The organism is Bradyrhizobium shewense (genome assembly GCF_900094605.1).
In the GTDB taxonomy this organism is placed as follows: Bacteria; Pseudomonadota; Alphaproteobacteria; order Rhizobiales; family Xanthobacteraceae; genus Bradyrhizobium; species Bradyrhizobium shewense.
On record NZ_FMAI01000008.1, the window covers coordinates 280612 to 335440 of the forward strand.

Annotated in this window: 57 protein-coding genes (2 of these 57 running past the window's edge); 26 read left to right on the forward strand and 31 right to left on the reverse strand. The window is 64.8% G+C overall.

What is annotated here, in order from left to right:
* Nucleotides 1–336, forward strand: the 3' end of a protein-coding gene (locus GA0061098_RS18045; RefSeq protein ID WP_165637437.1) for a M16 family metallopeptidase. It extends 1032 nt beyond the left edge of the window; the window shows 336 of its 1368 coding nt (coding positions 1033–1368); its start codon lies beyond the left edge, outside the window; the stop codon is at nucleotides 334–336.
* A gap of 117 nt (nucleotides 337–453) precedes the next feature.
* Entirely contained in the window at nucleotides 454–870 is a 417-nt protein-coding gene (gene arfB / locus GA0061098_RS18050; RefSeq protein ID WP_018321949.1) for an alternative ribosome rescue aminoacyl-tRNA hydrolase ArfB, read from the forward strand.
* Nucleotides 871–932: 62 nt separating this feature from the next.
* On the opposite strand, the gene GA0061098_RS18055 is transcribed toward arfB, so the two are convergent.
* Nucleotides 933–1241 carry a hypothetical protein gene (locus GA0061098_RS18055; protein ID WP_091958656.1) on the reverse strand — a complete coding sequence of 103 codons (309 nt, stop codon included), beginning with the start codon at nucleotides 1239–1241 and terminating at the stop codon, nucleotides 933–935.
* Between the two features lie 301 nt (nucleotides 1242–1542).
* Here GA0061098_RS18055 and GA0061098_RS18060 point away from each other — a divergent pair, with 301 nt between their 5' ends.
* From GA0061098_RS18060 to GA0061098_RS18075, 4 genes are all read left to right on the forward strand, one after another.
* Nucleotides 1543–1929, forward strand: coding sequence for a c-type cytochrome (locus tag GA0061098_RS18060; RefSeq protein WP_091958659.1), 387 nt, complete (start codon nucleotides 1543–1545; stop codon nucleotides 1927–1929).
* On the forward strand, nucleotides 1930–2325 hold the full coding sequence (locus GA0061098_RS18065; RefSeq protein WP_091958662.1) for a VOC family protein: 396 nt from the start codon (nucleotides 1930–1932) through the stop codon (nucleotides 2323–2325).
* Nucleotides 2326–2411: 86 nt separating this feature from the next.
* On the forward strand, nucleotides 2412–2960 hold the full coding sequence (locus GA0061098_RS18070) for a Twin-arginine translocation pathway signal (protein ID WP_091958665.1): 549 nt from the start codon (nucleotides 2412–2414) through the stop codon (nucleotides 2958–2960).
* Between the two features lie 30 nt (nucleotides 2961–2990).
* A complete protein-coding gene (locus tag GA0061098_RS18075) occupies nucleotides 2991–4559 on the forward strand; it encodes a GMC family oxidoreductase (protein WP_091958668.1) in 1569 nt (522 codons plus the stop codon).
* A gap of 245 nt (nucleotides 4560–4804) precedes the next feature.
* Here the strand turns inward: GA0061098_RS18075 and GA0061098_RS18080 are convergent, their stop codons facing one another.
* On the reverse strand, nucleotides 4805–5122 hold the full coding sequence (locus GA0061098_RS18080) for a ribbon-helix-helix domain-containing protein (protein WP_091958671.1): 318 nt from the start codon (nucleotides 5120–5122) through the stop codon (nucleotides 4805–4807).
* A gap of 240 nt (nucleotides 5123–5362) precedes the next feature.
* Here GA0061098_RS18080 and mutL point away from each other — a divergent pair, with 240 nt between their 5' ends.
* On the forward strand, nucleotides 5363–7177 hold the full coding sequence (gene mutL / locus GA0061098_RS18085) for a DNA mismatch repair endonuclease MutL (protein WP_091958674.1): 1815 nt from the start codon (nucleotides 5363–5365) through the stop codon (nucleotides 7175–7177).
* A 145-nt stretch (nucleotides 7178–7322) separates the two neighbouring features.
* On the opposite strand, the gene rsmD is transcribed toward mutL, so the two are convergent.
* Both rsmD and GA0061098_RS18095 read right to left on the reverse strand, forming a co-directional pair.
* A complete protein-coding gene (gene rsmD, locus GA0061098_RS18090; RefSeq protein ID WP_091958677.1) occupies nucleotides 7323–7880 on the reverse strand; it encodes a 16S rRNA (guanine(966)-N(2))-methyltransferase RsmD in 558 nt (185 codons plus the stop codon).
* Between the two features lies 1 nt (nucleotide 7881).
* Complete coding sequence (locus tag GA0061098_RS18095) at nucleotides 7882–9954, reverse strand: pseudouridine synthase (protein WP_165637438.1); 2073 nt, start codon at nucleotides 9952–9954, stop codon at nucleotides 7882–7884.
* A gap of 120 nt (nucleotides 9955–10074) precedes the next feature.
* Here GA0061098_RS18095 and GA0061098_RS18100 point away from each other — a divergent pair, with 120 nt between their 5' ends.
* The gene (locus GA0061098_RS18100) at nucleotides 10075–10533 is read left to right on the forward strand and encodes a nucleoside deaminase (RefSeq protein ID WP_091958684.1); all 459 of its coding nucleotides are present in this window, start codon (nucleotides 10075–10077) and stop codon (nucleotides 10531–10533) included.
* On the opposite strand, the gene GA0061098_RS18105 is transcribed toward GA0061098_RS18100, so the two are convergent.
* A complete protein-coding gene (locus GA0061098_RS18105) occupies nucleotides 10534–11439 on the reverse strand; it encodes an alpha/beta fold hydrolase (protein ID WP_091958687.1) in 906 nt (301 codons plus the stop codon).
* 189 nt (nucleotides 11440–11628) lie between these two features.
* Entirely contained in the window at nucleotides 11629–12912 is a 1284-nt protein-coding gene (gene purD / locus GA0061098_RS18110; protein ID WP_091958690.1) for a phosphoribosylamine--glycine ligase, read from the reverse strand.
* A gap of 319 nt (nucleotides 12913–13231) precedes the next feature.
* Here purD and GA0061098_RS18115 point away from each other — a divergent pair, with 319 nt between their 5' ends.
* Together GA0061098_RS18115 and GA0061098_RS18120 are read left to right on the forward strand one after the other, a co-directional pair.
* Complete coding sequence (locus tag GA0061098_RS18115) at nucleotides 13232–13540, forward strand: hypothetical protein (protein WP_091958692.1); 309 nt, start codon at nucleotides 13232–13234, stop codon at nucleotides 13538–13540.
* 14 nt (nucleotides 13541–13554) lie between these two features.
* Entirely contained in the window at nucleotides 13555–14517 is a 963-nt protein-coding gene (locus tag GA0061098_RS18120; protein ID WP_091958696.1) for a DUF4238 domain-containing protein, read from the forward strand.
* Nucleotides 14518–14673: 156 nt separating this feature from the next.
* On the opposite strand, the gene GA0061098_RS18125 is transcribed toward GA0061098_RS18120, so the two are convergent.
* From GA0061098_RS18125 to GA0061098_RS18140, 4 genes are all read right to left on the reverse strand, one after another.
* Complete coding sequence (locus GA0061098_RS18125) at nucleotides 14674–14973, reverse strand: winged helix-turn-helix domain-containing protein (RefSeq protein WP_018453460.1); 300 nt, start codon at nucleotides 14971–14973, stop codon at nucleotides 14674–14676.
* Between the two features lie 2 nt (nucleotides 14974–14975).
* On the reverse strand, nucleotides 14976–15566 hold the full coding sequence (locus GA0061098_RS18130) for a hypothetical protein (RefSeq protein WP_091958699.1): 591 nt from the start codon (nucleotides 15564–15566) through the stop codon (nucleotides 14976–14978).
* Between the two features lie 65 nt (nucleotides 15567–15631).
* A complete protein-coding gene (locus tag GA0061098_RS18135; RefSeq protein WP_091958702.1) occupies nucleotides 15632–16186 on the reverse strand; it encodes a hypothetical protein in 555 nt (184 codons plus the stop codon).
* On the reverse strand, nucleotides 16183–17289 hold the full coding sequence (locus GA0061098_RS18140) for an alpha/beta hydrolase (RefSeq protein ID WP_091958705.1): 1107 nt from the start codon (nucleotides 17287–17289) through the stop codon (nucleotides 16183–16185). The genes GA0061098_RS18135 and GA0061098_RS18140 overlap by 4 nt, the downstream gene beginning before the upstream one ends.
* Before the next feature lie 139 nt (nucleotides 17290–17428).
* On the opposite strand from GA0061098_RS18140, the gene xseA reads away from it, so the two are divergent.
* On the forward strand, nucleotides 17429–19051 hold the full coding sequence (gene xseA / locus GA0061098_RS18145; protein WP_091958708.1) for an exodeoxyribonuclease VII large subunit: 1623 nt from the start codon (nucleotides 17429–17431) through the stop codon (nucleotides 19049–19051).
* 192 nt (nucleotides 19052–19243) lie between these two features.
* Here the strand turns inward: xseA and GA0061098_RS45055 are convergent, their stop codons facing one another.
* Both GA0061098_RS45055 and GA0061098_RS18155 read right to left on the reverse strand, forming a co-directional pair.
* Nucleotides 19244–19387: a hypothetical protein gene (locus tag GA0061098_RS45055; protein WP_165637439.1), complete on the reverse strand. Its 144-nt coding sequence runs from the start codon at nucleotides 19385–19387 to the stop codon at nucleotides 19244–19246.
* Nucleotides 19388–19656: 269 nt separating this feature from the next.
* Entirely contained in the window at nucleotides 19657–20481 is an 825-nt protein-coding gene (locus tag GA0061098_RS18155) for a dienelactone hydrolase family protein (RefSeq protein WP_091958711.1), read from the reverse strand.
* A gap of 190 nt (nucleotides 20482–20671) precedes the next feature.
* Here GA0061098_RS18155 and GA0061098_RS18160 point away from each other — a divergent pair, with 190 nt between their 5' ends.
* Nucleotides 20672–20899: a DUF2093 domain-containing protein gene (locus GA0061098_RS18160; protein WP_018321926.1), complete on the forward strand. Its 228-nt coding sequence runs from the start codon at nucleotides 20672–20674 to the stop codon at nucleotides 20897–20899.
* Between the two features lie 130 nt (nucleotides 20900–21029).
* On the opposite strand, the gene GA0061098_RS18165 is transcribed toward GA0061098_RS18160, so the two are convergent.
* On the reverse strand, nucleotides 21030–21344 hold the full coding sequence (locus tag GA0061098_RS18165) for a hypothetical protein (RefSeq protein WP_091958849.1): 315 nt from the start codon (nucleotides 21342–21344) through the stop codon (nucleotides 21030–21032).
* A gap of 508 nt (nucleotides 21345–21852) precedes the next feature.
* Between GA0061098_RS18165 and GA0061098_RS45060 the strand changes: the two genes are divergently transcribed.
* Entirely contained in the window at nucleotides 21853–22050 is a 198-nt protein-coding gene (locus tag GA0061098_RS45060; RefSeq protein ID WP_245323403.1) for a hypothetical protein, read from the forward strand.
* Between the two features lie 252 nt (nucleotides 22051–22302).
* On the opposite strand, the gene GA0061098_RS18175 is transcribed toward GA0061098_RS45060, so the two are convergent.
* The 7 genes from GA0061098_RS18175 to GA0061098_RS18205 all read right to left on the reverse strand — a co-directional run bounded on the left by GA0061098_RS18175 (nucleotide 22303) and on the right by GA0061098_RS18205 (nucleotide 28514).
* Entirely contained in the window at nucleotides 22303–22638 is a 336-nt protein-coding gene (locus GA0061098_RS18175) for a GYD domain-containing protein (protein WP_018321923.1), read from the reverse strand.
* A 312-nt stretch (nucleotides 22639–22950) separates the two neighbouring features.
* Nucleotides 22951–23967: a tetraacyldisaccharide 4'-kinase gene (lpxK, locus tag GA0061098_RS18180; RefSeq protein WP_091958714.1), complete on the reverse strand. Its 1017-nt coding sequence runs from the start codon at nucleotides 23965–23967 to the stop codon at nucleotides 22951–22953.
* Nucleotides 23960–25306, reverse strand: coding sequence for a 3-deoxy-D-manno-octulosonic acid transferase (locus GA0061098_RS18185; protein WP_091958717.1), 1347 nt, complete (start codon nucleotides 25304–25306; stop codon nucleotides 23960–23962). The genes lpxK and GA0061098_RS18185 overlap by 8 nt, the downstream gene beginning before the upstream one ends.
* Entirely contained in the window at nucleotides 25269–25988 is a 720-nt protein-coding gene (locus tag GA0061098_RS18190) for a lysophospholipid acyltransferase family protein (protein ID WP_091958719.1), read from the reverse strand. Before GA0061098_RS18190 ends, GA0061098_RS18185 begins: the two co-directional genes overlap by 38 nt.
* Nucleotides 25985–26227, reverse strand: a complete 243-nt coding sequence (locus tag GA0061098_RS18195; RefSeq protein WP_091958722.1) for a DUF4170 domain-containing protein — start codon at nucleotides 26225–26227, stop codon at nucleotides 25985–25987. Before GA0061098_RS18195 ends, GA0061098_RS18190 begins: the two co-directional genes overlap by 4 nt.
* A 63-nt stretch (nucleotides 26228–26290) precedes the next feature.
* Nucleotides 26291–27109 carry a 3'(2'),5'-bisphosphate nucleotidase CysQ gene (locus GA0061098_RS18200; protein WP_091958725.1) on the reverse strand — a complete coding sequence of 273 codons (819 nt, stop codon included), beginning with the start codon at nucleotides 27107–27109 and terminating at the stop codon, nucleotides 26291–26293.
* On the reverse strand, nucleotides 27096–28514 hold the full coding sequence (locus GA0061098_RS18205) for a TldD/PmbA family protein (protein WP_165637441.1): 1419 nt from the start codon (nucleotides 28512–28514) through the stop codon (nucleotides 27096–27098). Before GA0061098_RS18205 ends, GA0061098_RS18200 begins: the two co-directional genes overlap by 14 nt.
* Before the next feature lie 265 nt (nucleotides 28515–28779).
* Between GA0061098_RS18205 and GA0061098_RS18210 the strand changes: the two genes are divergently transcribed.
* Nucleotides 28780–29298, forward strand: a complete 519-nt coding sequence (locus tag GA0061098_RS18210; protein ID WP_091958731.1) for a DUF6101 family protein — start codon at nucleotides 28780–28782, stop codon at nucleotides 29296–29298.
* 111 nt (nucleotides 29299–29409) lie between these two features.
* Here the strand turns inward: GA0061098_RS18210 and ubiA are convergent, their stop codons facing one another.
* Together ubiA and GA0061098_RS18220 are read right to left on the reverse strand one after the other, a co-directional pair.
* Nucleotides 29410–30366, reverse strand: a complete 957-nt coding sequence (gene ubiA, locus GA0061098_RS18215) for a 4-hydroxybenzoate octaprenyltransferase (RefSeq protein ID WP_091958734.1) — start codon at nucleotides 30364–30366, stop codon at nucleotides 29410–29412.
* 139 nt (nucleotides 30367–30505) lie between these two features.
* Nucleotides 30506–31168 (reverse strand): hypothetical protein, encoded by a 663-nt coding sequence (locus tag GA0061098_RS18220; protein ID WP_028140105.1) that lies wholly within the window; start codon nucleotides 31166–31168, stop codon nucleotides 30506–30508.
* Between the two features lie 210 nt (nucleotides 31169–31378).
* On the opposite strand from GA0061098_RS18220, the gene GA0061098_RS18225 reads away from it, so the two are divergent.
* The 7 genes from GA0061098_RS18225 (at nucleotide 31379) to GA0061098_RS45630 (ending at nucleotide 37889) form a co-directional block, all read left to right on the forward strand.
* Nucleotides 31379–32131: a 16S rRNA (uracil(1498)-N(3))-methyltransferase gene (locus GA0061098_RS18225; protein ID WP_091958737.1), complete on the forward strand. Its 753-nt coding sequence runs from the start codon at nucleotides 31379–31381 to the stop codon at nucleotides 32129–32131.
* 132 nt (nucleotides 32132–32263) lie between these two features.
* Complete coding sequence (locus tag GA0061098_RS18230; protein WP_091958740.1) at nucleotides 32264–33415, forward strand: ATP phosphoribosyltransferase regulatory subunit; 1152 nt, start codon at nucleotides 32264–32266, stop codon at nucleotides 33413–33415.
* Between the two features lie 3 nt (nucleotides 33416–33418).
* Nucleotides 33419–34396 carry an ATP phosphoribosyltransferase gene (gene hisG / locus GA0061098_RS18235; RefSeq protein WP_091958743.1) on the forward strand — a complete coding sequence of 326 codons (978 nt, stop codon included), beginning with the start codon at nucleotides 33419–33421 and terminating at the stop codon, nucleotides 34394–34396.
* A 100-nt stretch (nucleotides 34397–34496) separates the two neighbouring features.
* Nucleotides 34497–35543: a glycosyltransferase family 2 protein gene (locus GA0061098_RS18240; protein ID WP_091958746.1), complete on the forward strand. Its 1047-nt coding sequence runs from the start codon at nucleotides 34497–34499 to the stop codon at nucleotides 35541–35543.
* Nucleotides 35540–36385 (forward strand): ChbG/HpnK family deacetylase, encoded by an 846-nt coding sequence (locus GA0061098_RS18245; protein WP_091958749.1) that lies wholly within the window; start codon nucleotides 35540–35542, stop codon nucleotides 36383–36385. Before GA0061098_RS18240 ends, GA0061098_RS18245 begins: the two co-directional genes overlap by 4 nt.
* 125 nt (nucleotides 36386–36510) lie before the next feature.
* On the forward strand, nucleotides 36511–37347 hold the full coding sequence (locus GA0061098_RS18250) for a DUF2076 domain-containing protein (protein WP_091958752.1): 837 nt from the start codon (nucleotides 36511–36513) through the stop codon (nucleotides 37345–37347).
* A gap of 233 nt (nucleotides 37348–37580) precedes the next feature.
* Nucleotides 37581–37889, forward strand: coding sequence for a hypothetical protein (locus GA0061098_RS45630; RefSeq protein ID WP_129590882.1), 309 nt, complete (start codon nucleotides 37581–37583; stop codon nucleotides 37887–37889).
* A 103-nt stretch (nucleotides 37890–37992) separates the two neighbouring features.
* Here GA0061098_RS45630 and GA0061098_RS18255 read toward each other — a convergent pair whose 3' ends face one another.
* Complete coding sequence (locus GA0061098_RS18255; protein ID WP_165637442.1) at nucleotides 37993–38805, reverse strand: L,D-transpeptidase; 813 nt, start codon at nucleotides 38803–38805, stop codon at nucleotides 37993–37995.
* Nucleotides 38806–39120: 315 nt separating this feature from the next.
* Between GA0061098_RS18255 and GA0061098_RS18260 the strand changes: the two genes are divergently transcribed.
* Nucleotides 39121–39906, forward strand: coding sequence for a protein phosphatase CheZ (locus GA0061098_RS18260; RefSeq protein ID WP_091958759.1), 786 nt, complete (start codon nucleotides 39121–39123; stop codon nucleotides 39904–39906).
* 246 nt (nucleotides 39907–40152) lie between these two features.
* On the opposite strand, the gene GA0061098_RS18265 is transcribed toward GA0061098_RS18260, so the two are convergent.
* Entirely contained in the window at nucleotides 40153–40674 is a 522-nt protein-coding gene (locus tag GA0061098_RS18265; protein ID WP_028140096.1) for a hypothetical protein, read from the reverse strand.
* Nucleotides 40675–40990: 316 nt separating this feature from the next.
* On the opposite strand from GA0061098_RS18265, the gene GA0061098_RS18270 reads away from it, so the two are divergent.
* The 3 genes from GA0061098_RS18270 to GA0061098_RS18280 all read left to right on the forward strand — a co-directional run bounded on the left by GA0061098_RS18270 (nucleotide 40991) and on the right by GA0061098_RS18280 (nucleotide 44519).
* Nucleotides 40991–41287 (forward strand): co-chaperone GroES, encoded by a 297-nt coding sequence (locus GA0061098_RS18270; RefSeq protein ID WP_018321905.1) that lies wholly within the window; start codon nucleotides 40991–40993, stop codon nucleotides 41285–41287.
* Nucleotides 41288–41475: 188 nt separating this feature from the next.
* On the forward strand, nucleotides 41476–43107 hold the full coding sequence (groL, locus tag GA0061098_RS18275; RefSeq protein WP_091958762.1) for a chaperonin GroEL: 1632 nt from the start codon (nucleotides 41476–41478) through the stop codon (nucleotides 43105–43107).
* Nucleotides 43108–43307: 200 nt separating this feature from the next.
* Nucleotides 43308–44519: a hypothetical protein gene (locus tag GA0061098_RS18280; RefSeq protein ID WP_091958764.1), complete on the forward strand. Its 1212-nt coding sequence runs from the start codon at nucleotides 43308–43310 to the stop codon at nucleotides 44517–44519.
* Nucleotides 44520–44608: 89 nt separating this feature from the next.
* On the opposite strand, the gene GA0061098_RS18285 is transcribed toward GA0061098_RS18280, so the two are convergent.
* Entirely contained in the window at nucleotides 44609–45007 is a 399-nt protein-coding gene (locus GA0061098_RS18285) for an META domain-containing protein (RefSeq protein ID WP_165637443.1), read from the reverse strand.
* Nucleotides 45008–45166: 159 nt separating this feature from the next.
* A complete protein-coding gene (locus GA0061098_RS18290; protein ID WP_091958769.1) occupies nucleotides 45167–46831 on the reverse strand; it encodes an L-lactate permease in 1665 nt (554 codons plus the stop codon).
* A gap of 315 nt (nucleotides 46832–47146) precedes the next feature.
* On the opposite strand from GA0061098_RS18290, the gene GA0061098_RS18295 reads away from it, so the two are divergent.
* The gene (locus GA0061098_RS18295) at nucleotides 47147–48907 is read left to right on the forward strand and encodes an ABC transporter ATP-binding protein/permease (RefSeq protein WP_091958772.1); all 1761 of its coding nucleotides are present in this window, start codon (nucleotides 47147–47149) and stop codon (nucleotides 48905–48907) included.
* A 260-nt stretch (nucleotides 48908–49167) separates the two neighbouring features.
* Here GA0061098_RS18295 and GA0061098_RS18300 read toward each other — a convergent pair whose 3' ends face one another.
* The 5 genes from GA0061098_RS18300 to GA0061098_RS18320 all read right to left on the reverse strand — a co-directional run.
* Nucleotides 49168–50202 (reverse strand): TorF family putative porin, encoded by a 1035-nt coding sequence (locus GA0061098_RS18300; RefSeq protein ID WP_091958852.1) that lies wholly within the window; start codon nucleotides 50200–50202, stop codon nucleotides 49168–49170.
* A gap of 393 nt (nucleotides 50203–50595) precedes the next feature.
* Nucleotides 50596–50982: a histone gene (locus tag GA0061098_RS18305; protein ID WP_091958775.1), complete on the reverse strand. Its 387-nt coding sequence runs from the start codon at nucleotides 50980–50982 to the stop codon at nucleotides 50596–50598.
* 84 nt (nucleotides 50983–51066) lie between these two features.
* Nucleotides 51067–52389, reverse strand: coding sequence for a glycolate oxidase subunit GlcF (gene glcF / locus GA0061098_RS18310; RefSeq protein ID WP_091958778.1), 1323 nt, complete (start codon nucleotides 52387–52389; stop codon nucleotides 51067–51069).
* Nucleotides 52386–53624, reverse strand: coding sequence for an FAD-binding protein (locus GA0061098_RS18315; RefSeq protein ID WP_091958855.1), 1239 nt, complete (start codon nucleotides 53622–53624; stop codon nucleotides 52386–52388). The genes glcF and GA0061098_RS18315 overlap by 4 nt, the downstream gene beginning before the upstream one ends.
* 71 nt (nucleotides 53625–53695) lie before the next feature.
* Nucleotides 53696–54829 carry the 3' portion of an FAD-linked oxidase C-terminal domain-containing protein gene (locus GA0061098_RS18320; protein WP_091958780.1) on the reverse strand. The gene runs 360 nt beyond the window's last position, so 1134 of the gene's 1494 nt are visible here — the last part of the coding sequence; its start codon lies beyond the right edge, outside the window; it ends in the stop codon at nucleotides 53696–53698.

Below are 54829 nucleotides of genomic sequence, written 5' to 3' on the forward strand. Positions count from 1 at the left end.
ACCATCGATGCCATTGAAAAGGAAGTGCGCCGGATCGCCGAGGAAGGCCCGACGCAGAAGGAGCTCGACGAGGCCAAGTCGTACCTCAAGGGCTCGCAGATGCTGGCGCTCGATACCTCCTCCAAGCTGGCGCAGGCGCTGCTGCAGTACCAGCAGGACAAGCTGCCGATCGACTATATCGAGAAGCGCAACGCCATCGTCGATGCCGTGACGCTGGACGACGCCAAGGCCGCCGCCAAGCGCCTTTGGGGCCAGGGTCTCCTGACCGTCGTCGTCGGCCGCGCCCCGCAGGCCGCGGCGCAGCCCTCCGCGGCTCCAGCGACGAAGTCGAACTGACGTCCCTCTCAGATGTCCTGAAATGGCCGGGCTCGCCCGGCCATTTGCGTTTCCACCAAGCACCATTGCCCAACGCAGACGTCCGCGATATGTCCGGACATCACGAATGGTGCCACCATGCTGCGGATATCCCGCGATCTCGTCATCGACGAGGACGACATCGAGATCGGCTTTGTCCGTGCTTCCGGCCCGGGCGGGCAGAACGTCAACAAGGTCGCGACCTCGGCGCAGCTGCGCTTCGACGCGCGCAAGCTGACCCTGCCGGAGGATGCGGCGATCCGGCTCGCCCGCCTCGCCGGTCAGCGCATGACCAAGGACGGCGTGATCGTGATCCAGGCGCAGCGCTTCCGCACCCAGGAGCGCAACCGCCAGGATGCCATCGACCGCCTCACGGAGATGCTGCGCGAAGCCATGGTGCGGCCAAAGCCGCGTCGGGCGACAAAGCCGACTTTTGGCTCAAAGCAACGCCGGCTCGAGGGCAAGAAGCGCCGCAGCGACGTCAAGGCCGGACGCGGCGGGCGCTTCGACGACTAATTAGCGCGGCAAAAAACTCCGGCCGCGAGGCGACCGGAGTTGTGCCGTTTTACCCGGCTGGACTAGTAACGCTTGGAAGGGGCTGCGCCGCCCGTCGTGGCATCGTCGGCCGTTCCCTTGTGCGCAGCGCTGCCCGTGGTGCCGACCGTGCCCCTGGTGCCCTTGGTCGACTTCATGCCGGTCTTCTCGCCCGCCGCGCCCGGCTGAGCATTCATCTCCTCGTCGCCGGTGCCCATCGTGCTGCCTTGCATGGGTTTGCTCTGCACGGTGCCGCCCGGTTTGGCCGTGGGGGGCGCGCTTTGCGCGAGAACGGGCGTCGCAATGAGAGCCGACAGAGCGCATGCGATCATCGAGGTCTTGACCAACTTCATCCATTTCTCCTGGATTGTTTCGCGACGAATGGCTCGGCGGCGCACACGCCGCTCATCTCCACCGGACCATTGCATCGCGTCGAGAGTTCAAGCGGCGCAATCGCCATGCAATGCGCATGGTGTGGTGATCGTTTAGGGATTTGACGGCGGTTTCGCGGAATTGTGCTCCGCATATAAGGCAGCGCGGAACACTGCGCATCACGAGCATCTCCGCGCGCAGCGAAACAGCCCGCTACTACCACCGCCCATCTGACGCCGCCTAGAGTTTGCGCAGGTTGATGTGGATGGGCGGCTCTAGACGATGCGCGCGTTCGTGCTGGGATTGTGCACCGCGATGGTGCTGGTGGCGCGGGTTGCCGACGCGCAAATGCCTTTGCCGGCCGCAAAACCGCCGGATGGCGCGACACTCTTCAAGCAACAATGCGCGGTGTGCCACACCACGAACCTGTCGGAGCCGGCGCGCCAGGGACCGCCACTGCTCAAGGTCGTGGGCCGTCCCGCCGGCAAGGTCGAAGGCTTTCGGTATTCGCAAGGCCTCGCGAACGCAGACTTCACCTGGGACGAAGCCCGGCTCGACGCCTGGCTGACCAATCCGCAGGCCGTCATTCCCGGCGTCGTCATGGCCTACCGGCAAGGCAAGCCGGAGACGCGCGCCGCCATCATCGCTTACCTGAAGGAGCAGCACTGAATGGCAAAGCCGGTCCATTCCATGATCCGCGTGCTCGACGAGGCGCGCTCGCTCGACTTCTACCGGCGAGCCTTCGGCCTCGAAGTCGCCGACCATCTGAAATTCGCGGACTTTGCCCTGATCTATCTGCGTCACCCCTCCTCACCTTTCGAGGTCGAGCTGACGGTGAATTTCGATCGCAAGGAGCCGTACCAGCTCGGCGACGGCTACGGCCATCTCGCCGTGGTGGTCGAGGATCTCGAGGCCGAGCATACCCGCTTCGAGCGCGAGAAGCTCGCGCCGGGGCCCTTACGCGATTTCAAGCACGACGGAAGGACGCTGGCGCGCTTCTTTTTCGTCAGCGATCCCGATGGCTACAAGATCGAGGTGATCCAGCGGGGTGGACGTTTCAACTAAAGCATGACCGGAAAAGTGCGCAGCGGTTTTCCGAAAAGATCATGCTCAAATAACAACCTAAATCAAAAAAGCTTAGGAGGAATGCCATGAGAGAAGTCGATCGTCGAAGCAAGCACAGCCGTCGCGTCTTTCTCAAGGGCGCAGCGACCGCCGTGCCGGTCGTAGCGGTCGCGACAAGCGTCGCTGTCAGCATCGAGGATGCGTGGGCCGATGATTCCAGCACGCTCTCGCCCGCGACGATGAAGACACTGCTGAAAGTCGCGCGCGACATCTATCCGCACGACGTGCTCGGCGACAGCTATTACATCACCGCGATCAAGCCGTGGGATGGCAAGGCGGCCAAGGACGCGTCCGTCAAATCACTGATCAGCGACGGCATCACGCGGCTCGATCAGAATGCGCGGGATCGCCACAAGGTGCCCTATGTCGAAGTGCCATGGGAAGCCGACCGTGTGGTTCTCTTGAAGGAGATTGAGGGAAGCGACTTCTTCCAGAAGGTGCGCGGCGACCTCATCGTGTCGCTCTATAACCAGAAGGAGGTTTGGCCGCGGTTCGGCTACGAGGGCTCCTCGGCCGAGCACGGCGGCTACATCAACCGTGGCTTCGCCGACATCGACTGGCTGCCGAAGGCTTGAGACCCACCCCAACGGTTCAGGAGAACGCATATGGCAAAATTCGATCTGAACGACTCCAGCGTTGTGGTGATCGTCGGCTCCGGTGCCGGCGGCGGCACGCTGGGCAACGAACTCGCGCAGAAGGGCGTCAAGGTGGTCATTCTCGAAGCGGGTCCCCGCATCGAGAACCACGACTTCGTCAACGACGAGTGGGAGAGCTTTTCGCAGCTCGCCTGGACCGATGCGCGCACCACGTCCGGCACGTGGCGCGTCGCCAAGGACTTTTCCGGCCTTCCCGCCTGGATCGTCAAGGCGGTCGGCGGCTCGACGACCCATTGGGCCGGCGCCTCGCTACGCTTCGACGAGCACGAGTTCAGGGTGAAGAGCACCTACGGCAACCTTCCCGGCGCCAACCTCCTGGACTGGCCGGTCACGCTCGCCGAGATGGAGCCGTGGTACGCCAAGGCCGAGAACAAGATGGGCGTGACCCGCACCAACGGCATCCCCGGCCTTCCCGGCAACAATAATTTCAAGGTGCTGGAGGCCGGCGCCAAGAAGCTCGGCTACAAGACGGTGCACACCGGCAACATGGCGATCAACAGCCAGCCGCGCGACGGCCGCGGCGCCTGCCAGCAGATCGGCTTCTGCTTCCAGGGCTGCAAATCCGGCGCGAAATGGTCGACGCTCTATACCGAGATCCCGAAGGGCGAGGCCACCGGCAATCTCGAAGTGCGACCGAGCAGCATGGCGGTCAAGATCGAGCATGACACTGGCGGCAAGGTCACCGGCGTCGTCTACGCCGACGAGAGCGGCGCGATGCAACGGCAGAAGGCGCGCATCGTCGCGGTCGCCGGCAATTCGATCGAGAGCCCGCGGCTGCTGCTCAACAGCGCCTCGACCATGTTCCCCGACGGCCTTGGCAACTCATCGGGCCAGGTCGGCCGCAACTACATGCGGCACATGACCGGCAGCGTCTACGCCGTGTTCGAGAAATCCGTGCACATGTATCGCGGCACCACCATGGCCGGGATCATCCGCGATGAAGCCGCCAACAATCCGAAGCGCGGCTTCGTCGGCGGCTACGAGATGGAGACGCTCTCGATCGGGCTGCCGTTCATGGCGGCGTTCCTCAATCCCGGCGCCTGGGGCCGTCCATTCACCGCAGCGCTCGACGGTTATCCCAGGATGGCCGGCATGTGGCTGGTCGGCGAGGACATGCCGCAGGAGACCAACCGCATCACGCTCGACCCTCGCGTGAAGGACAAGTTCGGGCAGCCGGTCGCGAGTGTGCATTTCGACGATCATCCCAACGATCTCGCGATGCGCGCGCACGCCTACAAGCAGGGCGCTGCGGTCTACGACGCCGTCGGCGCCACCGTGACCTATCCGACGCCGCCCTATCCGAGCACCCACAATCTCGGCACCAACCGCATGAGCGAGAAGCCGCGCGACGGCGTGGTCAACAAATTCGGACAGAGCCACGACGTCAAGAACCTGTTCGTCTCGGACGGCAGCCAGTTCACCAGCGGCGCGGCCTGCAACCCGACGCTGACCATCGTCGCGCTGGCGATCCGGCAGGCGGATTACATTGCGGGGGCGATGCAGAAGAAGGAGATTTGATCGTACGTTGCCGTCATGTGCACCGGGACGATGGTGAGGAGCGATGACGCATCCACACTTGAGCTGTCGTCCCGGCGAACGCCGGGACCCATAACCACAGGGAGCAGTTTGGCGAAGATTAGTCGTTCGGTACTCAGTCACCTACGCTCGATAGATTCCGCGGTATGGGTCCCGGCGCCCGTGCGCAATTGCGCACTAGGCCGGGACGACACCGAGAATGCGGATGCGGTCTCTTGCAGCAACGACTACTCCGCCGCATCGAGAATCGGCGTCACCGTCGCCTTGAACTCCGGCACCGTCGCCATGCTCTTCGAGCGATAGATCAAACACGAACACCGCAGCAGCGAGGCGAAATTGTTGACCTCGCCATGATGGTCGAGCACCTCGTTGTAGAGCGTCGTCAGGAACTTGCCGAGGCTCATGGCCTCCCTGGCCGCGATCTCCTCCAGCGTGTCCCAGAACGCCATTTCCAGCCGGATCGAGGTGCAATGGCCATCGATCCGCAGGGAGCGGGTCTGGGATTCGTAGTCGCCCTGGGGCTGATGCGCGAAGAGATGGCACATGGCGTCCTCCCGTCCTGTTGCCGTTTTTTCACGATGCTACACCGCTGCCCGGCGCCTCACAATCCGGACCGTCGTCGGATGTCGGCAGGTCTCGGCTTGCGCAATTTTCTCGAACGCTCAATGTCTTCAATGTGATAGGCAACCCTCTTCCCCAGGCGGCCACACGGCTGTTGCCCAACACATGCTTTTGACGCAACACGGCTTAGAATAGCGCTGTTCGCGAATCCAAGTCAGAACCTCATGCCCGTCCGCCAGCTTCCAGAACAGGTCGTCAACCGCATCGCCGCCGGCGAGGTGGTCGAACGACCGGCGAGCGTGGTCAAGGAGCTGGTCGAGAATGCGATCGATGCCGGCGCGAGCCGGATCGACGTGTTCACCGATGGCGGCGGGCGGCGCCGGATCGGCATCACCGACGACGGCGGCGGCATGACCGCGAAAGACCTCGCGCTCGCGGTCGAGCGCCACGCCACATCGAAGCTCGACGACGAGGATTTGCTCCAGATCCGCACGCTCGGGTTCCGCGGCGAGGCGCTGCCCTCGATCGGCTCGGTGGCACGACTGTCCATCACCACCCGGCATGCCGGTGAGCCGCACGCCTGGGCGCTCACGGTCGAGGGCGGCGAGAAGTCCGAGATCATGCCGGCGGCGCTGGCGCATGGCACCCGTGTCGAGGTTGACGACCTCTTTTATGCGACGCCGGCCCGGCTGAAATTTTTGAAGACCGACCGCACCGAGGCGGAAGCCATCCGCGAGGTGGTGCGGCGCCTCGCGATGGCGCGGCCCGATATCGCCTTCACGCTCGCGGGCGAGGAGCGCGCACCGGTGACCTGGGCCGCCGCGCTGCCCGGCGCCGCCGGACGGCTGACGCGGCTCGGCGACATTCTGGGCGCTGAGTTTCGCAGCCATGCCTTCGAGGTCCATGCCGAGCGCGAGGGCGTCGTCGTCGCCGGCTATGCCGCAGCACCTGCGCTGACCAAAGCCAATGCGCTCGGGCAATATCTCTTCGTCAACGGCCGCCCGGTCCGCGACAAGCTGATCCTGGGGGCGGTGCGCGGAGCCTATGCCGATTATCTGCCACGCGACCGGCATCCCGTGCTGGCGCTATTCGTCACGCTGGATCCGCGCGAGGTTGACGCCAACGTCCATCCGGCCAAGACCGAAGTGCGCTTCCGCAACGCCGGCCTCGTCCGCGCGCTGATCGTGCACGGATTGAAAGAGGGGCTCGCGCGGGAGGGCCGACGCACTGCCGCCAACAGCGGTGAGAGCGCGCTGTCCTCATTCCGGCCGGCCTTCACGCCGCCGCGTCCCGCAAGCTGGGACTGGCGGGCTTCGCCGTCCGCGCCCGTTGCGCCGATGCCGTCATTCGAGGGCTCGGCCGCACCCGCTTTCGCAGAGCGCACGCAGGCCGCCTTCGACGTCGGCGCGCCCAGTGCGGACGTGCGGATCGAGTCCCAGCCCGTCAGCGATCTCGTCGACCGCCCGCTCGGTGCCGCGCGTACGCAGATCCACGAGACCTATATCGTCTCGCAGACCCGCGACGGATTGATCATCGTCGACCAGCACGCCGCGCATGAGCGCATCGTCTATGAGCGGCTGAAGGCTTCGCTGGCTGCGAACGGCGTGCAGCGGCAGATCCTCTTGATCCCCGAGATCGTCGAGATGGACGAGGCGACGGTCGAGCGCCTCCTGGAGCGCAGCGAGGAGCTCGCATCGTTCGGTCTCGCCATCGAATCCTTCGGCCCGGGCGCGGTCGCGGTGCGCGAGACTCCCTCGCTGCTCGGCAAGACCAATGCGGGCGGCCTCTTGCGCGATCTCTCGGAGCACATGGCCGAATGGGACGAGGCGCTGCCGCTCGAGCGCCGCCTAATGCATGTCGCCGCGACCATGGCCTGCCACGGTTCGGTGCGCGCCGGCCGAAGGCTGCGACCGGAAGAGATGAACGCCCTGCTCCGCGAGATGGAGGACACCCCGAACTCCGGCCAGTGCAATCACGGCCGGCCGACCTATGTCGAGCTGAAGCTGAGCGATGTGGAGAAGCTGTTCGGGCGAAGGTGACGGTGCCGCGGTGAAGGTGCCGTAGGGTGGGCAAAGGCGCAACGCGCCGTGCCCACGATCTCTCCATGATCGAGACAGGTGGTGGGCACGCTTCGCTTTGCCCACCCTACGGCAGCTGAATCCGCCGACGGCGGATTACGCTTCGCTAATCCGCCCTACGCAAGAACACGAACTCCGTGTCGTCATACGCCCGCCGCTCCAATTCCTCGTACCCTTCCGGCGTCGCGAACTGCGCCGCCTTGGCCTCTTCCACCACCAGCAGCGCGCCGGGCGTGAGCCAGCCGCCATCGCGCAAGCTTGCCAGCGCCTTCTCCGCAAACCCCTTGCCATAGGGCGGATCGAGGAACGCCAGCGAGAACGGCTCGACCGGATGTGCGGGCCCCAGATCGGTCGCATCGCGTCGATAGACTTTTGTCACGCCGCCGAGGCCAAGCGACTCGACGTTATTGCGCAGCAGCGCCCGAGCCTCCGCGCCGTTGTCGACGAACAACGTGAACTTCGCGCCGCGTGACGAGGCCTCGATGCCGAGCGCACCGGTGCCGGCGAAGAGATCGAGCACGCGCGCGTCCGCAATCGGATCGTCATAGGCGTGCACGAGGATGTTGAAGACGGACTCGCGCAGGCGGTCCGCCGTGGGGCGGATGTCGCGCGAGGACGGTGAGGCGAGATTGCGCCCCTTCAATCGACCGCCGACGACGCGCAAGCTAGTCCTCCTTCGGCGTCAAATCGCGCTTGCCGTGATAGCCGCGCTTGGGACGGCGCGGCGGGCCGTAGCCGTTGGCCTCTTCCTCGTTGCGCTCGCGCGCCTCCTCGCTGCCGGTGCGCTGCACCAGCACGCGGCGACCCTTGCGGTCGTTGATCACCGCGCGCTTGCTGGCGGGCTTCGTCTCGCGCGGCGCATCGTCGACGCGCGAGGCGGATTTCGAGGGCACGTCGAACTGCGCCCCCGACTTCTCGATCACCTTGTCGCCGAGCTGGTCGCGCAGCACGCGCGACTTGATCTCCTCGACCTGACCTTCGGGCACCTCGCCGAGCTGGAACGGACCGTAGGAAACACGGATCAGCCGGTTCACCTCGAGCCCGAGATGAGCGCAGACATTGCGCACCTCGCGGTTCTTGCCTTCGCGGATCGCGAACACCAGCCAGACATTGGCGCCCTGGTCGCGCTCCAGCGTCGCTTCGATCGGACCGTATTTGACGCCCTCGACCTCGATGCCGTTCTTGAGCTCGTCGAGTTGCGCCTGGGTGACGTCGCCATGGGCGCGAACGCGATAGCGGCGCAGCCAGCCGGTGTCCGGCAGTTCCAGCGTACGCGCGAGGCCGCCGTCATTGGTGAGCAGCAGCAGGCCTTCGGTGTTGAAATCGAGCCGGCCGATCGAGATCAGCCGCGGCAGGCCTTCGGGCAGGTTGTCGAACACGGTCGGACGACCCTCGGGATCGTCATGCGTGGTCATCAGGCCGCGCGGCTTGTGATAGAGGAACAGCCGCGTGCGCTCGCGCTCCGGCAACGGCTTGCCGTCGACCAGAACGACGTCGTTCTTCGTAATGTCGAGCGCCGGCGAGTTGATCACGCGGCCGTTGACGGTGACGCGGCCCTGCGTGACCATCTCCTCGGCATCGCGGCGCGAGGCAAGCCCCGCACGCGCCAGCGCCTTGGCGATGCGCTCGCCGGCCTTCTTCGGCTTCGGCTCTTCTTCCCGGCGGGGCCGGCGGTTGAAATCGCGGTCCCGCTCGCGATAGGCGCCGCGGCCGCCGAAGGCGGGGCGTTTCTCAAAAATCCTGCTGTCGTCTTCGTTCTCACGGCGCGGGCGATCGCCGAAACGGCCCTCGCTGCGCGGATGCTCGTGCCAGTCGGAGCGGCCTTCCGAGCGCTCGCGCGGACGATTGAATTTTGGCCGGTCACCGCCACGCCCGCCGCGGTCGCCATCGCCATCGCGACGGGGCCGATCGAACTTTGGACGATCCTCGCGCGGCCGATCGAATTTGGGCCGCTCGCGGAACGGACGATCACCCGATGCGCGATCGTCTCGTGAACGCGAGAAGCGCGGACGGTCGTCGCCGCGGCCACCTTCGCGGCCGGCTCCGCCCTCACGCTTCTGCCAGGGCTTGTCCTCGCCGCGATCATGGCCGCCGAAATCCTTGCGCGGGCCACTGCTAAAATCCTTGCGCGGCGGCCGATCGCCGCGCGGACGGTCGTCGCGCTTCTGCCACGGCTTGGAATCGCCGCGCTCGCCGCGGTCGCGATCAGGACCGCCCCGCGAGAACTTCCGTTCGCCGTCGAACTTGCGTTCCGGACGATCGCCACGCGGCGCGTAGGGCCGCTTGTCACCGAATTTCTTGTCGCCGGAACGGCCGGCGGGACGGGAATCGTCACGATCCCGGCTACGCGGCGGACGGTCGTCGCGGCCATAAGACGGACGATCACCGCGCGGCTTGAATGGGCGCTTCTCGCCATCACGCGAGGAACGATCGGAAAACGGCCGGTCGCCGCGCGGCTTGAAGCTGCGCTCGCCGCGATCCTCACCGCCGCGGTCATCGCGCTTGAAGCGGGGACGGTCGGAAAAATCGCGCCGCGGGGCATCGCCCTCCTCGCGGCGGCGGAACGGTTTACCCTCGCGGGGCGCGCGGCTGTCGCGATCGCCCCTCCCCTCGCTCTTGCCCTCAAAACCGCGCTTGGCGAACTTCTTCTCGGGGCCGCGTGCCTTGCCGGAACGGCCGCCTTTGGCCGGGCCTCGCCGGCCGCGGGAATCGTTGTCTTTGTCGCTGTCGCGAGGCATGAATGATCTCACTCGAGGGGGTGGCCATTAGGCATTATGCGCGCTCGTTCCGAGCCGCATGCCCAGGCAAAACCGGTAAGCACTTCTGCTGAAGGCGCAGCTACTAGCAGGTTTCTTCGGATGATACGAGGCTTGAAAGCCCCCTCTTTCATGGATTTGGCGCTTCTGGCGGCCGAAAATGCCGGAAAAGCGGGCGAAGTTCCGATCGGATGCGTGGTGGTCCGCAATGATGAGGTCATTGCCACCGCCGCCAATCGGACGCTGACCGACCGCGACCCCACCGGCCATGCCGAAATCGTTGCGCTGCGCGAGGCGGCCAGGAAGATCGGCAGCGAGCGCCTGGTCGACTGCGACCTCTACGTGACGCTTGAGCCCTGCACCATGTGTGCGGGCGCGATCTCGTTTGCAAGGGTGAGGCGGCTCTATTACGGCGCCGCCGATCCCAAGGGCGGCGCGGTCGAGTCCGGCGTGCGGTTCTTCACCTCGCCGACCTGCCATCACGCCCCGGACGTCTATTCCGGGGTCGGCGAGAGCGAGGCGGCGCGGCTGCTCAAGGAGTTCTTTCGCGAGCGGCGCTAGCTAGCTGCCCACAAAGAACTCCCGCAGCGCCTCTGCTGTCACGTCGGGATTCTCCTCGGTGAGGAAGTGTCCGGAATCCACCGGCATGCCCGTGACGTTCGTCGCCCATTGTTGCCAGGTGTCGAGCGGCGTCGCCGCGGCCTGCGCGACACCGGCATTGCCCCACAGCGCCAGCATCGGAATGGTAATCTTCTTGCCGGCTTCGAAATCGGCCTTGTCGAGGTCGTAGTCGAAATAGGCGCCGGCGCGGTAGTCCTCGCACATCGCATGCACGCGGGCGGGATCGCGGAACGGGGCGAGGTAATGTTCGAGCGCGCGAGGGTCGATGGCGTCCAACGTCCTCGACTTGGTCTGGCTCGCCATCTTGAAGCGCAGGAAGAACTCGCCATTGCCAGAGATCAGCGTCTCCGGCAGCGGATAGGGCTGCGCCAGGAAGGTCCAGTGATAGATCTTCAGCGCGTAGGCGCGGTTCATCCGCTCCCAGTAATTATAGGTCGGCAGGATATCGAGCACCGCGAGCTTCGACAGCCGGCCGGGATGGTCGAGCGCGAGGCGATAGGAGACGCGGCCGCCGCGGTCGTGGCCGGCCAGCGCGAAGTGCACGTGACCGAGCCGCTCCATCACTTCCACCATCGCCTTGGCCATCGCGCGCTTGCTGTAGGGGATATGCAGCGCATCGCTCTCGGGCATGTCGGACCAGCCATAGCCCGGCAAATCGGCGATGATCAGCGTGAAGTGCTTGGCCAGCTCAGGCGCGACCTGGTGCCACATCACATGGGTCTCGGAGAAGCCGTGCAGGAGCAGCAGCGGCGGCCCGCTGCCGCCGACGCGGGCGAAGATCCGGCCGAAGGAGGTGTTGATCCATTCGGAGGCAAAATCCGGATAGAGGTCGGCGAGATCGGACATCTTTCTGCATCCTTTAAAGGGTCAGTCGGGGCCGGCCCCGACACCTAAAATTGCGAAAACAACCCCATGCACAGTACCGGTATCATCATCGGGGTCAGTAAGCCCCGCGACTGATTACACATTCTGGGGTGCACATGTGGCCATCCGGTGACAACGACCGCGCCAAGCTAGCTCTGGACGAGCCCTCGCTCAGCCCTTGGCCTTCTCCGCCTCCACCGCCTGCCAGCCGATGTCGCGGCGGCAGAAGCCCTCGGGCCAGCTGATGCGGTCGACGGCCTGATAGGCGCGGGCCTGCGCTTCCGTCACGGTCTTGCCGAGCGCGCAGACATTGAGCACACGGCCGCCATTGGCGAGGATCGCGCCGTCCTTCTCGACCGTGCCGGCGTGGAAGATCTCGACGGTGTCCACCTTCGCCGCATCATCGAGCCCGTCGATCCGCGTGCCCTTCTGGTAGTCGCCGGGATAACCCTTCGCCGCCATCACCACCGTGAGCGCGGAGTCCGGATGCCAGCGCAGATCGAAATTCTTCAGCTGTCCGTCGCAGGCGGCGAGGAACGCCGGCACGATGTCCGACATCATGCGCAGCATCAGGACCTGGCACTCGGGATCGCCGAAGCGGACGTTGAACTCGAACAGTTTTGGCCCCTGCGTCGTCAGCATGATGCCGGCATAGAGGATGCCGCGGAACGGCGTGCCGCGCTGCTTCATGCCTGATACCGTCGGCAAAATGATCTTCGCCATGATCGCGTCGTGGATCGCGGGCGTCACCAAAGGCGTCGGCGAATAGGCGCCCATGCCGCCGGTGTTCGGGCCGACATCGTGGTCGAACACACGCTTGTGGTCCTGGGCGGAGGCCAGCGGAATGGCGGTCTCGCCGTCGCACAGCGCAAAGAAGCTGATCTCGCGGCCGGGCAAGAACTCCTCGATCACGACCTCAGCCCCGGCCTCGCCGAACGCGCCCTCGAACATCATGGCGATGGCGTCTTCAGCCTCGCGCACGGTCTTGGCGACGACGACACCCTTGCCGGCGGCGAGCCCGTCGGCCTTCACGACGATCGGCGCGCCCTGGCTGTTGACGTAGTCGCGAGCATCCTCAGGCTTGGTGAAGCGCTTGTAGGCGCCGGTCGGAATGCCGAATTCGGTGCACAGCGCCTTGGTAAAGCCCTTGGAGCTTTCGAGCTGGGCGGGGATCCTGCTCGGCCCGAACGCCTTGATGCCGGCCGCGGCGAGATCGTCGACGATGCCGGCGGCCAGCGGCGTCTCCGGCCCGACCACCACGAGCTCGACCTTGTTCGTCTTGCAGAACTCGATCACCGCAGCATGGTCGGCGATATCGAGCGCCACGCATTCCGCCTCCCGCGCGATGCCGGCATTGCCGGGCGCGCACCAGAACTTGGTCACCAGGGGGGAGGCCGCGATCTTCCACGCCAGGGCATGTTCGCGGCCGCCGGAACCGAGCAGGAGAATGTGCATCGAGGGCTCGAAATGAGGGGTTTTGCTGAGGGCGGAGGTCGCACGAATCGGGGCGGGCCTCAAGGGGAAACGGGCCAAACTACCTGCCATCCCGGGGCGCGCCCCTTTCGGGCCAGGATTCATCGGGCGCGCACCCATCTCGTCGTGTGCCCCGCCTGTGCAAGCGCCGCTGCGATTTCCGTGAGAGACTTCTTGCCGGTCTTGCCCGCGCTAGGTTGCGAGCAAGCGCCACTGTCTCGGGCCGTTTCGCCGATAGACTTTCGCCCCTCGACTTTGAAAGCCGCGCGGTCGGCGGGTCATCCAGGAATGATGTCGGCGGATGGATCGGACCCCCTCACTGCCTCATCATGAAAGCCGCCCGCCAACTCAACAGCGGCACGCTTGGCATAGCTTCGAACTGCCTTCTTCTTTCATTGCTCTGATTTCTGAATACATTTCGGTTCTCTTCGTTAGTGAAGAGGATAACTGGCGCGATTTTCTGGACCAAGCGGAGTTGAGTTTGTTCCTTAAGTTCGATGACCTAGTAGGAAACCACCACTCCATAAAATTCGACCTCAAGTTTGAACTTGAAAGCGCGACGCCCGGCTTCTTCACTGCATCGTTGACCCCCTTTGCGGCGAAGCGATAAAGCAAGTCGCTCGAATGGCAAAAGACCATTTCGTCGCTCAGACCTACTTGAGACAATGGGCTTCTCCCAGCTCTGCAATGCTGCGCGGATATGGCAAGCGTACGGGCAAAGAATTCCCGTGTGCGCCCAAGGATGTCTGCCACGAGTGGGATTGGGATGTGAACCCATATTTCAAAGAACATCCCCGCCTTCTAGGCGACTACCGGAAGATATTCGAACCACAGTGGAGACCAACCATCGCAGCCGTGCGGACCAACAAACTCTCGGCGGAGGATAAGTTCGTACTTTCCGGATACTGGGCGTTACTGACGACGTGCACCCCATCATGGCACCGCAGCGCTGTGATACTTGCGGAACGGCAGTTGGCCGATTTCATCCCGCTTCTTGCGAGAAACTTTGCCAAGGAGAAGCCAGAGTATCAAGATTTCGTCGAGGAAGCGATTATGAAAGGATGGATCAAACCAAATCCGGATGGGCAGCAGATTAAGGCGATGCTGACCCAGCAGCTCACGCGGACGATGTTGCTGCTTTATCAATTAGATTGGGTTGTTCTGCGAAACTCAACCGATGCGCCTTTCATAACTAGCGATAATCCGTCCTCAGTCTTTCCACGCCGCCCGTTTTTTGGCGGGCTGGCGCGATTTCTTCCGCTTGCACCGGATCTTGCGTTGTTCACTGCAATTGATCCTGGCAGAAAGCTAACGACCGAGCTTCCTGATCTGGAAAGGGCTGCGCCGGGCAAGGTCAGGCGCGGAAATGTAACGCGCAAGCAGGCCGCGCGGCTTAACCGCGTCACGGTCATGAACGCGGACGAGTTGGTCTTTTCGACGCGAGCGAATGGGCCAGTAGGGCGATTGGTCCGCAATCACCGCGACTTTAGTGTTTTTGTCGATCACGCGCGTTTTCCGACACCGGACGGCGGATTTCTCAACGCGTCTACGATGATGGTTCGGCGCGAGCGAGCCGCAGTTCGATAGTTGTCTGGGTGAGCGAGACTAAAGGTCGCCCAGCAGTGTTGCAAAATACAAAAACCTGCTACAAAACGCTTTGACGCGAGCGCAAATTCTCAAGTCTTTTCAATGCTGAAGTCGTTGGTTCGCGGTTCCCACGCAACTGTACAGTCTGGCCGCCGGCTACCCCTGCTTCCCCGCAATGATCTCCTGCAACGTCGCCACATGCCGCGCGAAGGCCCCACGGCCCGCGGCGGTGGCGGTGACCGTGGTCTGCGGCTTCTTGCCGACGAACGCCTTCTCCACGGACACATAGCCCGCCTTGGCCAGGGTCTCGATATGCGCGCCGAGATTGCCGTCGGTGGCGCCGGTCAGCTTCTTCAGCCGCGAGAACTCCAGTCCCGCGGTCGCAGGCAGCGCGTTCAGCGCTGCCATGATCTTCAGCCGCAGTGGCTGGTGGATGATGTCGTCGAGCTCCGCCACACCTAGCCTCGCCGCATCCAGAAGCCACCGACGATCAGCGCGCCGCCATTGACGGCCGCCATCCACGGCAACAGCGGTACACCCGGGATAGTGAAATATCCGATCAGCGTCAGCGCGATGATGGCCGCGCCGAGCGGCGCAAAGTCGTAGCCGAACCGAAGCCCCGCCGTCAGGTAGACCAGCGTGATGTAGACCTGCCAAAACACCGTTTGCTGGCGCGGCGAGAACCTGCCGAAATGGCAGCAGACGAGGCCGAAGGCGGCGATCAGCAGCAGCGCCAGCAGAGTGCGCCTGTCGAACAGGCGGATGCTGTTTCTCGAAAGATGACAGGCGCCGAGAGCAACGAGGCCGAGGGCCGAGACGACGTAGAGTGCAAACCAGAAATAGAGCCCGTCATTCGCCACGAACCAGCTGTTCCAATAATAGGCCCCGTAGCGCGGCCAGAACCAGATCAGGGCATCGTCGGCAAACGGCAGCACGGCCCACAGCAGCAGGACGAGGCCAGAGACCAGGTAGATCTGCGACCGCCGCACGGGACGAATAGTCTTCTCGCGCTCGTTCAGCGCATCGGAAGCCCGCTTGCTGTCGGTCACGGGAGCGCTCCTTCCTGGGTATTGGCTACAGGCCGGTGGATGATGTCGTCGAGCCCGGGCATGCGCTAGATCCGCCGCATCCAGAGGCCGCCGAGGATCAGGCCGCCGCCGTTGACGAAGGCCATCCAGAGCGGGAACGCCTCGCCGATGTAGAAGAAGCCGAACAGCGTCAGCGCGGTGATGCCGAGGCCGATCGCAACGAACGCGTAGCCGAACCAGAGCCCGGCGAGTGTGTAGAACAGCATGAAATAGATCGGCCAGAACGTTCCCAACTGGCGCGGACCAAAATGACCGACAACGTTGGTGACGAGATAGCCGAACGCGAAGAACAGTGCGAATATCAGGAACAGCCTGATGCCAACGCCGGCGCCAAAGGGGTGGCTCTTCGGATCGAACACGCGAAGTGCAATCAGACCACCGACGCCCAGAACGTCTACAGCAACCCAGGCGTAGACCGCGTAGATCGGCCAAAGCCAGGTCACGAGATTGGCTGCGAACACCAGCACGCCCCACCAGACCGCTGCGAGGCTCGCCAGCTCATAGAGCTGCGATTGCTTCACGCGCTGGACGATATCGTCGATATCGGCCAGCGCTGCGGACGCCTGCCTGCTGTCGATCATGACTGCCCTGCCCCGCGCGTTGCCACGTCCTCGGCGATGACCGAGACCGCCTTCGGATGGGTGACGATGCCCATATGATTGATGCCGTCAATGACCTTGACGTCGACCGACGGCTTCACCGCCTGCACGGCTTGCGCATATTTGTCCGAGATCATCATCTCGTCCTCGGCGCCGCCGAAGATGGTGATCGGACGCGTGGTTGCCGGGAGATCGACGCGATAGCCGCGCGTCGCGAAATTGCGCATCAGGCGGTCGGAATAGGTCGAGGTGAGATATTTCGCCGAACTTGCCGGCACCGCGAAGGCGAGCACCGGAAGCTGCGCACAGCAGTCGATGCCGAGCTTGCGCAGGGCCGTCAGTCCCAGGAAACGTGGAATGTCGGCACTGACCCAGCCACCGTTGCTCGGCCGGTTGGTCGGCGCGTCATAGCCGAGATAGGGCGCGAGCAGCACGGTGCGCACGAACATGTCCTGCATGATCGGCGTCGCGGCGACGCGCAGCGAGAAACCGGCACCGGCGGAATGGCCGATCAGAGTGAGCGGCAGATCCGGCGCGGTCTTGCGCAAATGGGCGACGAAATCGACGAGGTCGTCCTCGAGCTGGCCGACATAACCGATATCGCCGCGGGTGCCGGAGCCGCCATGGCCGCGGATGTCGAGCGCCCAGGTCTCCACCCCGCGCGCGGCGATCGCGTGGGTCAGCGCGTGGTTGACCGTGCCGCTGGAGCCGGAGGAGCCATGGATGAAGATTGCACCCCGGCCTGCGGCCGGGCCCCCGGAGCCATTTCCGTTCCGATGGGATCGGGCTCCGGATTCTTGTTTTGACGCGTTTTCTTCACGCGAACCGGCTTCCACTTCGCTTGAAAACGCTTTGGCCGCGTAGTGGCGATAGCCGATCCAGGTGCCGTCGCGGGCCTGGAAGCGCTCCAGCGCAGGCAGCGTGGACCAGTCGATCCCCTTGGTGGAGTCGGAGACCGATCGCATCTCGGGTGGCCGCTCCAGCGGCGTTGCGATCATCGCAGTCAGGATCAGCGCCACGCCGCCGACCGCACACAGGGCCCATTTCAGGCCGCTCAAAACGCCGCGCAGCAACCGGATCGCCATGGCTTACCTCCCTCAAATGCATCAATCAATAGAGAACTCTATATTACAGAGTACTCTCCAAATCAATCCCGGGATTGGCGCCGCGCGGCGAAAATCCTTAACGTCGGGTCTGACCCCAAAATGCCGAATCGTTTGCTAGATGCCGCCTGCGGAACAACTGAACAACGCGTTTGAATTCACCGTCTCCGAGCTCTCCCAGTCCCTGAAGCGGACGGTGGAGGACACCTACGGCCATGTCCGGGTCCGCGGTGAGATCTCGGGCTTCCGCGGCGCCCACTCCTCCGGCCATTGCTATTTCGCGCTCAAGGACGAGAGCGCCAAGATCGAGGCGGTGATCTGGAAGGGCGTGCACGGCCGGATGCGCTTCAAGCCCCAGGAAGGGCTCGAGGTCATCGCCACCGGCAAGCTCACGACCTATCCGGGCTCCTCGAAGTACCAGATCGTGATCGAGGCGCTGGAGCCGGCCGGCATCGGCGCGCTGATGGCGCTGATGGAGGAGCGCAAGAAGAAGCTCGCCGCGGAAGGGTTGTTCGACGAGGCGCGCAAGCAGCTGCTGCCGTGGTTGCCGGAGGTGATCGGCGTCGTGACCTCGCCGACCGGCGCCGTAATCCGCGACATCCTGCATCGGCTGGAGGACCGCTTCCCCCGCCGCGTGCTGGTGTGGCCGGTCAAGGTGCAGGGCGACGGCTCGGCCGAGCAGGTCGCGGCCGCCATCCGCGGCTTCAACGCGCTGCCCGAGGGCGGCAAGATTCCGCGGCCCGATGTGCTGATCGTCGCGCGCGGCGGCGGCGCGCTGGAGGATCTCTGGTCGTTCAACGAGGAGATCGTGGTGCGGGCAGCGGCGGAGAGCATGATCCCGCTGATCTCGGCGGTGGGGCACGAGACCGACATCACGCTGATCGACTTCGTCGCCGACAAGCGCGCGCCAACGCCGACGGCCGCGGCCGAGATGGCGGTGCCGGTGCGCAGCGAATTGTTCGTCGAGGTCGCCGATCTCGGACGCCGCACCCGCGCCTATTGGCAACGCAGCCAGGAGAGCCGCCGCAGCGAGCTGCGCGCCGCAGCGCGCGCGCTGCCGGCGGCGGGCGACCTGCTGGCGATCCCGCGGCAGCGGCTGGATTCGGCAGGAAGCGCCCTGCCCCGCTGTCTGAAGGCCAACACGCATGCGCATTTCCGCCGGTTTACCGCTGCAAGTTCAAAGCTGACGCTGCGGGTGCTGCACGGCCAGATCTCGCAGGCGGACCACCGGCTCACCGTGTGCGGCGAACGGCTTGGGCTCTCCGCGCGCTCGCTGCTGCGACGGCGGCGCGACCGCTTTGCCGGACTTGAGGTTCGCTTGCGTGCCTCGAAGCTCTCCAATGCGCAGGCACAGCGCAACGCGATTCTCCGCCAGCGCGAGCGCACGCATCGCCTTGGCGAGCGCGCCGGCCGCGCGCTTGTCACGTTGCTGCAGCGGCTCGAGGCCCGCGTCGAGAACAGCGGCAAGCTGCTGTCGGCTTTGTCGTATCGCAGCGTGCTCGCGCGCGGCTTTGCGCTGGTGCGGGACGAGGCGGGACATCCGCTGCATGCGGCGGACAGCATCGGACCCGGCGCACGCCTTGAGATCGAGTTCGCGGATGGCCGTGTGGGCGCGACCGCGGATGCGGATCGTGCAGCTCCGACGGCCAAGCGCGCGCCGGCGCACGCAAAGCCGGCCGCGCAGGAATCGAAACCCGCGCCGAAGCGCGTGGCCAAGCCGGTGGATCAGGGCAATTTGTTCTGAGGCGCCAGTAGTCAGAGCTAGCGCGCCATCCTGAACTTCAGACCCGTCATCCTGAGGTGCGAGGCTTGCGATGCGGACGCATCGCAAGGTGAGCCTCGAAGGATGTACGGCCGCGATGCAGCGGGGCCGTCGCCCCTCGAGGGCCGCTGAAGGAGCGGCCACCTCAGGGTGACGGTGATGGATTGGAGTACTTCAGCGGCACGACAATCCCGCGTCGATCGTGGTCCAGAAGCCGCAATGCTCCGGCGCGCGCTGTGGGGCGCCGGCTTGGGCTTCGTAGAGGAAGATCGCGACGGTGAAGACGACCAGTGCGGAGGAGAAGAGGACGATGCGCATGAGGACTGCGTTTAATCGACATCGTGGTCGAACTAAGGCGCCGTCACGTGCTGAAACCGGCGCCGCATGCGATCCGTAGATTCCCGGTCGGCCATCAAGTCCGTGCAGGGCGGTGGTCGATGCGGGGCTGTCCGCCTGAATTTGTTCCTCGGGCGGCCCCGCTTTGCAAGACCCGTAGCCCGGATGGAGCGAAAGCGTAATCCGGGTTCGTGCCACGCGCTGCGCTGTCCCGGATTGCGCTGCGCTCCATCCGGGCTGCGGGACTTCCTTCACCGCGCCAGCCATTGCGCGACGTCCTTTTGCGACTCCGCGCGCGCCTCGGCATCCGTGCCGAGATGGCCGCGCTCGGGCACGGCGGCATCGTTGCTGCCGCCGGCTGCGTGCAGCGGCGTGTTGGCGCGGTCGAAATCGTGATAGGCGCCGGGATAGACCACGATGCGTGCAAGCGCGCTGCGGCCATGCGCGCCCTCGACCATCTGGCGACAGGCCGGCGGCGAGGAGACATCGTCATTGGCGCCGATCAGCACCAGGGTCGGCACCCGCGTGCTCCAGCCGAGACCGGCGGAGATCCGGCAGTCCGGATAGAACGCGATCGCGGCGCGGAAATCCGGCCCCAGATCACGCGCCGCGCCCTGCGGCCGCACGGCCCAGAGCAGCGCGCTCGCGCCATTGGCCCAGCCCATCAGGCTGACGCGATCGCGCGCCACCCAGGACTGCTTCATCAGCCAGGCGCGCGATGCTGCGACGTCGGTGACGCGCTCACGCCGCGCCTTGACGTGCATCTCCTTGACGCGGCATTGCGGCCCGAGCTCGCGCGAGCCGTAGCTGTCGGGCAATAGCACGGCATTGCCTGCCCTGAGCAGGCGCTCGGCCCAATCGCGATAGCGCGGCAGCACGGGATCGGAATGGCTGCTGAGGCCGTCGCAGCCGTGCAGCGCGACCACGGCCGGAAACGGCCCCGGACCTTCAGGCTTGTAGAGCTGCGCGTGCAGCACGCCGGACGCCAGCGGAATGTCGACCGGCTGCGGCGCCGGCGCGGCACGCGCGGCCGACATCAGCAGCATCAGGAACAGGGCGGTCAGTCGAAGGCGCATCGGACTCTGCCACAGGAGATGCCGGAACCAGCGATCCTTCGCCCAAGCACTATCACGCGGAAACGGCGGCAAAACATCACAAACCGGTGGGTTTACCGGGCGGACAAGCCACCCTATCTATGCTACATCCCGTCCAACACATCGTGCCCTCCAGTTTCCACGGAGCGGCCTTCCACGGAGACTTTCGACCGTGCTGAACAAGTTCGGCCCCTCGGGCCATGGCGAAGCGCAAGTGCAATATCTCGACGGCGACTTCCGCGTGATCTCGCCGGGCACCTTCGTGCGCTGTGCCATCACCGACACGCGGATTCCGCTCGACGAGCTGAAGTACTGGAGCGTGGATTTGCAGGAGGCCTACGCCACACCCGCCGCCGTGCTGCAGCGGCATTTCCCCGGCGCGCCGAAACCGCAGCAATGAGCTTTCCGCTCTCCTAGGGTGGGCGAAGGCGCAACGCGCCGTGCCCACCATCTCGCCATGACCGCGACGAGCAACGTGGGCACACGTCGCTTTGCCCACCCTACGAGATCGAACTCTCGGCATGGTTCGGCTATTGGGGCTCGGGAGCATCGCCGCCCACGCAAGTCTTGATAAAACTCTTCCTGGCTTCGCCGACGACCTTCTGATCGATCGCCTGCTTCAGGCAATCGAGCCGCGCCTGCGCCATGCAGAGCTGCAGCTGGTCGCGCTTGTCTTGACCTTTCAGGCTCGCCGTCGTGGCCAGACACGTGACGCGCTTGGTCGCGGGAACCGGCACCGTGCTGGTTGGCGCAGCGGGAGAAGCCGCAGGCGGCGTTTGCGCGAACACGGGGGCAACGATCAGACACACAAGGCTGGCGGCAACGGTCGCAGACGGCAGTTTCATCGAATTCTCCTGATCGTCGGGAACCGATAGGCGTTTTGCGATGAATGTCGCCTGAATGGCAGGCTGCTGCAGGGTGGGCAAAGCGCAGCAGTGCGTCGTGGCACGAGCGGTGCAGCTTTTCGCGTGTCATCGGGATGAGACGATGTCCGCATGCAGCTGAACTGCGAGTCTCGGAGAGGAAAAGATCTCCGCCAGTGTCGATACGCGTTGCATCGACGAGTGCTTGCACTCCGTGGTTAGTCATTTCGCGCTGTGGTTGGATTCTTTGTTGCGATCCGGCGCCCTTAAGTTGTTTGACGAAATCTTGTTGAAACAGAGAGCTGCTACAGTGTTCGTTAGGTAATTAGCCCTGTTCTTTTTTATCGCACAGACAATCAAGTCAACCAAACGGCCATCGAGCTTTGGAATTGGCGAAGTCTGTGAACGGGCTCATAGCGAAGAGCCATCTGGCGGGCTACCATCACCTCGAAAATTTACGGTGGAATATCTGTAAATCGAAAGTCAAGCGATGGGGGTGATCATGCCCACCATATTGGACCTGCTCTATCGTGAATATTGCCGTGCCCGTCTCGCTGAAATGCGCAAACAGCTTCTGATCGCAGCTGAACGCGCCGAAGCTCTCGAAGCGCATCATCATCTTGCGGATCAGGGTGACGATGAGGGGACGGACGCACATCGCAAGACCGGTCTCGGCCTGCCGCATTGAAGTGGCCCGCGACCGGCGATCTCTCCCGCGTAGCAGTGACCAAGCAATTGGCAACAGTTTGGGAGTGAGCAATGAATACGCCCGAATGCTATACCGTCGTGGTGGCCTGCGTCTCGTGCCTGACCATTATTGGATTGATGGCCACTGGGGCGTGGTGAGCACGACTGATTGCTGAACTGCGATACAGGTCAAGAACGGGAATCCAGAGCTTCGGTTCTGATTCAATTAGAACCGAAGCTTCAGGTCCGGATGTCAGCTTCCGGGCGGGGTATACGAAGAACGCAGCTTCGCCGCGTTCTGGCGGACCTGCTTAATCTCGTCCTGCGTGAACAACCTGGTCAGTTTCACATTCTGCAGGGTGCCGGCAGTGACGGTCAGGCCGGAAATGGCCGGCGCCGCACCCGGATCAGGCACATCGAAAATCACCAAAACGCCTGGGCCGTCGGCCGCAACGCTGTACATCGAAAGCAGCTTTCCGCCGGCCGCTTCGATGAGCTTTCGTGCGGCCTCCTGGCGATCGGTCGTGGGATTCTCCAAAATGGCATTGAGAGCGCGTGGTGTGTACTGTCCGGTGAGGCAAAAATGCATGGCATGTTCTCCTCTGGGTTTTTGGCAATGATTTTCCCTGCCGTTCCGAACTGATCGTTACGGCCGCTGCATCTGAAATGATGAAGGTACTGCCCGCCGTGGGCATAAACGCCGCCGATGATTTCCGGGAGTTCGGCACGTCCCGGTGACGGCTCTCATGGAAGGCTACATCAACTCCCCAACATGCGGAAGAGAATTCATCTGCCGCGACATGTCGCCCGATCAGTTGTCGAATACCGCATGGCGATGGATGAATTGTTTTCCATCCTTTGCTCTTTGGCTACGGCGGACGAGCTTGCCCACCCAACGAGATCAGCGCCTGCTGAACCGCCGCTCGCGCGCCTTGTAGAGGTGATCGCTGATCAATTGCCGGAGCGCTGCCGGATCATCGAACTCGAGCTGCACAGCGAACGGCACGATGCTAGCAGGCAGGCCTTCACGGCCGCGGAGGCGCGCGAGATCCTTTTCCGTCGTCACCAGTGTGTACTGCTCGCGCTGCGCCTCCGCTGCGAGAGCTGCGATCTCGTCGTTTGAAAATATGTGATGATCGGCGAAGGCGCGCGTGCGCGCGACCTCGATGCCGCAGGCGCGCAAGCTGCGGAAGAATCGTTCGGGATCGCCAATGCCCGCGAATGCGAACACCGGCTTGCCCAACAGTCTTGCGACCGACCCGGCGTCCGGCCTCAGGCGCGCGCGCAGCTCCGGTTTGTCGCGCTTGGCAAGCTCGGCCGCGACATCGTTGGCGGCGCGGCCGTCGCCGATCAAGACCAGCGCGTCGGTGCGCGCAAGCTGCGCCTTCAGCGGCGCGCGCAGCGGGCCGGCGGGAAATACCTTGCCGTTGCCGAGGCCGCGTTCGCTATCGATCACGATCAGCGAGGTGTCCTTGACCAGGCGCGGGTTCTGAAAGCCATCGTCCATCAGGACCACTGTGGCGCCTTGCGATTTGGCGAGCGCGACACCCTCGAGACGGTCACGCGCGACGGCGACCGGGACATCGCGCGCCATCATCAAGGGCTCGTCGCCGATGTCGACCGCGGTGTGGCGCGCGCGGTCGACCATGACCGGGCCCTGCAGCCGTCCGCCATAGCCGCGGCTGAGCACCACCGGGGTCTCGCCGAGCTCGCGCAGGAGCTTCGTCAGCGCCAGCACGGTCGGCGTCTTGCCGGCGCCGCCGACGTGGTAGTTGCCGACGCAGATCACGGGGATGCCGGCATCCACGCCTTTGCGCAGCATGCGTCGTTCGGTGATCGCGCCGTAGAGTGCTCCGAGCGGCCATAACGCGTACGACTGGAGAGAACGTGGCCGGTACCAGAAGGCCGGCTCACGCATTGGCGGCTCCCATCTCGATCCGCAGCTGCAGCAGATACGGCTCGAGCGCGGTCATGGTGCGATCGAGCGCGCCGCCGAGATCCTCGACCACGCCGCTGCCTGCGCGCTGCATCTTGTCGCGCAAGGTGGGATCGGTCAGCAGCTGGCCGAGCTGCTTGACCAGCGCCTCCGGCGTGTCGGCCTGGCGCGCACCGCCGCTGCCGTCGAGCGCCTCATAGACATCGGCGAAGTTGAAGACGTGCGGACCATGCACGATCGCGGCACCGAGCTTGATCGCCTCGATCGGGTTCTGCCCGCCATGGCGGATCAGCGATCCGCCCATGAATACGATCGGCGACAGCCGGTAGAACAGGCCGAGCTCGCCCATGGTGTCGGCGACATAGATGTCGGTGGTCGCGGTCGGCAGCTCCTCGCGCGAGCGCAATGCCGGCTTCAGGCCGGATGCCGTGATCAAGCCAGCGATCGACGAGCCGCGGTCGGGATGGCGCGGCACGATCACGGTGAGGAGCTGCGGGAAGAAGCCGGAAAGGCTGCGATGTGCCGCGACCAGCATCTCGTCCTCGCCCGGGTGGGTCGAGGCCGCGACGATGATGGGGCGCCCGCGCGTCATCGCCATCAGCCGCTCAAGCTTGGCGGGATCGGCCGGCGGCGCCGGCACGTCGAGCTTGAGGTTACCCGTGGTGACGACGTCGCGGCCGCCGAGCGTGGAGAAGCGTTCGGCATCGGTCTTCGACTGTGCGAGGCAGATGTCGAAACGTGAGAGCAGCGCCGAGATGGTGCCCTGCATGCGGCGCCAGCGCGGGAAGGAGCGCGGCGACATCCGCCCGTTGATCAGCACCATCGGCACCCGGCGCGTCGCGCCCGCCAGGATCAGGTTCGGCCACAGATCGGATTCGATGAACAGCGCCAGCGACGGCTTCCAATGATCGAGGAAGCGCGCGACATACCGCGGCGAGTCATACGGCACGTATTGATGGATGACGTCGGGCGGAAAGCGTTTTGCGACCACGGCGGCCGAGGTGACGGTGCCCGAGGTGAGCAGGATGCGCAAATTGAGATCGCGCAGGCGCTCGATCAGCCCCGCTGCGGCCAGCACCTCGCCGACACTGGCGCCGTGGATCCAGACCAGCGGACCATGCGGCCGCACGTCCCGGGACAGGCCGCGCCGCTCGCCGACGCGCGCGGGATCCTCCTTGCCCTGCTTCAGCCGCCGCTTGATCAGCGCCGGCGCAAGCGGCACCAGGCCGGAGGCCAGGCGCTGATACATCCGCAGCGTCATCGGCAACGAATTGGGCAGCGAATTAGGCATCTTCCGGTCCCGGGCGGCCGAGTTGCGCATAGGCGCGGCGGGTCGCCTCGTTCAACGTCTCTTCCAGCTCCTGCCGCAGCGCTTCCATCGTGGCGGCGTCGGCATCTGCGGGAACGTGGATTTCCTTGATGCCGACCAATGCGCCCCGCCCGAATGGCAAATTGATGGTGGTGCGGTCCCAGTTCTTGAGCCGGACGAAGCGGCTGGTCGCCATCGCGAAAGGCATGATCGGCCGCCCCGATTCCCGTGCCAGCATGATAATGCCGAGCCCGGCCACGCGCGAGCGCTTGGGGACATCGGCGGTCAGCGCGACATTACAACCGGTCTGGAGCGTGCGCACCATTTCCTTGAAGGCGCCAACCCCGCCCTTGCGGTGAAAGGCACCGCCATGATCGCCGGAACCGCGGATGGTGCCGATGCCGAGCCGCTCGGCGGCGATCGCATTGAACTCGCCGTCGCGGTGGCGGGAGATCAGGACCTTGGCGCGATAGGAAGCCTTGTTCTGGTTCTTGATGAAGGGCGTGAGGAAATGCTGGCCGTGCCAGAACGCGAAGATCGCAGGGAGTTGCGGCTCAACCTGCGCATAGACGTCGGGCGGATCCAACGTGAATTTGTTGGTCCGCCAGACCAGACGCAGATATTCGGCCGCCAGGACCCCGACGGCACGCTGAACGAAGCTGCTTCGCAGCGTATTGCGAAGCAGTTTTTTCAACGCGCCGGTTCTTGATTCGGGTCGAGCAACCGGTGGAGATGGACGATGAAATAGCGCATCTGCGCGTTGTCGACCGTGCTCTGCGCCTTGGCCCGCCAGGCGGCATGGGCGGTCGCATAATTCGGATAGAGGCCGACGACCTCGACATCGTCGAGGTTCTTGAAGGTGTTGTGCTCGAGATCGACGAGCTCACCGCCGATGACGAGGTGAAGCAGTTGTTGCGGGGCACTATCTGGCATGAGTTCTGTTCCTAACGGGCTGCCCGGCAAAAGCAGTGTTCGACGAGCACGACGAAAAGCGCTTTAGGCCAAGGGACGGTTTCGAAAATGCGCGACAATGCCCGCATGACGATCGCGTCCCGCTGCCACCAGCACCCCGTGCGCCACTTCCCGGCGGTTATAGAGGATGGGTTCTCCGGAGAGGTCGCTCATCCTACCATCGGCTTCCTGCACGATCAAATCGGCCGCCGCAAGGTCCCAATCATGGCTGTTGCCCCCCGCAAAAGCCGCATCCAGCGCGCCATGGGCGACCCGGCACAGGCGCAGCGCGAGCGAGCCGATTCGCGGATGCAGCTTGATCTCGCCGCCCGAGCTGTTGAGCCGCTCGACCATCGGTTTCGGGCCGGCGACACGGGAGAAGTCGAGCGCGGATCCGGGCGAAGCCTGCACGGCTACGCCGTTGAGCGTGGTGCCCTGGCCGCGTGCAGCGAAGAAGAACTCACCGCTCGTCGGCGCGAACACCGCGGCCAGTACGGGCGCGGCATCCTCGACCAGCGCGACGCTGACGCACCAATCGTCGTGGCCATTGAGGTAATTGCGCGTACCGTCGATGGGATCGACGATCCAGGTCAGCCGCCGCGACAGCCGGGCCACATCGTCGGCGCTCTCCTCAGAGAGCCAGCCATAATCCGGCGTCGCACTGCGCAGGCGCGCTTCGAGCAGGTCGTTGACGGCGATGTCGGCTTCGGAAACCGGCGAGGATGCGCCCTTGGTCCACTTCTTCAGTTCGGTACGAAACATCGACTGCGCCAGTGCACCCGCCTCTCGCACCGTGTCCTGCAGCAGCGCCGCATCGCGCGTCAGGATGGTTTCGCCCGGGGCGTTCGCCTCAACGTCCGCCAAGCGTCAATCCCTCGATGCGCACCGTCGGCGCATTGACGCCGTAGCGGAATTCGAGATTGTTCGCGGGCTGCATCGACTTGAAGATCTCGAACAGATGGCCGGCGATCGTCACCTCGCTGACGGGATAGGTGATCTCGCCGTTCTCGATCCAGAAGCCGGAGGCGCCGCGGCTGTAGTCGCCGGTGACGCCGTTCACGCCGGAGCCGATCAGATCGGTGACGTAGAAGCCCTGCTTGATGTCGGCGATCAGCTCGGCGGGCGTCGGCGTGCCGGGCTCGAGATGCAGATTGTACGGCCCGGGCGAAGGCGAAGACGAGACGCCGCGATGAGCGTGGCCGGTGGTGGCAAGACCGAGCTCGCGCGCAGTGGCGCAGTCGAGCAGCCAGGTCGTCAGCACGCCCTCGTCGATCAGCGCGATCTTCTTCACGGCAACGCCTTCGGCGTCGAAGGTCTGCGAGCGCAGGCCGCGCTTGCGCAGGGGATCGTCGATGATGCGGATGTTCTTCGCAAAGAGCTGCTGGCCGAGCTTGTCCTTGAGGAAGCTGGTCTTGCGCGCGATCGAGGCGCCGTTGATGGCGCCGACGACATGGCCGACCAGGGAGCCGGCGACGCGCGGATCGAATACGACAGGTACCTTGCAGGTCTCGACCTTGCGCGGGTTGGAGCGCGCCACGGTGCGCTCGCCGGCGGAACGGCCGACGATCTCCGGCGACAACAGGTCGGCGCCATGGGGCGCCGATGTGAAGTCGTAATCGCGTTCCATGCCGGTGCCTTCGCCCGAGATGGCGGTGGCCGAGATGCCCTGGCTGGAGCGCAAATAGGAGCCGTGGAAGCCGGTCGAGGTGACCAGCACCATGCCGCCCATGCCCGCGGAGGCCGAGGCGCCGCCGGATTTGGTGACGCCCTTCACGGCGAGCGCGGCAGCTTCGGCCGCGAGTGCGCGGCGCTCGAGCTCGCTGGTGGCGGGCACATCAGGGTCGAGCAGATCGAGATCGGGGAAGTCGCGCGCGAGCAGCGCGGGATCGGCGAGCCCGACATATTTGTCGTCGGGCGCAACGCGCGCCATCGCGACCGCGCGTTCGGCAAGCTTGGTCACGGCATCGCCGCTGACGTCGTTGGTCGAAACGACCGCCTGGCGCTGGCCGACCAGCACGCGCAGGCCGACGTCGTCACCCTCGGAGCGCTCGGATTCCTCGACGCGTCCGTCGCGCACCTCGACGCCTTGCGAGACGCCGCGCACCGCGACCGCGTCGGCCGCATCCGCGCCGGCGCGCTTGGCCGCCTCCACCAGCCGCTGCGCCAGATCCGACAAAGCGGACTGGTCGAACAGGTCGCGGCTGGCCTTTGACCCCTTGGCGGAATCCTTGGACGAAAGCGTCGAGCTTGCGGATGGTGAAGAGTTCACGAACGAAATCCTGTTGGGGCGGGGGTTCGGGACCGGAACCCACAGATGTGCCCTGATCGCGCGGACTTCAAGCATTTTCAGCCCGCCAAAAGCTCAGATTCGCACCTTTGGCGCAACGTCTCGTCAATCATGCGCGCCAAGGTCTTGTCAATCATGAGCAGCAGTGACGGTGGGTTAACCAGCCTTTTTAAGCGGTTTCGGAAAGCCGCGCGCTAAGGTCCTCGCATCGACCGGGAACATAATCCCGGCGGGGAGAACTAAAGCCGTGAGGCGTCAAACAGCAACATGCGGGGTCGCTCCCGCCGGGTCGAGCCGCTCTCTGCGGCTCGACCCCCTTTCCCTTCCGGTCCGCTTCGATGCGCACGATCCGCGCGCCGACGGACATGTCAGGCAGATCGAGCTTCATCGCGAGCGCGTCGTGCTGCGTCGTGCCGTTCGCGGCATGCAGATGGCGATCAACGTCCGCGTCAGCGACTTCACAGGCGTCGCGCTGCGCGGCAATGACGAGGCGCAGGCCATCGTCCTCGTGCATCGCGATCCCTCGCTGTCCGTTCCGCTGCTCGTCGGCGCCGACGGCGACGAGCTCGTCGAGGCCTTGGCGATCTGGAGCGAGCTCTTCGCGCTTCCGCAGCTCGACGAAGGCGCGCGCAAGCCCGCAGCCCGCCGCCGCCGCGCCAATGCGATCCGCGCCCGCCGTCCGAAATTCCTGATGCGCCGCCGTGTTGCGATGGCACGCGAGCTGTCGGTTCATCGCGAAGAACGCGAGATCATCGCGAGGAATTAGACGGAATTCACAGTGCCGTAGGGTGGGCAAAGCGAAGCGTGCCCACCTTTTAGTCAATCATTGAGAGATCGTGGGCACGGCGCAAGGGCGCCTTTGCCCACCCTACGGCAGCTACGCCGCCCGCATCACCGCGTCCACCAGCAACCCCGCAAACAGCAGCGCTCCGGCATATTTGTTCGAATAGAACAGGCGCTTGCAGAGCTCGGGATCGTCGATCCGTAAGCGCACGACCTGCGATGCCAGGTGCACGGCGAAGGCGATCAGCCCGAGCCAGGCCGGCCAGCGCGCATCGCCTGAGGCCAGCGCGACGCCAATCAGCATCACAGCGAGCCCGTAGAACAGGATCAGCGCCTGGTGCGTGTGCGCGCCGAACAGGCGCGCGGTGGACTTGACGCCGATCAGCGCGTCGTCGTCGGCGTCCTGATGCGCGTAGATCGTGTCATAGCCGATCACCCATGAAATCGCGCCGGCATAGAGCACCATCGCGGTGACGTCGATGCGGCCGAAGGTGACGGCAAATCCCATCAGGGCGCCCCAGGAGAAGGCAAGCCCGAGCACGACCTGCGGCCACCAGGTGATGCGCTTCATGAAGGGGTAGATCGCGACGATCAGGAGCGAGGCGATGCCGGTCGCAATCGCGAAGCGGTTGAACTGCAGCAGCACGATAAGGCCGATCAGCGCCTGCACGACCATCCAAGCCAGCGCCTGCTTCGTGCTCACCTGCCCCGACGGCAGCGGCCGCGAGCGGGTGCGCTCGACCTTGTCGTCGAGATCGCGGTCGGTGATGTCGTTCCAGGTGCAGCCCGCCCCGCGCATCACGAAGGCGCCGATGAAGAACAGCAGGATGGTGAGCGGCAGTCCGCGGACGTCATGCGCCATGCCGCTCGCGAGCGCCGCCGACCACCAGCACGGCATCAACAGCAGCCATGAGCCGATCGGACGATCGAAGCGGGACAATCGCAAATAAGGCCGCGCCCATGGCGGCGCGAGCGTATCGACCCAGTTGCCGGTGGAATCGGCAACGCGGGCGGATGTGCTAGTGCCCAGTTTTCGAAGTTCGTATTCCATCGCGGCGTATCCCGGTACGAACTTCGAAAACTACAAGGGCACTAGCAAGAAATTATAATTCACGTGCCGCCTATCGATTTGAAGTTCCTATGAGGATCGCGGCAAGCACCGTAGGAACTTCAAATCGGCGGCACGTGTGTCATCGGGTCAGGACATTGCCGTTGAGCGTGTCGAAGGTGCTGCCGCCCTTCTTGCCGGCATTGGCCTCAGGCGCCGAGCCTGAACCGAGCACCTCGCTCAGCGACGGGCCGGCCGGACCGCGCGGCTGGTTCTGCATCTGCTGCGCGACGTTGCAGACCTTCGTCGCCATGGCCTCGGTATTCTTGTGACCGTCCTTCATCTGCGCGCCGATCTGCGCCGGGATTCCGCATTTGGCGGCGTGGGACTCGATGTACTTGATCATCTTGGTCTCAGCCTGGCTGAAATTGCGGATCAGCTTGCAGGCTTCGTCCGGCGGCGCATGACGGTCGCTCGCGGCCTTGATCAGCTTGCCGCGCTTCTCGGCTTCCTCGCGCAGAGGAATGAAAGCCTTCATGCAGTCCTCGCCAGGGCCGCCCTGGGTCGGCGGGGCCGCACTGAACGCACCAGCGCCGCCGACGGGCGCGGCGCCATTCACGGGAAAGGACGATTGCGGTGCCGTGCCGACCGAAGCGGTCGGCGCCGAGCCGTTCACCGGGGGAAACGCGGAACTGGTGGCGGCCTGGTTCGGCAGCGGCGCCGGGAAGGCGCTTTGCGCATAGGCGCCCGCGGTGCTCAGGGTGACCATGGCGGCAGTGATCGGAACCATCAAATGACGGATCATCAGGATAGTCTCTCCGGCAGGAGCTACGGGGTTCAGCGTCTTCCCAATTGAAGCGCAACCAGCGTGTTCGCGTTTTTACGATTCCCGCCGGCGCTTAACAACCCGTTGAATAGGGCAAGAGCGCGGCGCGGGGACGCACCATTTCGGCAATATTTACCCCCGGAATGGCTGCTTTCGGTTAAGAACGGCCCCAAATCGGACCCCTGAACGATGCCCTCCCACGATTTTCGCGCTCCCCGCCTGTTCGTCGACGCTCCTCTTGCCCAGGACGCCAGGATCCCGCTCGACCGCGACCAGAGCAATTATCTCGGCAATGTGCTGCGACTTGCCGCCGGAGCCGAGGTTTTGGCCTTCAACGGCCGCGACGGCGAGTGGCAGGCCGCCATCGAAGGTCGCAAGCGGCCGGACGGCCTCGTGATCCTGCAGCAGACCCGGCCGCAGGACGGGCTGCCGGACGTCGCCTACGTTTTCGCCCCGCTCAAGCATGCCCGGCTGGATTACATGGTCCAGAAGGCCATCGAGATGGGCGCCGCCGCGCTTCATCCGGTCCTGACCCGGTTCACCCAGGCCTCCCGGGTCAACACCGAGCGGATGCGCGCCAATGTCGTCGAGGCGGCCGAGCAATGCGGCATTTTGAGCATCGCCACGGTCGCCGAGCCGGTGCCGCTGGAGCGGTATCTCAGTCAGCGCCCTGCGGGCCGCCTGCTGATCTTCTGCGACGAGGCAGCGGAGGTGCAAAACCCCGTTCAAAGCCTGCAGAACGCGCGCGAAGCAGGACAGGGGATCGACGTGCTGATCGGCCCCGAGGGCGGCTTTGCCGAAGAAGAGCGGGCCCTGCTGCTGCGGCAGCCCAAGATCCTCCGGCTGGCGCTCGGCCCGCGGATCATGCGGGCCGATACCGCTGCCGTGGCCGCCCTGGCGCTGGTACAGGCGGTGCTGGGCGATTGGGGCAATGCCAGCTGATCCCGGCGTTGCCCGCCTGTTAAGCGATTGATCCTTTGGAGGTCGAAACCGCTTTCGGGCCATGCTAAGGGCTGCGCAATTCCTGTCCTTTCCCTTGCCCTGCCCGGTTCCACCGGGACGATGGACCCAGTTATGACCGCGACTGCCACCTCAAATGCTGCCGGCTCCGCCGCCTGGGCGGATACGCTGCTGTTGTCGTTCGCGCAGGCCGGTTACGTCAGGGCCGAGCCCGCCATCCTGCAGCCGGCCGAGCCGTTCCTGGACCTCTCCGGCGAGGACATCCGCAAGAGCCTGTACCTGACCACGGACCTCTCCGGCGAGGAGCTGTGCCTGCGCCCGGACCTGACCATTCCCGTGGCGCGCGATTACCTGAGCTCCGGTCGTGCCGGCCAGCCGGCCGGGTTCAGCTATCTCGGCCCGGTGTTCCGCTACCGCAGCGGCCAAGCCAGCGAATTCCTGCAGGCCGGCATCGAATCGTTCGGCCGCCAGGACCGTGCCGCGGCCGACGCCGAGACGTTGGCGCTCGGGCTCGAAGCGACCGCGGCCTTCGGTGTCCGCGACGTCGAGATCCGCACCGGCGACGTGGCGTTGTTCAATGCGCTGCTCGACGCGCTCGACCTCTATCCGGTCTGGCGCCGCCGCCTGGTCAAGGATTTCAACCGCAAGATCAGCCTGGAAAAGGATCTGGAACGGCTGGCGGCCGCCACCACCGCGACCCGCAGCGAATATGAGGGCGTGCTCGCTGCCCTCGCCGGCTCCGACCGCAAGGCGGCGCTCGCCTTCGTCACCGATCTGATGTCGATCGCCGGCACCACCAATGTCGGGGGACGCACCACGGCCGAGATCGCCGATCGCTTCCTCGAGCAATCGACGCTGAAGGGCGGCGCGCTGCCGCGCGAGGCGATCACCGTGCTCAAGCGCTTCCTGACGATCGCAGGCAATCCCGACGATGCCATCGCCGAGCTGCGCGCGCTCACTGCCGACGCGAAGCTCGACCTCACGGCTGCGATCGACCAGTTCGAGAGCCGGGTCGGCTTCATGGCGGCGCGCGGCATCGACGTGAAGCAGACGCGCTTCTCGACCGCGTTCGGGCGCGGCCTCGACTATTACACCGGCTTCGAATTCGAGCTGCATCACCGGGGCAACGGCGCCGAGCCGCTGGTCGCCGGCGGCCGCTATGACGGGCTGATGACCCAGCTGGGATCGACTGAGCCGATCCCCGCGGTCGGCTTCTCGGTCTGGGTGGATGCGCTGACGAAGATCGGCCGCAAGGTGGGAGCTTAAGTCATGAGCGCGCCATTCGTTCTGGCCGTTCCCTCCAAGGGCCGCCTTCAGGAAAATACCGAAGCCTTCTTCGCCCGTGCCGGCCTCAAGCTGTCGAAGGCTGGCGGCGCCCGCGACTATCGCGGCACGCTTGCAGGCCTCGATCATGTCGAGGTCGCCTATCTCTCGGCGAGCGAGATCGCTTCGCAACTGTCGCGCGGCTTTGCGCATCTCGGCGTCACCGGGGAAGACCTGGTGCACGAGAACATCGCGGACGCCGACAAGCGCGTGTCGCTGATCGATGGGCTCGGCTTCGGCTATGCCGACGTCGTCGTCGCGGTGCCGCAGGCCTGGATCGACGTTCGCACCATGGCCGACCTCGACGACGTCACCACCGGCTTCCGCGAGCAGCATCACATGCGGATGCGGGTCGCGACCAAGTTCGTCAACCTCACCCGCGCCTTCTTCCAGAGCCACGGCATCACCGATTACCGCATTGTTGAAAGCAGCGGCGCGACCGAAGGCGCGCCGGCGGCCGGCAGCGCCGAGTTGATCGTCGACATCACCACCACAGGCGCGACGCTCGCCGCCAACGGCTTGCGGGTGCTCGACGACGGCGTGATCCTGCGCAGCCAGGCCAATCTGGTCGCCTCGAAAGAGGCCAACTGGACGCCGCAGGCGCGGGAGACCGCGCGCGTCATCCTCGATCACATCGCGGCAAGGGCGCGGGCCAACAAGTATCGCGAGGTCCGCACCCGCTTCCGGCAATGCGACGCCGCGCTGCTCGGCGAAGCCCATGGCCGGTTCGGCGTCGAGGCCCCGTTCGGCGGACCGACCTCGTCAGGCATGCTGACGTTGCACTGCCCGCCGGGACAGCTCTATGCGCTGGCAAGCTTCCTGCGCGAGCATGGCGCCGAAACCGTCTCGGTGGTTTCGCTCGACTACGTGTTCGACCGGGAGAACCCGCTGTTCGCCAAGCTGGAGGCGTTCCTGCGGCAGTGAGCCTCAGGTCCGCTCAGCATTTCCGTTCAGCTTTGCGACAGCAAATGGCAGCTACCATATGCTGTTGAGACGACTTTGAACGCCTCTGGAACCTTGATCGATGACGTTGGGCTCTGACGTTTCCGGCATGACGACGACCGCAAGCACCGCGGCCGCGAAGGGACTGTCGATCGTCGTCCCCGTCTACAACGAGGCGGCGGGCCTTGCCGCCCTGCACCAGCGCATCTGCGATCTCGCAAAAACCTTGCGGGAGCGCTATCGCCTGGCTTGCGAGGTCGTCTATGTCGACGACGGCAGCAAGGATGCGACGCTGGCGATCGCCCGCGCGCTGCCGGCCGACGCGATCGACGTCCAGGTGGTGTCGCTGTCGCGCAATTTCGGCAAGGAAGCGGCCCTGATGGCCGGCCTCGACCATGCCCGGCTCGGCGCCGTCATGTTCATGGACGGCGACGGCCAGCATCCGCCAGCGCTGATCGAACAGCTGGTACGGCATTGGATCGATGACGGCTATGACGTCGTCTACACCGCCAAGGCGCATCGCGACAACGAGACCTTCCTGCGCCGGGTCGCCGTGCACGGTTTCTACGCGCTGATCAATTGGGGGGCACGGCAGAAGATTCCCGAGGACGCCGGCGACTTCCGCCTGCTGTCACCGCGCGCGGTCACAGCGCTAAGGCAGCTGCCCGAGCGCAACCGGTTCTTCAAGGGCCTCGCCAGCTGGATCGGCTTCCGCCAGATCCGCGTCGACTATGAGCCGTCCGCGCGCGCCCATGGCGTTACCACCTTCAACGCCGCAAGCCTGCTCGGCCTGTCGATCGAGGGCCTGACCTCGTTTTCGGTGGCACCCCTGCGCTTCGCCAGCCTGCTCGGCGTCATTCTCGCCGGCGGCGCCTTCCTGTTCGGCCTTTCGATCCTCTGGGAGGTGTTCACGACCGGCAAGCAGGTGCCCGGCTATCCCTCGCTCGTGATCGGCCTGATGACGATCGGCGGCGTTCAGCTCATCATGATCGGCATCGTCGGCGAATATATCGGCAAGATCCTCTCCGAGCTGAAGGCGCGCCCGATCTACTTCGTCGCCGAGCATAGCGAAAAGCACTTCGAAGCCGGCAAGGCGGACGAGGCCGCGAAGAGGACGGCCGCCGAATGAGCGCGGCCGCGGGTCTGCGGCGGATCTGGCTCTGTGCCGACGATTACGGCATCAGCCCGGGCGTCAACCGCGCCATCCGCGACCTGATCGAACGCGGCCGCCTCAACGCCACCTCGGTGATGATGGTGGGTCCTGCAATCGCGCGCAGCGACGTCGAGGCGCTTCAGGCCTCGGCGAAGACGAGCCCCCGCTGCGCGATCGGATTGCACGTGACGCTGTCGGCGCCGTTCCGCCCCCTCACCATGCATTTCCGCCCGCTCGACGGCGACATGTTCATGCCGTTTCCGAAGCTGCTGCGCGCGGGCGTTTTGCGGCGGCTCGACCGCGAATTCTTCCGCAACGAGGTGAAGGCGCAGCTCGCCGCCTTCGCCGAAGCGTTCGGGCGTGCGCCTGACTTCGTCGACGGCCATCAGCATGTGCAGCTCTATCCGCAGGTGCGCGACGGCTTCGTCGATGCGGTCAGCGAAGGCGCCCCGAACGCCTGGGTGCGCCAGGGCGGCCGCGACCTGCCGCTCAAGCAGCGGTTGGCCTCACCCAAGGCCATCGTGCTCGACGTCCTCAGCGCGCAATTCCGCCGCCGTGCCGGCAGCGCGGGGCTCAGCTTCAACCCGGGCTTTGCCGGCGCCTATGACTTCACGCGGGCGGCCGATTTTGGCGAGCTGATGCGGCAATTCCTGGAAGGCTTGCCGGATGGCGGCCTCGTGATGTGCCATCCCGGCTTCGTCGACGATGTCCTCGCCGGCCTCGATCCGATGACGGATGTCCGCGAACGCGAGCACGCCTATCTGGCCGGCGACGACTTCGCGCGTCTGCTGGCGGACAGCCGCGCCACGCTGGGATGACACCGACGGACGGCAAGCCGCGAGGCAGCTTGTCGCATACCGAAATTTAATCCGGCCGGCACTGTTGGGGCCACAATGGAACCCTACATCTGCTTCGCGCTTGTTTTGCGCGAGGGAGACTGATCATGACGCCGCAGGAACGCCAGCTCGTCGACGACCTTTTCGACCGGCTTTCGAAACTGGAAAACGCACCGCGCGATCCCGACGCGATCGCCGCGATCTCGGACGGGCTGCGCAAGGCACCCGGCGCGATCTATGCGCTGGTGCAGACCACGCTGCTGCAGGACGAAGCGCTGAAGCGCGCCCATAACCGCATTCAGGAGCTGGAAGCGGCCCATGGGCCCGAGCAGGCGCAGTCCGGCGGCTTCCTCGACACCATGCGCGATACGCTGTTCGGCGGAGGCCCCTCGCGCGGCTCGGTTCCGAACGTGCCGCCACGTGACGCGCGGCCGGTCTGGAACAGCGGCGGAGCGATGCAGCAGACGCAGCCGGGCTACGGTCAGCCCCCTTACGGCCAAGGTCCAGGCCAAGCTCCAGGTCAGGGCCCGGGCCAGGGTTATGGCGCACCGCCGATGGGCGGTGGCGGCGGCTCGTTCCTCGGCACCGCGGCGGCAGCTGCCGCCGGCGTCGTCGGCGGCTCGCTGCTGCTCTCCAGCATCCGCGGCATGATGGGCGGATCGCATCAGCAGGCCTTTGGCGACACCAACGCCCTCGGCGACCGCGGCGCTGGTGGAAGTCCTTGGGGCGGCAGCGACCAGTCCGGCGGCTCGCTCGCGCGCGATGCCGGTCTCAACGACATCGGCTCGAACCGCGAGTCGCGCCAGAGCTTCTCCGACCAGGCGAACAACGATCGTAACGACAACGACCAGAACTACGGCGACAACAACGACGACGGCAATACGGACGTGGCCGACGACAGCGATTTCGGCGGCGACGACGATGGCGGTAGCGATTACGCGTGAGCAATTCGCCCGAAAGATCCGGACGGCCGCCTCTCGGCGGCCGTTTCTTTTAGAGCATGGCTCGAGCGCCTTTTGTGCCACGGCAAGCAGAGAGGACGCTCGATATAATATGACTATTTTGCAGCATCATTGGACTGAGCTGAACGTTACCCGACGCGCCTGAATTCACCATGACAAATCAAATCGCCGTCTGACGCGCGCGACCGTAGACTCCCGGATTTCCAAATTCGGACATGGGTGTTCAACTGGAAGAACACGTTGCTCATGCCACACTACCGATGTGGTTGCCTCTTTTAGTTATAGTCGGGGTCTTAAAAATGAGTCCATTTCAGCAGCGCATCGCAACCCTGACCACCGTGACAACTCATCTCATCACCGAGTTGTACGAGTTGGAGGGACTGCACGAACTCGTCAAGAAGGCCGAGCTGTCGGCGCGGCGGTTGAACCGCTCCGCTCGCGCATCGCTTGCCCGTTCATCAACTCCTCGTCGCTGCTCTGTTGCCCCCCGTCTGGCTTCGACGCGGCATCGTCGGCCAGCCTAGACTCTAGCCGGAGAACGTACGCCGGCGGCACGCAACGCCTTCGATGCCGCGCGTCGCGAGCCGACGCGACACGCGGAATTGACGGCTCGCAGCGAGCGCTGGGCTACATCACCACGACCTTGGTGCCGACATTGACGCGGCCGTAGAGGTCGATGACGTCTTCGTTGCGCATGCGGATGCAGCCGGAGGAGACGTTGGTGCCGATGGTCCAGGGCTCGTTGGAACCGTGGATGCGGTACAGCGTCGAGCCCAGATACATCGCGCGGGCGCCGAGCGGATTCTCCGGACCGCCTTCCATGTGCCGGGGCAAATCGGGGCGGCGCGCGATCATTTCGGCCGGCGGCGTCCAGTCCGGCCATTCGCGCTTGGCTGTGATCGCCTTCACGCCGGACCAGGTGAAGCCGGGACGCCCGACGCCAATGCCGTAGCGCATCGCCCTGCCGTTGCCCTCGACGAGATAGAGGAACTTGTTCGGGGTATCGACCACGATGGTGCCGGGACTTTCCTTGCCGCTATAGTCAACAGATTGCTTCTCGAATCTTGGATCGAACTGACGCTGCCGCGGATCGGCCGTCTCCTGCTGAACCGCGCCTTGCTGATATCCACCCTGCATCTGCGGCTCGCCCATCGGCGGCAGGCGGCGCTGGTCGTAATAGCCGGGCTGCTGTTGATAGACCGGCCGCTCGGGCGCGTAGGCCGGACCGCGGCCCGGTCCGTCGCCGAACAGGAACTCGATGAAGCCGCCGCCCATGTTCGCATTGGAGGCGACGCGCACCGGCGCCGGCGGCACCTGCGGCTGGTAGAGCACCGCGGGCGGATCATTCGGCACCGAATTGTCGAAGGCGCTCGCACTGTTGGCGCCGGCAATGAAGGTGCAAGCGCTGCCGAGCAGCGCGACAGACATTTTCTTGAACATCGACGTACTCTGTACTGTTTCGTCTAGATCACATGCGCCGTGGAGAGCTGATGGCTGGTCCGCGCCCCCGACGTGGTCAATAAAAGGCAAAAGCCGTTTTGTTTGGTAAACAGAAGCGGCGTTTGGATTCACCACGTCGTCAGCAGTGGGGCAATTTGGCGATCAGCGTTTATTTTCGATGAACGCCGCGCGCGCATGGTTAATCGCTTCTTTGCGCGCCGTCGCGCGCAGCCGCACAACAGTTCCTGCCGTGAACTTCGTGTTAAATCGCTTCTGCCTACAAAGACGCGTGAGTGAGGTGGGGGGAGTATCCTGATGGCTGTTCACCGCAAACGTTTTCGCGTCGAGGATATCGCTGGTGGCGAGATGCCGATTTTGGACGTAACTGAAGAGGCAATCCCGATGCATAGCGAGATCATGGCCGAGCTACGTGCGATCCGTGCGCAGATGGCGAAGGGCGCCGCGCCCTTGCCCTTGTCCGGCAGCGCAGCCATGGCGGCGATCGACGCCTCCACCGCCCACGAACTTTCCGAGGCTCGTACCATGCTCGATACCTATCGAGCCCAGATCGAGCAGTGCGAGAAGCTGAAGGTCGAGCTCGACCTCATCCATGACGCCATCGACCGCACCAAGCGCGAAATCGCGACGCTGCACGGCAAGAGCTTCGACGGCGGCGAAATGGCCAAGGTCAATGGCGAGCTAGGCGCGGTGGTCGGCGGCACCGAGCAGGCGACCCAGCAGATCCTCGAAGCCGCGGAATCGATCGACCAGGCCGCCAGCGCGATGTCCAAGGTGGACTCGATCGACCAGCAGAAGCGGCTCGCCGACGACATCCAGGAACGCGTCATCTCGATCTTCGAAGCCTGCAACTTCCAGGACCTGACCGGCCAGCGCATCAGCAAGGTGATGGGCACGATGAAGTTCATCGAGCAGCACATCAATGCGATGATGGAGATCTGGGGCGGCGTCGACGCGATCAAGTCGCACGTCGTGCCGCCGGTCGACAATCGCAGCGAGGACGACAAGCTTCTCAACGGCCCCAAGCTCGCCGGCGACGTCGGCCACGCCTCGCAGGACGACATCGACGCGCTGTTCGACTGAGCGCGCGACATAGGAATAACAAAACGCCGGCCTGGGGGCCGGCGTTTTTGTTTTGTGCCATCAAGCGAGACTGCCCCTCCTCCCCTTGTGGGAGAAGGTGGCGCGAAGCGCCGGATGAGGGGTTGCTTCAGCGAATTCGAATGAGAGTTGGACTCGGGGAGAGATACCCCTCACCCGTCTCGCCGCTACGCGGCGAGCCACCCTCTCCCACAAGGGGAGAGGGTTATAGCGCGTGGCGTTAGACCATCACGCCCGCGGCGCGCAGCGGACGTAGACCATGTTGCCGTAGCGGGTGGCGGCATCCTTGTCGATGAAGCGGGTGATCAGGACGCGGCCGTCGAAGGAGATGATTTCGCGGTCCTGCTCGCCGGGGGTCGGACCCGCCGGCCCGATGTAGTTCTTGCCGCTCGGCGAGCCCTTCAGCCGCAGCTCCTGGGGCGTTGCCTGGTCGGCCAGATGCATGATCACGCCGCCGGAGGAGCCGGCGGTGATCACGTAGGGATTTTTGCACTGGGCCCGGGCGGCCGCCTCGGTGCGGGCGCGGTCGGCCGGGTTCTGGAACGAGGCGAGGCCCCAGCGGCCGACGATCTCGTCGCCGCGAATGGTCGCAGGCATTTCGGGCGCGACGCCCGGCTCGGCTTCGGGCGGCGGCGAGGACGACGAGAAGGACGGCAGGCTCATGCCGCCGCCGCAAGCGCCCAGCAGCAGCGCCAGACATGAGGCGGCGGCCAGATTGGCAACCGTGCGCGCGTGAGCTGAACTGATCATGGCATTCCCCCGAACAAGACCATGGCCGCACCCCTCCTGCAGCCAAGCGCAAAACCGCTGCCGGAGCAATGACGTCCTTTAATACGTCGGCGCCCCGAACAAGTTTCCAGTGCCACCATCCTATATCCGCCTCACCAATCGCTTAACCACCTTTGCTTGACAGGATCGCGGCCAAGCCATATTTCCGGGCCCACTATTAGCACTCGGAAAGCCCGATTGCTAAGCACGCCGTTCGATCCTCGGGATAGGGGATGGACGGAAGCGCCGCCCCACCCACTTCCACTACTTCCGAAGCGAGCCTCCAAAGGGAAACGTCATGGCTAAATCCAAATTTCGTCCGCTGCATGACCGTGTCGTGGTCAAACGTATCGACGCCGAGGAAAAGACCAAGGGCGGCATCATCATTCCGGACAGCGCCAAGGAAAAGCCGTCCCAGGGCGAGGTCGTCGCCGTCGGCCCCGGCGGCCGTGACGAGACCGGCAAGCTGACCCCGATCGACCTCAAGGTCGGCGACCGCGTGCTGTTCGGCAAATGGTCGGGCACCGAGGTCAAGATCGACAACGAAGAGCTCCTGATCATGAAGGAGTCGGACATCATGGGCGTACTGGCCTAAGGCCATCCGCCTGAACAGCCGCTGAATGTCTCATCGTCATGCCCGGGCAGAAGCGCGAAGCGCGTCTTCGCGCTAGGCGACCCGGGCATCCATCGTTTTTCGCAGGATGATGGATTGCCGGGTCAGGCCCGGCAATGACGGAGAGAGAAGCGCCGCAGACACATCACCAAACACGAGGGATTGCTAAAATGGCTGCCAAAGACGTCAAGTTTTCCGGAGACGCGCGCGATCGCATGCTGCGCGGCGTCGACGTTCTCGCCAACGCCGTCAAGGTGACGCTCGGCCCGAAGGGCCGCAACGTCGTCATCGAGAAGAGCTTCGGCGCCCCCCGCATCACCAAGGACGGCGTCACCGTCGCCAAGGAGATCGAGCTCGAGGACAAGTTCGAGAACATGGGCGCCCAGATGGTGCGTGAGGTCGCCTCCAAGACCAACGACCTCGCCGGCGACGGCACCACCACCGCCACCGTGCTGGCCCAGGCCATCGTGCGCGAAGGCGCCAAGGCGGTTGCCGCCGGCATGAACCCGATGGACCTCAAGCGCGGCATCGACAGCGCGGTTGCGGCGGTCATCAAGGACATCGAGAAGCGCGCCAAGCCGGTCGCCGCCTCCTCCGAGGTCGCCCAGGTCGGCACCATCTCCGCCAACGGCGATGCCGCCATCGGCAAGATGATCGCCCAGGCGATGCAGAAGGTCGGCAACGAAGGCGTCATCACCGTCGAAGAGAACAAGTCGCTCGACACCGAAGTCGACATCGTCGAGGGCATGAAGTTCGACCGCGGCTATCTCAGCCCCTACTTCGTCACCAACCCCGAGAAGATGACCGCCGAGCTCGAGGATGCCTACATCCTCCTGCACGAGAAGAAGCTTTCGGGCCTGCAGGCCATGCTTCCGGTGCTGGAAGCCGTGGTGCAGTCGGGCAAGCCGCTCGTCATCATCGCCGAAGACGTCGAGGGCGAGGCGCTGGCCACCCTGGTCGTCAACCGCCTCCGCGGCGGCCTCAAGGTCGCCGCCGTCAAGGCGCCGGGCTTCGGCGATCGCCGCAAGGCCATGCTCGAGGACCTCGCCATCCTCACCGGCGGCCAGCTCATTTCCGAAGACCTCGGCATGAAGCTCGAGAACGTCACGGTGAAGATGCTGGGCCGCGCCGGCAAGGTCGTGATCGACAAGGAGAACACCACGATCGTCAAGGGCGCCGGCAAGAAGCCGGACATCGAGGCCCGTGTCGGCCAGATCAAGGCGCAGATCGAGGAGACCACCTCGGACTACGACCGTGAGAAGCTTCAGGAGCGTCTCGCCAAGCTGGCCGGCGGCGTCGCGGTGATCCGCGTCGGCGGCGCCACCGAGATCGAGGTCAAGGAGAAGAAGGACCGCGTCGAGGACGCCCTCAACGCCACCCGCGCCGCGGTGCAGGAAGGCATCGTCCCCGGCGGCGGCGTCGCGCTGCTCCGCGCCAAGAAGGCGGTGGGCCGTCTCACCAACGCCAATGCCGACGTCCAGGCCGGCATCAACATCGTGCTGAAGGCGCTGGAGGCTCCGATCCGCCAGATCTCCGAGAACGCGGGCGTGGAAGGCTCGATCGTGGTCGGCAAGATCCTTGAGAACAAGTCCGAGACCTTCGGCTTCGACGCCCAGAACGAGGACTATGTCGATATGGTCGAGAAGGGCATCATCGATCCCGCCAAGGTGGTGCGCACCGCGCTCCAGGACGCCTCCTCCGTGGCCGGCCTGCTGGTCACCACCGAGGCCATGGTCGCCGAAACGCCGAAGAAGGAAGCCTCGCCCGCGATGCCCGGCGGCGGCGGCATGGGCGGCTTCTGAGCCTCCGTTCCGTTACAATGTTGCGAAGGCCGCCTCCGGGCGGCCTTCTTTTTTGCCGACCCTGCCCCTCCGCTTTCCGATTCAACCGACGGCCAAAACCCACTACGGTGACGCGCCGATTCGAATAGTTTGGGCATGATCCTCTCGGAAAACCGCTTCACACTTCTCCGAATCATGCCCGTTGCGCGAGGATTTCATCGATGCGTGCGCTTCTGGTTTGTTCGACAGCCCTTTTGGCAGCTCTGCTTGCAGCTTCGCCGCATCCCGCGTCCGCCCAGATGAAGCTGTCGCCGAGGGCCACGACGCCCGGTGGTCCGGAGACACGCTATTTCACCTCGATCGACGGGCTGATGGACGGCAATGCCGACGTGATCCTGAAGGAGACGCGCCAGGGCAAGACGGTGACGGCGGCCGTGCTCGACGTCTGCTATCCCGTCGCAAAGAATTCCGACCGCAAGGACCGCTTCGTCGTCAACCTCCAGGTCGCGGGCCAGACCCTGACCGGCACCACGCAGAGCATCAGCGAGAAGGCGCCCATCAGCGTCAAGCTGCTGCGCAAGCAGGCCGGGGACACCTTCGAATTCCGCGGCCAGATCAGCATTGGTCAGGTGGTGACTGAGGTGACCTCGCCCGACAATTCCGATCTCAGCGAGAAGGAATTTCAGGACAACCAGACCTCCGACGACGGCATCACGCCGCAGCCGAAGGATTTCACCGATGTCTCGCCGGAGGCGATCGCGGTCAAGGTCAAGCTCGATAATGCAACCGACTTCCTGAAGAGCCTGAAGGGCCAGGCGGTCGAGGTGACGCTGGCGAGTCTCACGGTCGGCTGCGATGCGCTACGCGCAGGCGAGCAGACCATCAACATGTCGGTCGATCCCGAGCGCGCCGGCGCGTTGTTGGCGAAATTCAAGGCGACGCCGGGCGTCACCTCCGCGGGCTGGACCGCGGGCATGACCGAGATGGACCGCACCATCCGCTTCGCCGCGGCCGACTGGCGCGAGGGCGACAAGATCAGCAAGGACAAGCTCGCGGCCGCCGTTTCGAACGTTTTGAGCCGGACGCTCGCGGCAAAGCCGGTCTCGCAGAGCTTCAACCCCGCCACAGGCAAGCTCAAGCTGGTCTTCAAGCGGCCGAACCCGGATTTCCCCGCGCTCGATCTCACGGACACGATCGAGGTCGCAGGGCTCGTCTCGCCCGACAAGCCGGGCACGACCGACAAGCTCATGCTGTGGATCGGCAGCCCCGCGACCACGACCGCCGACGAGAGCAGCGGCGCCAAGCTCAATCTCTCCGACGACACGTCGGTCGACGAGGAAGGCGAGCAGCCCGACGACAACGGTTCGGTCGAGGCGCTCGCCAAGGAGCTCAGGGGCCAGCGCTGGGACGCCGACAAATCGGTTTGGAAGTGACGCAGTCATTCCGGGGCGGTGCGAAGCACCGAGCCCGGAATCTCGAGATTCCGGGCTCGCGCTTCGCGCGCCCCGGAATGACCAAACGGTCAATTCCCCGTCGTCCGAAAACGCAGTGGCTTCGGGCCGATCAGCGTCAGCACGTCGCCCTGACGCTTCCAGGTTTCGACACTGCTCAGTGCTGCGACCAGATCGTCGTCGGCCTGCGCCCTTGCCGGCTGGCAGGAGCGGTCCTGGATCTGACCAGGGACAAAAATCACGGTGTTGCCGGCGACTGAGAACTGGCCCTTGCCGCCCTTGCACCAGAGCTCGAGCACGACCTCACCATGGTCGCCGATCTCGATGTTCGGAATTCGCTTCGAGCCTGCTTGCGGCAACGCTTCCAGCGTCATCTCGGTGCCGAACGGGAAACCATCCTCGGCACGCGCGACAATGGACATCGCGAGCATTGCAACCGCAGCACACACCAATCGCTTGAGCGAAACCATGAGACCTCTCGTCCGACCTGATTTGCCGCACCTTCTATAAGACGGCGGCGCCATTGAGAAGGTTCGCGCCACCTGGAGCGCGATGAGATTTGATTGGACGCAAAAATCCCCGCGGGGCGGAACCTCGCGGGGATTTGCGTTCGAGCCGGAGTTGGCCTGCTACTTCAGGACCATTGCCGTGAACGGCCAGACATAGGCCTGCAACGTCACGAGCACGCCGACGAGACAGGCCAGCACGATCGAGTGCCAGAACACGAAGCGCAGGATCGTGCCCTCGTGCCCGTACCAGTTGGTGGCGGTGGAGGCGACGACGATCGACTGCGCGTCGATCATCTTGCCCATCACGCCGCCGGACGAGTTCGCCGCGGCCATCAGGACCGGCGACAGGCCGAGCTGCTCGGAGGTGATCTTCTGCAAGTTGCCGAACAGCACGTTGGACGCCGTGTCCGATCCCGTCAGCGCCACGCCCAGCCAGCCGAGCAGCGTGCCGAAGAAGGGATAGAGCACGCCGGTTGCGGCGAAGGCGAGGCCCAGCGTCGCGTCGACGCCGGAGAGCCGCGTCAAGGTGCCGATCGCCAGCATCGCCGAGATCGTGATCAGCGAGATCGCACAGAGCCGGATGGTACGGCCGTACTCGGTCACGAGCTTGCCGGGACCGACGCCCATCAGGACACCGGAGATGATCGCCGCGATCAGCATGCCCGTGCCGGTGAAGGACAGGTAGGTGAAGCCGAACACGGCGCTCTCTTTCGTCGGCCCTGGCGCGACCGGCGGCATCTTGTTGATCATCTGGTGCAGCTCGGGCACGGGATAGTTCCAGACGAAGATCGAATTCGCCCAGGCCTTGAACGCCCCGTTGCCCCAGATCAGCATCACGACGCAAACGATGATCCAGGGCAGCAGCGCGCCGAACAGTTCGCTCTGGGTCAGCGGCGTCTTGTCGAGCGGTTTGGCCGCCGCCATGGTGGCTGCCGATTCATCGCGGCCGCGCAGCGCCGGCGACAGCCAGAGCTGCCTCGGCTGCCAGACTTTGAGGAACAGGATCAGCGCGCCCATCGAGATCAGCGACGCACCAATGTCGACGATCCAGGGATTGATGAAGTTCGAGATCACGAATTGCGGAATCGCGAACGACACGCCGGTGACCAGGATCGCCGGCCAGACATCCTTCATGCCCTTCCAGCCCGCGAACGCCCACACCACCCAGAACGGCACGATCAGCGAGAAGACCGGCAATTGCCGGCCGACCATCGCGCCGAGGATGTAGGGATCGAGCCCGGTGACCGAGGCAAGGCCCTGGATCGGCGTGCCCAGCGCGCCATAGGCGACCGGCGCGGTGTTGGCGATCAGCGACAGGCCGGACGCCGCGAGCGGCGAGAAGCCGAGGCCGATCAGCACGGCACCGGTGATGGCGACCGGCGTGCCGAAGCCCGAGGCGCCCTCGAAGAACGCGCCGAAGGAGAACGCGATCAGCAGCAATTGCAGCCGCCGGTCCTCGGTGACGCCGCCGATGGCGCGCTTGAGCAATTCGAAGCGTCCCGTGCTCACCGTCACCTGGTAGAGGAAGATGACGTTGAGCACGATCCAGCCGATCGGGAAGAAGCCGGTGACGATCCCCAGCACCGAGGCGCGGATCGACATGTTCGCCGGCATGGTGAAGACGAAGATCGTGATCAAATTGGCCACGATCACGGCGATGATCGCCGCGATATGCGCCTGGACGCGGCCGCTCGCGATCAGGACCAGCAGCGTGACGACGGGCACCGCCGCCGCAATCGTCGACAGCACCGGGCTGTTCAGCGGATCATAGACTTGATTCCACATGGTCTTCCTCCCCCACGCATGTTTGCGGCAGACGGCCCGCGTGGAGAGCCGATCGTGCTTGACGCTGGAAGCGATAACCCCCGAGCTGGACGCGAATTCCTTGCGAATGCGGCGGTTCCCGTCCCGCTCACAAGCTCGCGAAATCCCGGAGCACCCCACCCCGCGCCGTCGAACCCCATGCTAGGGTTGCAAGCTGCGACAAGCCAACGCAAATTGCAGCACTTGCGACTTTAGTCTAAGCGCGCCCATTTCCGCCATTGCCTCAAGCCTCTGGCTCCGGGCCGTTGTGCACATCCCCCTAGGAGACTCCGCTCTGTGAAGAACCTCACCGCCACGCTCGCGATCGTCTGGCGAATCGCCGTCCCCTATTTCCGGTCGGAAGACAAATGGGCCGGCCGCGGCCTGCTCGCCGTCGTCGTCGCAATGGAGCTGGTGCTGGTCGCGATCAACGTGCTGCTCAATCAGTGGCAGAACCGGTTCTACAGCGCATTGCAGGCCTACGATCTGCCCGAATTCGTCAAGGAGGTCTGGATCTTCCTTGGGCTTGCCTTCACCTTCGTCGCACTGGCCGTCTACAAACTCTACCTGAACCAGTGGCTCCAGATCCGCTGGCGGCAATGGCTGACGCAACACTATCTCGGCGAATGGCTCGAGGGCGCCACGCATTACCGCATGCAGCTCAAGGGCGATGCCGCCGACAATCCGGACCAGCGCATCACCGAGGACGTCAAGAATTTCGTCGAGCAAACGCTGACCATCGGCCTCGGTCTTTTGTCGTCGATCGTGACGCTGGCCTCGTTCGTCGTCATCCTCTGGGGTCTGTCCTACAAGGCCCCGTTGTACATTTACGGCACCGATATCCTCGTGCCCGGTTTTCTGGTCTGGTGCGCCCTGGCCTACGCTATTCTGGGTACCGCGCTGACCCACTGGATCGGCGCCCCGCTCATCAATCTCAATTTCGAGCAGCAGCGCTTTGAGGCCGACTTCCGCTTCAACCTGATCCGCGTGCGCGAAAATTCCGAGCAGATCGCCCTTTTGAAAGGCGAGAACGCGGAGCGAGGGCATCTCCTGCGGCGCTTCGGCTTCGTCATCGGCAATTGGTACGAGATCATGGGCCGGACCAAGCGCCTGACCGCCTTCACGGCAAGCTACGGTCAGGCTGCAACGCTCTTTCCCTATGTGGTGGTGGCGCCTGCCTACTTCGCCAAGCGCATCCAGCTCGGCGACATGATGCAGACCGGCTCGGCGTTCGGCAGCGTGCAGGATGCGCTGTCGTTCTTCGTCACCGCCTATCGCTCGCTCGCAGAGTGGCGCGCGGTGATCGCCCGCCTCGATGGCTTCGAGATGTCGGTCAGCTCTGCCGCCCACGGCGCGGCGCTCGAACCGACCATCGACATCGCACCATCGAACGGCAAGGCAATCGCGCTCGAGCAACTGCTCGTCAAACTGCCGAACGGCGCGCCTCTGGTCGCAGCCGATGCCTTCACGATCCAGCCGTCGGAGCGGGTGCTGGTGACCGGCCCGTCGGGCTCCGGCAAGTCGACACTGTTCCGGGCCATTGCCGGCGTCTGGCCGTTCGGCACCGGCACGATCGCCATTCCCGAGACGTCGAAGCTGATGATGCTGCCGCAGCGGCCGTATTTCCCGATCGGCGCGCTTGGCGACGCCGTCATCTACCCGACCGAGCACGGCTCGGTCCCGCCCGAGAAGATCCGCGACGCCTTGATTGCAGTCGGCCTGCCGCGGCTGGCGGACCGGCTCGACGAGCACGGCCACTGGAACCGGACATTGTCGCTCGGCGAACAGCAACGCCTTGGGCTCGCTCGTGCAGTGCTGCACATGCCGGACTATCTCTTCCTCGACGAGGCGACCGCCTCGCTGGACGAGCCGTCCGAGGACCGGCTTTATCGGCTGCTGACGGAGAAGCTGCCGCAGGCCACCATTGTCTCGATCGGCCACCGCTCGACGCTCGACGCCTTCCACACCCGGAAGGTGGCATTGGTGGAGGACGGCGAGATCCACGTCCTCGGTAAAGCCGTCGAGCCGGCCCGGGCGGAGCCGACCGCGGCGCGCTGAGGCGCGGCGCAGCGGCGGTCTGTTCGGTGCGCGCGGCTCGAGCGGCCGCTCCGCAACCCTCGTCACGTCCGGGCTGGTCTCGCCCGCCCGGCTTTCGCCTCGCCGAAGCAGCCCCGCAGGCGCGTCAGGCCCGGCCATGACGATGTGGCCACATCGCGCTCGCCGCGCACGGCACGCGTAGCTCCAGCCGTCGCCCTCTCTCCAAAGTAAAAGGGCGGCAGATCGCTCTGCCGCCCTCGTCAAATCGTTTCGGAAAGACCTTACTTCAGGTTGCTCATCGCGGTCAGGTCGACCGAGAGCTTGGCGACGCCCGCCGCGCTGCACCAGTTGGAGCCGAACGCAGTGGCCGCATTGGCGCCGCCATTGATCGGCGTCACGAAGCCAGGGCTGGAGTTGGTGGCCGAGAAGTCGCTGGTGAAGGCGTTGCAATTACCCTTCGACAGGTCCGTGTCGTAGTAGCGCAGGTCGAGGGTGAACACCTTGTAGGTGAAGCCGACACCGAGATTCCAGGTGTTGTAGCTCGGCTCCTTGATGCCGTTGGCGTACAGGGGGTCACCCGCAATGCCGTAGAAGATGTCGGAGGTGCCGAGCCACTGGCGGCCGAACTCGCCCGATACGTACATGCCGACGCCGCTGGCACCAAAGGTCGTGCTCGGCGCGGTCCACTTGGCGGTGATCGAGGCATAGTTGCCCCAGGCGCCGAGGTTCAGGAAATTCGGCGAGTAGTACTCGTTGAAGCCGACCGTCCACTGGTCGTTGATGGCGATGTTCAGCTTGGCATAGGCTTCGAAGAAGCTCGCGTCCTTCTTGGCGAAGTTGCCGTTGATCGGAAGGCCGATCGCGCCCTGGGAGTTGTCGAGGCTGGTGCCGCAATTGCCCTGAGCAAGGGTGCCCTGCGAGCCGAAGCAGCTTCCGCCCGGATACAGGTAGCCCCAGACACCGAAGTCGAAGGCGAACATGCCGAAGGTCGGGCGGATACCGCCGTAAATATCGACTTCGGCGGCGGCGCGGTTCGGGAAGGAGATGCTCGACGCGGACGTACCGATGTAGAGCTGGAGGTCCTTGTTGACGTTGTAGCGCGGCTCGAAATAGGCCGTGACCGACGGATTATGGTTCGACTGGGTGACACCGCGGAAGATGTAGTCGCTCATGATACCGGCGCCGAAGGCGATATCCCAGGGATCGAAGGCGGGCGGCGGCGGGGCCTTCAATGCCTTCACGCGCAAGTCTGCCGCGAAAGCCGAACCCGTCGTCACCATTGCCAGCGCCGTTGCCAACAAAGCCAGTTTTTTCATTTCGATCCCCATCGCCAGTTCTTACCCAGTCGGATCCCGGAAGCCCCCGGGGCAAACGACTTGTCTGCAAAATTGCGTTACTGCGACAATCTGGATTGAGGGAGGGGGACCGTGAAGCAAAAATCACGGGCATCTGCCGACTTTTTGGGCGTTTTGACGATTCCACGAAAGGTTGTCGGGCTGTGTGTCTTCTCGATCACATTATTTGCATTCCAAAGTGCACGGCAGGACCCGTGCAAGTACGGGGAAGGCGGCTAGCGTGGCATCCGGGCTACGAATCAAACAGGCGCCGTGAACGGAAGGCTTCCGGAGGCCCTGCGGCGATGCAAAAAGGCCGCAGCGTCACCGCAGCGGCCTTCTCTGTTGTTGGCGATCGCGGTCGCTGGATGGGACCTAGCCTTGTCCCTCGGCCGGCGCCGCTTCCGCAGAAGACGAAGGCATCGCCCAGCTCGTCTCGGCGGCCGGCTCGGGAGCCGGAGCTGGCGCCGGCGCTGACGGCTTCGGCGCGGGAGCTGCCTTCGCCTTCTTCGGTGCCGCTTTCTTCGCGGCCTTCTTCGGAGCAGCCGGCTTGGCTGCTTTCTTGGCTGCCTTCTTCACAGCCTTCTTGGCGGCCTTCTTTGGGGCGGCCTTCTTCGAAGCTTTCTTGGCTGCTTTCTTGGTAGATTTTTTGGCAGACTTCTTCGCGGACTTCTTGGCTGCCTTCTTCGCGGATTTCTTCGCCGCTACAGCCTTCTTCGCCTTTTTGGCCTTCTTGCTTTTTTTCTTCTTCGCTTTCGCCATCGTGGTCCTCCTGTTGTCGACGAACAATGGTCGATCGGGCGTCGTTCTACCGTCGCCTCCGGAGGAAAGCTCAGGCTTGAAAGCTCAAACTTGCGCGTTCAATGCCGGCCGCGACCCGCCCGTAGCCCAATCGAGAAGCTCAATCGTGTGTACGACCGGAACTGACGTGCCACTGGCAATCTGCACCATGCAGCCGATATTGCCCGCGGCAATCATGTCCGGCTTGACGCTTGCGATGTTGGCGACCTTGCGATCGCGCAACCGGCCCGCAAGCTCGGGCTGGAGAATGTTGTAGGTCCCCGCCGAACCGCAACACAAATGGCTCTCGGGTACATCTTTCACCACGAATCCATTCTTGGAAAGCAATTCTTTCGGAAGGCCCGTGATTTTCTGCCCATGCTGCAACGAACACGCCGAGTGATAGGCGACGACGATGTTGTCCTGTCGCGCAGTCGGCTCGAGTGCGAGGCCGGCGATGTATTCGGTGATGTCCTTGGCGAGCGCGGATACCTTCGCCGCATCGGCGGCGAACGCAGCATCCTCGCGCAGCAGATAGCCGTAGTCCTTGATCACTGTGCCGCAGCCGGACGCCGTCACCAGGATGGCGTCGAGCCCCTCGCCGGCCGCTTCCTTCCGCCACGCCGCGACGTTGGCTCGCGCCCGCGCCAATGCATCCTGATCGTTGCCGAGGTGATGGGTCAGCGCGCCGCAGCACTGTTCGTCCCGGACCAGGACAACCTCGACGCCATGGCGGGTGAGAAGACTGATGGCCGCCTGATTGATGCGCGGCGCCAGGACCTGCTGGGCGCAGCCCTGGAGCAGCGCGACCCGGCCGCGCTTCTTGCCGAGCGCCGCGAACACGCTGCCGGCGGCGGGGCCCGGCGGCGGCAGCCGGTGCGGGGCCAGCGCCAGCATCGCCTTGATGCGCTGGATCAGGCCGGGCGTCGCCGAGGGCCGCGGCGTCGGCAGGAAAACGGCAAGCGGACGGGCCACCCGCGCCAGCACCATGCTGATGCGGAAACGCTGCGGGTCGGGCAGGACGAAAGCCAGCACTTGGCGCAGCAGCCGCTCAGCCAGAGGCCGCTCATAACGCTGCTCGATCCTGACCCGGGCCTGGTCGACGAGATGCATGTAGTTCACCCCCGAGGGGCAAGTCGTCATGCAGGCCAGGCACGACAGGCAGCGGTCGACATGCTTGACCACCTCCGCCGTCGGCGCCTGGTCCTTCTCCAGCATCTCCTTGATCAGATAGATGCGACCACGCGGGCTATCGAGTTCGTCGCCGAGCAGCACATAGGTCGGACAGGTTGCGGTGCAGAAGCCGCAATGGACGCAGGCGCGCAGGATCTTGTCGGCTTCCGCGATGTCGGGATCGGCAAGCTGGGCGAGTGAGAATTCGGTCTTCATGCCACAGCGCCTCGGCTCAAGCGGCCCCGGTTGAGAACGGCCTTTGGATCGAAACTGGCGCGCACCCGCTCGCTCAGGGCGGCAACGCCCGGCGCCTGCGGATGAAAGACGTCGACATCGCGCCTGACATCCTCGGCCGCCCGGATCAGCGTTGCGTGACCGCCGACGGCGTTGGCACGCATCCGCACCGCCGGAGCATGCGCGTCGCCCTTCGGCGGCAATGCCGCCCAGATCAGCCCGCCGCCCCAATCATAGATCACGTCGCCGCCGGTCTCACGCGCCAATTGCGTGCCGAGCGCAGCGCCTGAGGCCGGCGGGCAGACGATCCGCCAGACCGGCCAGGTGCCGAGCGCGCCGCCGGCCGCGAACGGCAGCACGTCGCGGAGAGTCCCCCACAGCGCCGAAGACGCCGCGTCCTCGATCAGAGACGCGGTTCCGAACGGCGCCAGCAATTCCCGCAGCGAGTTGGCGCGGTGGGCGGCTGAGGCAGTGATGCCCTCGAGCCGCAGCACGGTCAGCGCCTCGCCTTGACCTGCGAGATCGCCAAGCCCGTCGGTCTTCGCCCGGAACGCCGATTTCGGCAGGTGCGCCGCACCGGAAACGTCGAAAGGCGAGCCGAGCGCCACGGTCATCGCCTTGTTGGCGGCGGCATCGTCGAGGCCGCGGAGCAGCAGCGTCCGCTCGGCCTCGGGCTTGGGCATCACCTTCAGCGTGACCTCGGTCATGACAGACAGCGTGCCCCAGGACCCCGCGAGCAGCTTGCAGAGGTCGTAGCCGGTGACGTTCTTCACCACCTTGCCGCCGGTCTTGAAGCTGTCGCCGAAGCCCGAGACGGCGTGCGCCCCGAGCAAATGGTCGCGCGCCCCGCCTGCCCTGATCCGACGCGGGCCGGCAAGCCCAGCCGCGATCATGCCGCCGATGGTCCCGAGCGCGGGCGTGCCGAGCAGCGGCGCGGTGTTCATTGGCTCGAACGCGAATTGCTGGTTCTTGGCATCGATCAGCGACAGCACGTCGCCCAGCGGCGCACCGGCCTGGAGCGTGATGATCAGCTCGTTCGGCTCGTAGGAAGTGACGGCGTTCAGCGCGGAGAGGTCGAGCACGGCATTGGTCGCCATCGCATGGCCGATGCCGCGCTTACTGCCATGACCGATGATCTCGAGCGGCTGCTCATTGGCAATCGCCGCGCGCACCACCTCTTCGACGTCTTTGGCGTCTCTGACCTTAAGCGTATCCACGACTGAGCCGGTATCCAAGTTTAGAACGGAAAGCAAATTTGGCGCGTTGCAGCGAGGCGCAGCGACCGACGCTAGAACCGCGGCAAATCAGGAAACGCCAGCTTGCCGGCATGCACATGCATGCGGCCGAGCTCGGCGCAGCGGTGCAGGGTCGGAAACACTTTTCCGGGATTGAGCAGGCCTTGCGAATCGAAGGCGCATTTCAGCCGCTGCTGCTGGTTGAGGTCGATCTCGCTGAACATGTCGGGCATCAGGTCGCGCTTCTCGATGCCGACGCCGTGCTCGCCGGTGAGCACGCCGCCGAACTCGACGCAGGCGCGCAGGATGTCGGCACCGAAGGCTTCGGCGCGCTCGATCTCGCCGGGCTTGTTGGCATCATAGAGGATCAGTGGGTGCAGATTGCCGTCACCGGCGTGGAACACGTTGGCGCAGCCGAGCTGGTATTTTTCGCCGAGCTCGCGGATGCGCGCCAGCGCCTTCGGCAGCGCGCCGCGGGGAATTGTGCCGTCCATGCAGAGATAGTCGGGCGAGATGCGCCCCACCGCCGGGAACGCGGCCTTGCGGCCGGCCCAGAACAGATTGCGCTCGGCTTCCGAATTGGAGATCTGCAGCGTTACCGAGCCGCAGCCTCGTGCAATGGTCTCGACCCGCGTGATCAGCTCGTCGACCTCGATCTTGGGGCCGTCGAGCTCGATGATGAGCAGCGCCTCGACATCGAGCGGATAGCCGGCATGCACGAAGGCCTCGGCGGCGTGGATCGCCGGCTTGTCCATCATCTCCATGCCGCCAGGGATGATGCCGGCGCCGATGATGCGCGCCACGCATTCGCCGGCGGCCTCGACCTCGGCGAAGCCGACCATCAACGCGCGCGCCGTCTCCGGCTTCTGCAGGATGCGCACCGTGATCTCGGTGATGACGCCAAGCAGCCCTTCAGAGCCAGTGATGACGCCCATCAAATCGTAGCCCGGGTTCTCGCACCCCTTGCCGCCGATGCGCAGGATCTCGCCGCTCATCAGCACGATCTCGCAACCGAGCACGTTGTTGGTGGTCATGCCGTATTTGAGGCAGTGCACGCCGCCGGAATTCTCCGCGACATTGCCGCCGATCGAGCAGGCGATCTGCGAGGACGGGTCGGGCGCGTAATAGAAGCCGGCATGAGCGACCGCCTGGCTGATGGCGAGGTTGGTGACGCCGGGCTCGGTGAC

Excerpts from the sequence above, each read along its gene's own strand:
- arfB (WP_018321949.1), top strand. The coding sequence starts at position 454 with ATGCTGCGGATATCCCGCGATCTCGTCATCGACGAGGACGACATCGAG.
- GA0061098_RS18055 (WP_091958656.1), bottom strand. The coding sequence starts at position 1,241 with ATGAAGTTGGTCAAGACCTCGATGATCGCATGCGCTCTGTCGGCTCTC.
- GA0061098_RS18060 (WP_091958659.1), top strand. The coding sequence starts at position 1,543 with ATGCGCGCGTTCGTGCTGGGATTGTGCACCGCGATGGTGCTGGTGGCG.
- GA0061098_RS18065 (WP_091958662.1), top strand. The coding sequence starts at position 1,930 with ATGGCAAAGCCGGTCCATTCCATGATCCGCGTGCTCGACGAGGCGCGC.
- GA0061098_RS18070 (WP_091958665.1), top strand. The coding sequence starts at position 2,412 with ATGAGAGAAGTCGATCGTCGAAGCAAGCACAGCCGTCGCGTCTTTCTC.
- GA0061098_RS18075 (WP_091958668.1), top strand. The coding sequence starts at position 2,991 with ATGGCAAAATTCGATCTGAACGACTCCAGCGTTGTGGTGATCGTCGGC.
- GA0061098_RS18080 (WP_091958671.1), bottom strand. The coding sequence starts at position 5,122 with ATGTGCCATCTCTTCGCGCATCAGCCCCAGGGCGACTACGAATCCCAG.
- mutL (WP_091958674.1), top strand. The coding sequence starts at position 5,363 with ATGCCCGTCCGCCAGCTTCCAGAACAGGTCGTCAACCGCATCGCCGCC.
- GA0061098_RS18095 (WP_165637438.1), bottom strand. The coding sequence starts at position 9,954 with ATGCCTCGCGACAGCGACAAAGACAACGATTCCCGCGGCCGGCGAGGC.
- GA0061098_RS18100 (WP_091958684.1), top strand. The coding sequence starts at position 10,075 with ATGATACGAGGCTTGAAAGCCCCCTCTTTCATGGATTTGGCGCTTCTG.
- GA0061098_RS18105 (WP_091958687.1), bottom strand. The coding sequence starts at position 11,439 with ATGTCCGATCTCGCCGACCTCTATCCGGATTTTGCCTCCGAATGGATC.
- purD (WP_091958690.1), bottom strand. The coding sequence starts at position 12,912 with ATGCACATTCTCCTGCTCGGTTCCGGCGGCCGCGAACATGCCCTGGCG.
- GA0061098_RS18115 (WP_091958692.1), top strand. The coding sequence starts at position 13,232 with ATGGATCGGACCCCCTCACTGCCTCATCATGAAAGCCGCCCGCCAACT.
- GA0061098_RS18120 (WP_091958696.1), top strand. The coding sequence starts at position 13,555 with ATGGCAAAAGACCATTTCGTCGCTCAGACCTACTTGAGACAATGGGCT.
- GA0061098_RS18135 (WP_091958702.1), bottom strand. The coding sequence starts at position 16,186 with ATGATCGACAGCAGGCAGGCGTCCGCAGCGCTGGCCGATATCGACGAT.
- GA0061098_RS18140 (WP_091958705.1), bottom strand. The coding sequence starts at position 17,289 with ATGGCGATCCGGTTGCTGCGCGGCGTTTTGAGCGGCCTGAAATGGGCC.
- xseA (WP_091958708.1), top strand. The coding sequence starts at position 17,429 with ATGCCGCCTGCGGAACAACTGAACAACGCGTTTGAATTCACCGTCTCC.
- GA0061098_RS45055 (WP_165637439.1), bottom strand. The coding sequence starts at position 19,387 with ATGCGCATCGTCCTCTTCTCCTCCGCACTGGTCGTCTTCACCGTCGCG.
- GA0061098_RS18155 (WP_091958711.1), bottom strand. The coding sequence starts at position 20,481 with ATGCGCCTTCGACTGACCGCCCTGTTCCTGATGCTGCTGATGTCGGCC.
- GA0061098_RS18165 (WP_091958849.1), bottom strand. The coding sequence starts at position 21,344 with ATGAAACTGCCGTCTGCGACCGTTGCCGCCAGCCTTGTGTGTCTGATC.
- GA0061098_RS45060 (WP_245323403.1), top strand. The coding sequence starts at position 21,853 with ATGGGGGTGATCATGCCCACCATATTGGACCTGCTCTATCGTGAATAT.
- GA0061098_RS18175 (WP_018321923.1), bottom strand. The coding sequence starts at position 22,638 with ATGCATTTTTGCCTCACCGGACAGTACACACCACGCGCTCTCAATGCC.
- lpxK (WP_091958714.1), bottom strand. The coding sequence starts at position 23,967 with ATGCGTGAGCCGGCCTTCTGGTACCGGCCACGTTCTCTCCAGTCGTAC.
- GA0061098_RS18185 (WP_091958717.1), bottom strand. The coding sequence starts at position 25,306 with ATGCGCAACTCGGCCGCCCGGGACCGGAAGATGCCTAATTCGCTGCCC.
- GA0061098_RS18195 (WP_091958722.1), bottom strand. The coding sequence starts at position 26,227 with ATGCCAGATAGTGCCCCGCAACAACTGCTTCACCTCGTCATCGGCGGT.
- ubiA (WP_091958734.1), bottom strand. The coding sequence starts at position 30,366 with ATGGAATACGAACTTCGAAAACTGGGCACTAGCACATCCGCCCGCGTT.
- GA0061098_RS18220 (WP_028140105.1), bottom strand. The coding sequence starts at position 31,168 with ATGATCCGTCATTTGATGGTTCCGATCACTGCCGCCATGGTCACCCTG.
- GA0061098_RS18225 (WP_091958737.1), top strand. The coding sequence starts at position 31,379 with ATGCCCTCCCACGATTTTCGCGCTCCCCGCCTGTTCGTCGACGCTCCT.
- GA0061098_RS18230 (WP_091958740.1), top strand. The coding sequence starts at position 32,264 with ATGACCGCGACTGCCACCTCAAATGCTGCCGGCTCCGCCGCCTGGGCG.
- hisG (WP_091958743.1), top strand. The coding sequence starts at position 33,419 with ATGAGCGCGCCATTCGTTCTGGCCGTTCCCTCCAAGGGCCGCCTTCAG.
- GA0061098_RS18240 (WP_091958746.1), top strand. The coding sequence starts at position 34,497 with ATGACGTTGGGCTCTGACGTTTCCGGCATGACGACGACCGCAAGCACC.
- GA0061098_RS18245 (WP_091958749.1), top strand. The coding sequence starts at position 35,540 with ATGAGCGCGGCCGCGGGTCTGCGGCGGATCTGGCTCTGTGCCGACGAT.
- GA0061098_RS18250 (WP_091958752.1), top strand. The coding sequence starts at position 36,511 with ATGACGCCGCAGGAACGCCAGCTCGTCGACGACCTTTTCGACCGGCTT.
- GA0061098_RS45630 (WP_129590882.1), top strand. The coding sequence starts at position 37,581 with ATGGGTGTTCAACTGGAAGAACACGTTGCTCATGCCACACTACCGATG.
- GA0061098_RS18255 (WP_165637442.1), bottom strand. The coding sequence starts at position 38,805 with ATGTTCAAGAAAATGTCTGTCGCGCTGCTCGGCAGCGCTTGCACCTTC.
- GA0061098_RS18260 (WP_091958759.1), top strand. The coding sequence starts at position 39,121 with ATGGCTGTTCACCGCAAACGTTTTCGCGTCGAGGATATCGCTGGTGGC.
- GA0061098_RS18265 (WP_028140096.1), bottom strand. The coding sequence starts at position 40,674 with ATGATCAGTTCAGCTCACGCGCGCACGGTTGCCAATCTGGCCGCCGCC.
- GA0061098_RS18270 (WP_018321905.1), top strand. The coding sequence starts at position 40,991 with ATGGCTAAATCCAAATTTCGTCCGCTGCATGACCGTGTCGTGGTCAAA.
- groL (WP_091958762.1), top strand. The coding sequence starts at position 41,476 with ATGGCTGCCAAAGACGTCAAGTTTTCCGGAGACGCGCGCGATCGCATG.
- GA0061098_RS18280 (WP_091958764.1), top strand. The coding sequence starts at position 43,308 with ATGCGTGCGCTTCTGGTTTGTTCGACAGCCCTTTTGGCAGCTCTGCTT.
- GA0061098_RS18285 (WP_165637443.1), bottom strand. The coding sequence starts at position 45,007 with ATGGTTTCGCTCAAGCGATTGGTGTGTGCTGCGGTTGCAATGCTCGCG.
- GA0061098_RS18290 (WP_091958769.1), bottom strand. The coding sequence starts at position 46,831 with ATGTGGAATCAAGTCTATGATCCGCTGAACAGCCCGGTGCTGTCGACG.
- GA0061098_RS18300 (WP_091958852.1), bottom strand. The coding sequence starts at position 50,202 with ATGAAAAAACTGGCTTTGTTGGCAACGGCGCTGGCAATGGTGACGACG.
- GA0061098_RS18305 (WP_091958775.1), bottom strand. The coding sequence starts at position 50,982 with ATGGCGAAAGCGAAGAAGAAAAAAAGCAAGAAGGCCAAAAAGGCGAAG.
- glcF (WP_091958778.1), bottom strand. The coding sequence starts at position 52,389 with ATGAAGACCGAATTCTCACTCGCCCAGCTTGCCGATCCCGACATCGCG.